The following is a 47411-nucleotide window of genomic DNA, read 5'->3' as shown; positions in this document are numbered from 1 at the left end:
GACGCCCGCAAACGACGCACCACGGCATAGCCGAAAACAGCAACCGTCAAGCATGTGGTGGGACAGCGGTGTCAAGCATCTCCCGGGACAGGACACGCCCCTGGACACCCGGCGAATGAGAACTTTCTCTACGTCTTTAAAGCGGTCCGCCTACGGCGGCCCGCGCCGGTTCGATCCCGGCGCCCTGCTGGCCCAGATCCGCCGGGCGGAGGTGACGACCTTCTGCGCGCCGCCCACGGTGTGGCGGATGCTGATAAAGGCGGACCTGTCAGGTAGTCCTGGCCGGCTGCGCGAGGTGGTGTCGGCGGGCGAGCCGCTGAACCCCGAGGTGATCGAGCAGGTCCGGCAGTCCTGGGGGCTGACGCTGCGGGACGGCTTCGGCCAGACCGAGACCACGCTGTCGGTCGGCAACGTGCCGGGCATGCCGGTCAAGCCCGGTTCGATGGGCCTGCCCGCGCCGGGGGTGCCGGTGGTGCTGGTCGATCCCATCACGGGCGAGCAGGCCGAGGAGGGGGAGATCTGCATCGACCTCGGCCGCAGGCCGGTGTCGCTGATGACCGGGTATCAGGGTGACGAGCGACGCCACTCGGAGGCGATGGCCGCCGGTTACTACCACACCGGCGACGTGGCCGCCCGTGACGCCGACGGCTACATCTTCTACGTCGGACGCACCGACGACGTGTTCAAGGCCTCGGACTACAAGATCTCACCCTTCGAGCTGGAGAGCGTGCTCATCGAGCACCCCGCGGTGGCGGAGGCGGCCGTGGTGCCCTCGCCGGACGAACTGCGGCTGGCGGTGCCGAAGGCGTACGTCGCGCTGGCGCCAGGCTGGGAACCGGACAGGGAGACCGCGCTGGCGATCCTGCGTCACGCCAGGGACAAGCTCCCCCCGTACCAGCGGGTGCGCCGGCTGGAGTTCTTCGAGCTGCCGAAGACGGTGTCGGGCAAGATCCGCCGGGTGGAGCTCCGCGGTCGCGAGGAGAAAGCCGCCTCGGACAAGTCCTCGCTCCCGGAATGGCGCGACGACCAGTTCCCCGAGCTGCGTTCCTGAGGACGGGCCCGACCTCCTCCGCGCCCACGCCCCGCCGTCCGTGCTCTAGCGTTCCGCGACGAGCTCCCGCAGGTCCATGGCTCTCGCGACGGCGTGGGCGCCCGCCTCGTTGGGATGGAGTCCGTCCATGAAGACGTAGCCGGTCCTGGGGGTGGCGGGGGCGGCCGGGTCGGCGAGCGCGCGATCCGCGTCGAGCACGGCGTCGTAGGCGCCGCTGGTGCGGATCCACTGGTTGAGCGCCACTCTCGCCTCTTCCACCTCCTTGCTCCAGAGGGGGAAGAGCGCTCCCTTGAGCGGCACGATGGTGACGCCAATCGCCTTGACGCCGCGGGCGTGCGCCGCCCTGATGAGAGCCTGGTGGCCCTCGATGAGCTGACGCACGGTGACCTTCGTGCTGGGCGCGGTGCACGGGCTCGGGAACTGCGGGTAGCCGAGGTCGTTGGCGCCCAGGTGGATGAGCACGGCCTTGACGCCCGGACGGTCCAGAACGTCGCGGCGGAAGCGGGCCCCCGCCTTGTCGCCGAAGCAGGCGGAGTCGTTCAGCAGGCGCGCGCCCGCGATCCCGGCGTTGACGACCCCGAGCCGGCTGCCCGCTTCGATGAGCCGTTCGGCCAGCTGGTCGACGATCCGGGAGTCGGCGCCCTGGCCGATGCCGACGCCGTCGATGAGGGAATCGCCGAAGGCCACCACTGCCCGAGCGGGCGAGGCGACCTCCACCCCGGTCAGGTAGTACCAGGCGCCGGTCGACTGGCTAAAGGCGCCGCCTCCTCCGTCGGACAGGTGGTCGCCGTGCGCGCGATAAGAGGTGGCCGTGGTGAAGCGGTGGAAGGTGGCGGGGCCTGAGCACTCCCTTGATCGTCGGAACGGTCGCGGCACAGAGTGTCCCGGAGAGCGCTCGGCGAGCGGATCGGCTATTCGGCCGAGCCCCCATCCGCCTTTCAGTCAGGTTCCTTCCGCAGGCGGTGTGCCGCGGCGGCCCACAGCCGGGCCGTGCCGCTCCGGCGACCCCAGGCGATCACCGGGGAGAGGGCGAGCATCGCGACGCGACCCGCGGGGCCCGGCTCCGCGCGAGTAGGAGATGTCATGATCCCCGACGCTGGGTTTCCCACCGGGGACGAGGAATGGGGATGGCTCCCGAGCCGGGGTGTACCTGGCTACAGGCTCATGCGCCTCAGATGCTGGGGCGGGTCGACGTGGCCGACTGGGTCATCTCGTCCAGGTGCTCCATCGCCGCCGCCACCTGCACCGTGCTGGGCCGGTGTGGGCGTCCCCGCTGCCAGGGGTGCGGCCCGTCCAGCGGCCGGTACTCCACCCCGAGCGCGTCCAGCCTCCCCAGGTGCCGCTCCAGCCTGGCCATGAAGTCGGAGCCTGCCTCGCCGCCCCACGCCACCTCGGCCAGCGCGCACGTCCGCGGCCAGGCCCGGTAGTCCAGCGCCCGGGCGTCGGGGATGCGCTCGCTCCACAGCTGCCCCTGCAACCCGACCACCCGCTCCCGCTCGCCGGGCTCCCACGAGGCGGGCGCGGGCTCGAAGGAGGCCACGTCCGTCACCGTGATGGCATCCCCGATGGCCATCGGCTCGTCGGGCGAAGCCGCCTCGGCGTAGTCGAAGTACAGCGGGAAGACGGGGGTCGCGATCACCGAGTGTCCCGCGGCGGCGGCCCTGCGGCCGACGCCCATGCCGCGCCACGGCATGACCAGCGTGTCCTGCCGGAGCGCGCCGCTGACGAACGCCTCGTCCCACACCACGGCCCGCGAGCCGCGCTCGGCCAGCACGTCGGCCAGCCGCCGCAGGAACCAGGCGTGCAGCTCTCCCACGTCGGCGAGCCCGAGCGACTCACGGTAGGCGCCGATCTCGGCGGAGGCCTCCCAGTCGTCGAGCACGCACTCGTCGCCGCCGATGTGCACGTACGGCGTCGGGCCCAGCGCCCCGAGCACCTCGTCGAAGATCGTGGTGAGGAAGTCGACGGTCGGCGGCAGCGGCGACAGGATGGCGGGGGAGATGCCCCACCTGTCGAGCACCTCGAACGGCTCGCCCGTCGCCCCCAGCGCGGGGTAGGCGGCCAGGATGGCGCTCGCGTGGCCGGGCACGTCGATCTCGGGGACGACGACGACCTCGCGCGCCCTCGCGTACCGCGCGATCTCGGCCAGGTCGTCGAGGGTGTAGTAGCCGCCGTGCGGGATCCCGTCGTAGGCGGGCTCCTCGCGGCGGTGGTTCGTGGCGGTGCGCGCCCGGTGGGAGGCGACCTCCTGCAGGCGCGGGTAGGCCCTGCTCTCCACCCGCCAGCCCTGGTCGTCCACCAGGTGAAGGTGGAGCCGGTTCAGCTTGTGGACGGCCATCAGGTCGATCACGCGCAGGACCTCGCGCTTGGGCAGGAAATGCCGCGCCACGTCCACGTGCAGCCCGCGCCACGTGTGGGCGGGGGCGTCCTCGACCCGCACGCCTGGCACGACCCACGACTCAGCCGGTACGGCGCTGCGGTAGGTCGCGTCGGGAAGCAGCTGGTGCAGCGACTGCGCGGCGTAGAACGCGCCCGCCCTGCCGCCCGCGATGATCTCGACGCCACGCGAGCCCACGACCAGGCGGTAGGCCTCCTCGCCGAGCGCGGGGTCCTGCCTGACGTCGATCGCGCCGGTGTCGCCTGGGCGCAGGTCGAGAATCGGAAGCGCCCGCCGTACGGCGTCGGCCAGGTCGGCGGGGCCCGAAACGGTGGCCCCCACGGTGAGCTCGTAGGAACCGGACAGCGCGGACAGAACATTCGGGCGAGGCAGCAGCAGCTGGTTCATGCCGCAAATGATGTCACTTCAAGTAGTTTTGCAAACCGTCCGCCAGACCCTGCGCGACCCGCTGCCGGAAGGCCGGGTTCTCGAACTTGGCGGCCTCGCCCGCGTTGCGCATGTTGCCGGTCTCGATGAAGATCTTCGGGACCGTCGACAGGTTGAGCCCGCCGAGGTCGTTGCGGAAGCTGAGCGCCTTCGACCCGATGTAGGTGGAGTACGGCAGGCCCGTCTCCTTCTTGTAGGCGTCGCGCACCGCGAGGCCGAGCCTGCGCGAGTCGTCCACGACGGGGTCGACCGGGCCCTTGATCTTCTTGGGAATGATGACGTGGAAGCCGTGATTGCCGGGCGCCGAGCCGTCGGCGTGCACGGAGATGGCCGCATCCGCCCTGGTCTTGTTGCCGATGGCGGCCCGCTCGGTGATGCAGGGACCGACGCTGTCGTTGTCCTTGCGGGTCAGCTTCACGGTGGCGCCGCGCGACTTGAGGATCTTGACGAGGCGCTGGGAGACGTCCCAGGTGAAGGCGGCCTCGCTGTAGCCGTCGTTGGTCGACGTGCCGGTGGTGTCGCAGGCCTTCCACTGGGTCAGGACGTTGACCTGGCGGTTGATGGCCTTCGGGTTCTTGAAGTTGCCCCCGTTGTGGCCCGGGTCGACCACGATGGTCTTCCCGTCGAGCGGCTTGTCGCGCACCTGCGCGGCGGCGCCTGGCGCGCCCGCGGCGGGCGGCTGGGCGGCCACGGGCGCGGCGACCCTCTCGCTGTTGGCGGTGCTGCCGCACGCGGCGACGGCGGCAAGGCCGCAGAGGGCGAGAGTGGAGGCGGTGAGAACACGCATGCGTTCCAAAATACGTGACGCCGAGGACTCACCAGACGTGTTCGCCGACTTCCTGGCGCTGCAGCAGGGCCGCCAGCTCCCTCGCGTCCTCGGCGTCGAGGCCCAGCACCACGCGCGGGCGGCCCCATGGATGGTCGAGGGAGTGGGCCACGTAGCTGGCCACCGACTCGGCCCCGACGTCCGTTCCCCGTCCCCGTCCCCGTCCCGCGCGCCACTGCGCCCAGGCGCGCTCGAGCTCGGCCGCCGCGCGCTGGGCGCATGACACCAGTTCTGGATCACGCATGACTGTCCCCCGGGTCAGATACAGCAGTGACCCGTCAGAGTTAACAACCGTGGCGGGAGGGCGCCCCGGTGTTTGACCAACGTTTAGGCGGGGCCTGTGCTCCGCCGTACGATCAGCTCGGGGGTGACCTGGCGCAGCCGGGCGACCTTGCCGGGGTCCTGGATCCGGTCGCTCAGCAGTGCCGCCGCCGATCTGCCCATGGTTCGCCTGGGCTGGTCGACGGAGGTGAGGGAGATGTGGTGGACGGCCGCGAGATGGGTGTTGTCGTAGCCGACCACCGAGAGGTCTTCCGGCACGCGCAGCCCCAGCTCGCTGGCCGCTGACAGCACGCCGAGCGCGACGACGTCGTTGGCCGCGAAGATGGCGGTGGGCCGGGGGTCGCGGGTCAGCAGCGCGCGTGCGGTGCGCCTGCCGCCCTCCTCGGTGCAGTCACCGTGCTCGACCATGATGTACGGCGCGAGCGCGTGCCGCCTCATCGCGACCAGGTAGCCCTCGCACCGTGAGGAGCGCGTGCCCTCGATGTGCGCGATGCGCTTGTGGCCTAGGTCGACCAGGTGGTCGATGGCCAGGCGGGCGCCGAGCTGGTCGTCGTCGACCACGATGTCGACGTTGTCGAGCTCGATGTCACGTTCCCCTACGACGACCGTGGGGGTGTAGGAGGTCGCCTCGATGAGGGTTTCGCTGGTCGGAGCGATGCCGAGCAGCACCAGCCCGTCCACCCTCAGCTCCAGGAACGCTTCAACGGCCTCGTCCTCGAAGGCCGGGTCCCACTGGCTGTTGCCGATCAGCATCCTGAGACCGTCGCCGTGCAGGCTCTCCTGCAGGCCGTCCAGGAACTCGGCGTAGAAAGGGTTGTGCAGGTCGGCGACGAGCGCGCCGACGAGATGGGTGCGGCCCTCGACGAGGCTGCGGGCCACGGCGTTGGGCCGGTAGCCGAGCTCGCGCGCGGCCTGGAGCACGGCTTGCCGGCGATGCTCGCTGACGTGAGGGGATCCGCGAAGCACGAGCGAGACCAGCGATTTGGAGACGCCGGCGCGCTCGGCGACGTTGCGGATGGTGGGTCTCGGGCGAGGCAGGGTGTCTACTACCTCGACGACGGACGTGTTGACTGGCGGTCCTGACATGTGTCTCCCCCGCGATGCGTTGGATGGGCACCTGTCTCACCAAACGATCGAGGACGCGGCAGGGTACGGGCCCGAGCGTTATTAGGCACGGGCTCCGATAGTGTGCAGGAGTGACTTCCGGGAAATCCGCAGGCAGCGGCACCCGTCCTGCGCGGCGCAGGCTGAGCGTGGATCGTCGCCGCGAAGAGCTCATGGCGGCCGCCCTGGAGTTGTTCAGCACGCGCGATGCCGAGGACGTCTCGATCGACGACGTCGCCTCGGCCGCGGGCGCGTCGCGCGCCCTCGTCTACCACTACTTCGGCGGCAAGCAGGAGCTGTACGTCGCCGCGCTCAGGAGCGCGGCCGAGCAACTGGAGTCGCGGCTGCGCCCCCAGGGCGGCGGCCGTCCGCTGGAGGACCTGGCGCTGGGGCTGCGGCGCTACTTCGACTTCGTCGAGGAGCACGCGGCGGGGTTCGCCGCCCTGCTGCGCGGCGGTCCCGCCAACCGCGCCGGCGAGGTCGGCGAGATCGTCGACGGGGTACGGCGGCGCCTGTTCCTGATGATCCAGAAGCAGATGAGGGTCGACGAACCGAGCCCTGTGCTCCGCACGACCCTGAGGTCGTGGATCGCCTCGGTCGAGACTGCCGGCCTCGACTGGCTGGAGCATCGCGACATCGAGCGACCGACGCTCGAGAAGATGCTCGTCGACCACATGGTGGCGCTGCTCGGTGTGGCGGCGACCTATGACCAGAGCGTGGAGCGGTTGCTCCGCGACCTGGCGTGACTCGTGGCGGGGTCTCGTCCACCGTGGCCGACAGGCCGTGGGGGACCGTACCGAACGGTGGACCTCGCGCACGCTTCCCGCCGTTGACAGGGGAGGAAGGATGGCGCCGGGCGGGCGGCGCCAACTCCCGTATGCGTCCCCCGACGCGCGGGGAGACTTGACGTCGTCACGCGGGTGGACCGGGCCGTAGAACCAGGCCCACCGTGAACCCCCCTAAGGATCGTGACGACCCCGGACTTACTCCGAGCGCTGCTGCGGAATGCCCGCGAGCAGAGCACGAACCTCGGTCTCCCGGTAACGGCGGTGTCCCCCCAGGGTACGAATCGACGTCAACTTACCCGCCTTGGCCCACCGCGTGACGGTCTTGGGGTCGACCCTGAACATGGTCGCGACCTCGGCGGGCGTGAGCAGTGGCTCGGCCTCGGGTGTACGAGCTGACATTTGTGCGGCCTCTCCTCCGTGTGGACCGGCTCAGCGATCCTGCGACTGCTTGTGCGCGTGTCACGGATGTCCCCCTATGGCCCAGTGCGTGCGGCTTTTCTGGGCCATATGCGGCATCACCCGAAGTGACCATACCGCCACGCAGAGCGATTGGCGAGCCCTTCTTTGACCCACTTGCCCGCCCACGTGGCGATGTCACGCTCGGTGATTCTAGCGACACGTTTCGTGGTATCGCAGTGAAAACGGCAAACTGCTCAGTTCGCAGAAGGCAGCAGCCGCCACACATGACCTACTCATGCAGGTCAGACCGTTGTTTTGGGGCTCAGTTGGCAGATTCCAGAAGTTGCATTGACTTCCACCGCAAGATCACGCGTTGGTACATGGCAAAGGCAAGTTCTTCTTGACCTGTGTCCAGACCGGTGAGGGCGGCCGACAGCTCGGCCACGGACTGGTCGGCCTGCAGCGCCTCGTCGTCCATGAGGTGGACCAGGCCGCCGTAGTCGAGCTCGACCAGCGAGTGGGGGTGGAACTCCTCCAGCCATCTGGCGATGTCCTCCACCTCTATACCGGTGGCCACCTCGCCCACGTGCCTGCGGATCACCTGTAGCGCTCTGGCCGCGCGCCGCCTGGCCTGCGCCATGGAGGTGACGTAGATGAGGTTGCGCCCCGTGGTCGTCGTGGTGTCCTGGCCGTTGGCCGGCTTGCCCAGCACCAGCCACCGCTCGTTGCCGTCGAACGGCACGAACCACGCGGGAGGCACGTTCCACGTCGTCGTCCTGATGTGGGTGCGCAGCGCGGCAGAGCCGCCCTGCCGCTTGTACTTGTCGAAGTCGTCGGCGGTCTGCTCGGCGATCGTCTGCGGCACGAAGCTGTCCATGAGCTTCACAGGAGTGCTTCCACGAAAGTCTGAGAACGCCAGCCACGAGCGCAACCGGCTTTGCCATGGGCAGACGTAGAGGCGATCCTCAACGCGGCGTAGATAGGCGTTGGGGCTCTCCTGGGGCGGAGCGGGGTGAGGAGGCTTCGCGAGCAGCCGCCGGATGGACTCGCCGTGCTCGGCGTCGAGCGCGGTGGCCCTGCGCGGTCGGTCGCGTGACTCCGCGTATTCGGCCCAGGCGGCGCGATCCGACTCGGGGAACGCGGTCAGGGGCTCGTAGACACGAAGGTAAGCGGCATAGGGCAGCACGGTGGCATCGTGTCACGAAGACAACCTGCTTGCACCGTTGTGGTCCACACTAAGGGCCGCCACCTGGCCACTCGTCCCAGCGCGTGGGGCGACGGCATGCCGTACAGGCCTCTACTCTGAGAGGTGATCTCCGCCGCGAAGGTGCGGCGGACCGGACAGGGAGTCACTACCGTGACCGACGTCTTCGGGCAGTCCCACAAGGACACTCATGAGCAGGTCGTCTTCTGCGCTGACGAGCAGAGCGGGCTGCGCGCCATCATCGCCATCTACAACACCGCGCTCGGCCCCGCACTCGGGGGCACCAGGTTCTATCCGTACGAGAGCGAGCAGGCCGCACTGGCCGACGTGCTCAACCTCTCCAAGGGCATGGCCTACAAGAACGCGCTCGCCGGGCTCGACCTCGGCGGCGGCAAGGCCGTCATCATCGGCGACCCCGCCACGATGAAGTCCGAGGCGCTGCTGCGCGCCTACGGCCGCTTCGTCCAGTCGCTGAACGGCCGCTACTACACCGCGTGCGACGTGGGCACCTTCAGCGAGGACATGGACCTCGTGGCCCGCGAGAGCCGCTTCGTCACCGGTCGCACGGTCGCCCACGGCGGCGCGGGCGACTCCTCCATCCTCACCGCGTTCGGCGTCTTCCAGGGCATGCGCGCCTCCTCCTCCTTCGTGTGGGGCACGGCTTCGCTGCGCGGCAAGCGGGTCGGCGTCGAAGGCGTCGGCAAGGTGGGTCACCGCCTGGTCGAGCACCTCATCGACGACGGCGCCGAAGTCGTCGTCTGCGACGTCAACGCCGCTGCCGTCGAGCGGGTACGGCAGCGCCACCCCTCGGTCGAGGTCGTGGCGTCCGCGGCCGAGCTGACCGCGGCCGACATCGACGTCTACGCCCCCTGCGCCCTCGGCTCGGCACTCGACGACACCGTGGTCGCGCAGCTCCGTGCGAAGATCGTGTGCGGCGGCGCCAACAACCAGCTCGCACACGTGGGAGTGGAGAAGCAGCTCGCCGACCGCGGGATCCTCTACGCCCCCGACTACGTGGTCAACTCCGGCGGCGTCATCCAGGTCGCCGACGAGATCGAAGGCTTCAACATGGAGCGCGCGAGGGCCAAGGCGAGCCAGATCTTCGACACCACGCTCAAGATTTTCGCCATCGCGGCCGAGGAGGGTGTGCCACCGGCGGTGGCAGCGGATAGGCTGGCTGAGCGCAGAATGTCGGAAGTCGGGCGAATTAGGGCCATCTGGCTGGGCGGCTGACGCCCCCCGACCATACGACGTACCGAGCTGAGCGCAAAACAGGTACGGTAATAGGCGAACGAGAGACTGACGCCCAAAGTCATGGCGTCAGTGTGTGGTGCGTTAGCGACGAGGGGTCGGGGACGACCCCACACGAGGGGGTCGAGCCAATGGGGCGCGGCCGAGCAAAGGCCAAGCAGGTCAAGGTTGCTCGCCAGCTGAAGTACAACAGCGGTGGCACGGATCTTGAGCGTCTTCGCGACGAGCTCGGAGTCTCTGACTCCAACCACGATGACGACGCCGACGACCTCAACGATGAGCTGGCGGATCGCTATGCCGATTACGCCGATGACTATGGCGACGACGGCGACGACGGGCCGTCCGGGCGTCGATAGCTGATGTGTTGTCGGGCTGAGCCCCGCGGGTGACCCACCCGTGGGGCACTTCCGCGTTTCCGCTCGGATTCCCGAGGACCACAGGACCGCGGTCCCCCCGAAGCCGGGCTTCAGGAGGACCGGGGAGCCGCGCGAGCTAGCGGTAGCGGGCCTGGCCTGTGCCCGCCACGACCTCGCCGAGCACCCACGAGTCGAGCCCTCGCGCCGCGAGCAACTCGATCGCCGCGTCCGCCACCTCGGCGGGAACGATCGCCGCCATGCCGACGCCCAGGTTGAACGTGCGGTCCATCGCCTGCCGCTCGATCCCGCCGTGCCCGGCGAGCACGCCGAAGACCGCGGGCACCGTCCATGACGAACGGTCGAGCAGCGCGTCGAGGTGCGAGGGCAGCGACCTCGACAGGTTGCCCTCGATGCCGCCGCCGGTGATGTGCGCGTAGGCGTGCACCTCGAGCGTGCGGGCCAGCTCCAGGCAGTCGAGCGAGTAGATCCTCGTCGGCTCCAGCAGCTCCTCGCCCAGCGGGCGGCCGAACTCGGGCACCTCGGCGTCGAGGGAGAGCCCCGCCTGCTTGATGACGTGCCGTACCAGCGAGTAGCCGTTGGAGTGGACGCCGGAGGAGGCCAGGCCGAGCACCACGTCGCCCTCACGCACCCTGTCGGGGCCGAGCATCGCGTCGGCCTCGACGACGCCGGTGCCTGCGCCCGCCAGGTCGTACTCGTCCGCGCCCATCGCGCCTGGATGCTCGGCGGTCTCGCCGCCGACCAGGGCCGCGCCCGCGAGGCGACAGCCCTCGGCGACGCCGCCGACGATCTCGGCGATCCGCTCGGGCACGACCTTGCCGCAGGCGATGTAGTCGGTCATGAACAGCGGCTCGGCGCCGCACACCACCAGGTCGTCGAGGACCATGCCGACCAGGTCGACGCCGATCGTGTCGTGCTTGCCGTACTGCTGGGCGAGCATGACCTTGGTGCCGACGCCGTCGGTGGAGGTCGCCAGCAGCGGCCGCTTGTAGCGCAGCAGCGCGGAGGCGTCGAACAGCCCGGCGAACCCGCTGGCGTCGTCGACCACCTCCGGCCGGCGCGAGCGCGCGACCTTGTCCTTCATCAGTTCGACGGCGCGCTCGCCCGCCTCGATGTCGACGCCTGCGGCCTCGTAGGTGCTCACTTGGGCGAACTCTCCAGTACGTACTTGCCGACGTTGTCCTGGTCGATCGGGATGGGGTACGAGCCGTCGAAGCACGCCCTGCACAGGCGCTCGGCGGGGATCGTGGTCGCCTTGGTCAGGCCCTCGAGCGAGATGTAGCCGAGGGAGTCGGCGCCGAGCGACTGGCGGATCTCCTCGACGCTGAGCGAGCCCGCGATGAGCTCGGCGCGCGTGGCGAAGTCGATGCCGTAGAAGCAGGGCCAGGCGACGGGCGGCGAGGAGATGCGCACGTGCACCTCGCGCGCGCCCGCTTCGCGCAGCATGCGGACGATCTGCCGCTGCGTGTTGCCGCGCACGATCGAGTCGTCCACGACGACCAGGCTCTTGCCCGCGACGACTTCCTTGAGCGGGTTGAGCTTCAGGCGGATGCCGAGCTGGCGGATGGTCTGCGAGGGCTGGATGAACGTCCTGCCGACGTAGGAGTTCTTCACCAGGCCCTGGCCGTACGGGATGCCGCTCTCCTCGGCGTAGCCGACGGCGGCCGGTGTGCCCGACTCGGGGGTCGGGATGACCAGGTCGGCCTCGACGGGGTGCTCGCGGGCCAGGACACGACCCACCTCGACCCTCGTCGTCTGTACGCCACGGCCCGCGATCGTGGTGTCGGGGCGGGCCAGGTAGACGTACTCGAACAGGCAGCCCTTCGGGTCGGCGAGGGCGAACCTGCGCGAGCGCACGCCGTCCTCGTCGATCGTCAGCAGCTCGCCGGGCTCGACCTCGCGCACGAACGTCGCGCCCACGATGTCGAGGGCGGCGGTCTCCGAGGCCACGACCCAGCCGCGCTCCAGGCGGCCGAGCACCAGCGGGCGGATGCCCTGCGGGTCACGGGCGGCGTAGAGCGTCTTCTCGTCCATGAAGACCAGCGAGTAGGCGCCCTTGACCTGCGGGAGCAGGTCGGCCGCCGCGTCCTCGATGGAGCGGGTGCGGTCCTGGGCCAGCAGGTTGGTCAGCACCTCGGTGTCGGTGGTGGCCCTGGTCACCCCTGGGGCCAGGCGCTCGGCCAGCTCGGCGGTGTTGATCAGGTTGCCGTTGTGGGCGAGCGCCAGACCACCCACCTCGGTCGAGCTCAACGTGGGCTGCGCGTTCTCCCACACGCTCGAACCGGTCGTGGAGTAGCGGCAGTGGCCGATCGCGAGATGCCCGCGGAGCGTGCCGAGCACCGACTCGTCGAAGACCTGGGCCACCAGGCCCATGTCCTTGTAGACGAGGATGCGGCTGCCTTCGCTGACCGCGATGCCCGCAGACTCTTGTCCGCGGTGCTGCAACGCGTACAGCCCGTAGTAGGTGAGTTTGGAGACTTCTTCGCCTGGCGCCCAGACTCCGAAGACGCCACAGGCGTCCTTCGGTGCACGGTCACGGGGGTCCAGGTCATGGCCCAGTAGGCCGTCGCCCTTCAGCACGTAGTTCAGTTTAGGTTGGCTCCGACTCTGCTCGCACACCCGGGGCCTTGATCACATGAGTTGACCTGTTCGTCCCGTGCTGCGCCCTTCTCGGATGATCTTCTCGCTGAGGTCGCGATTGGCGGTCGAGCCGAGGAAGCTGATGAGCTCGGCGACGTCGACCGGCGTGGAAAGGCGGCCCGACGGCGTCCTGGATGCCAGGGTTTCCAGGCCGGTTTCCAGGCCGTAGGGCAGGGCTCGTCCAGCATGCATTCATCTTGACCTGGACGCTTGGCGCACTGTGACCCAAGGATCGCCACTCTTTTGCCGTGTCGCGCCGTTTTGACGGGCTGTTCCGGGGGAGTGTGGAGGTCCGGCATGCCGACACGTCGGGGGAGACGTAGACCGTGACCACACCTGGAGACCCCAACCACCCTCGGCCGGGCCAGGACCCGCGGGGCGGCGAGCCCTCGGGCGATCCGACCGAGCCCAGCGCCGAGCAGAGCCATTCCGAACCGGAGGCGGCTCCTTGGTCCGACGAGGCGTCCATGACGCCGCATGGGGAGCCGATCGCGCCCGAGCCACCCGCTTCCTCGGGGGAGGAAGCCAGGTGGGGCGGGTCCTATGAGCGTGGGGCCGACGTTCCCGTCTGGCCGACGCAGGAGTCACCCAGGCCTTCCGAGGAGGGCTCGGGGGAGTCGAGCGGGTCGCATTCCACGTGGTCCTCGGCGGAGGCGTCCTCGCAGTGGTCGTCCTTCGAGTCGGAGTGGCCTTCGGCTTCGTCCGAGCAGTCCGCGTGGGGTGCCGGTCGCGGGGGAGAGCCGTACGGCACGCCCACGCCTTCCGAGCAGTCCGCGTGGTCGGGTGGAGAGCCCGGCGACGAGTCCGGATGGCCCGACATGACCGAACCCTCGTCGGCGGAACGGTCCGAATCATCGGGTAGCTACGAGCAGTCGGGCCGGTATGAGCCGTCGGACCGGTACGAGCAGTCGGGACGGTATGAGCCGCCGGAGCAGCCCGGCGAGCCCGAGCGGCCGGTCACGCCCGAGCCGCCCATCGAGCCCGAGCCAGGGGGACCGGTCACCCCCGAGCCGCCGTACACCCCCGAGCCGCCGATCGCGCCCGGGCCTCCGATAGTGCCCGAGCCGCCTTCGGCCCCCTCGCAGCCGGACGTTCCCGAGCCTCCTGGCACACCCGGGCCCGGCCACCCCGACCTGCCGTCCGCGCCCGAGGTGCCGTCGCCGAGCCAGGGCGAGCCGTACGCCGCCCAGCCTCCGGCCGGGGGCGACGCGGACGCCGACCGCACGCAGGCGTTCACCGAGTGGGGCAGGCCGGAGCCCGGCTACCAGGTGCCAGGCTCCACTCCGCCCTATCCCGGTTGGGCCGAGGACGACGAGACCCGCGAGATGTCGCCGCCGTCGAGCCCCTCCAGGTACGACCCGCCCACCCCGTCCACTCCGCCGTACGGCCAGCCGTCGTACCCGGACTCCGCCGACACGAACCCGAGCCACCTCACCGGGACGTCGCCGTACGAGGGGGGCCCGAAGGAATACCCCAGAGACCTCCCAGGCCTCGGCGGCGCGGCCGCCGGTGCTTTCGGTGCCACCGCCTCCGGCATGGGCGGTCAGGGCGAGCCCGCACCCCCGGCTCCCGGAGTCTCACCATCCAGCCCGTACGGCGGAGCCCCGGGAACGGGGAGCACGCCCTACAGCACCTCCCACGGGGAGGCCCCCCAGGGCGGTTTCCCCTACGAGGCGGGCCGGCAGAGCGGCGGCCCCTACGGCGGCCCCCAGGCCGGCGGCTCTCATGGCGGCGTCCCGTCCGGCCAGGGCGGCAACGAGACACCAGGCACCGGGCCCTACGGCACCGGCGCGTTCGGCAGCGAGGCCCCAGGCACTCCCGGCACCCCAGGCACGCCGGTAGGCGGCGAGCAGGCGGGTGGCACCATGGGCGGTCCCTATGGCGGCGCTCCGGGCGGCCCCTACGTGGGCGCTCCGGGGAGCGGCCCCTATGGCGGCGGCCCCCAGGGGCCCACACCCGAGGGAACCGCACCCGGTGCCTTCGAGGCGACCTCGCCTTACGCCGCCCCCGCAGGGGGAGTCGTCTACACGCCTCCGCCCGGCGGGCCTGTCCCGTACCGGGACGCCGGCTGGCGTCCCGCCAAGCCGGGCAGCGGGTTGGCAACCGCCTCGCTGGTGCTGGGCATCGCGAGCCTGTTCCTGCTGCTCGTGTGCTTCACCGGCGTGCTCACCGCCCTCGTCGGCCTCGTGCTCGGCATCGTCGCCCTCTCCAAGGGCGGCAACAAGGGCAGGGCATGGGTCGGCATCGCCCTCAGCGTGCTCACCCTGGCCCTGGCCGTCGGCGCGGCCATCTGGATCTCCAACTACTTCGCCGAGTGCTCGGGCCTGCCTCAGCGGCTTGCCGAGCAGTGCGTGGAGAGCAAGATCCCGTGGCTCAACCCGAACTAGACCGGTAGGTAGTCGGACAGGTCGGCACGGGCGCCGCTCGCGAGAACGGCGCCCTTCGCCATCGCCTCCGACCACGTGATGTGGCCGACAGCCAGCTGAAGCCAGGTGCGAGGGTCGGTCTCGATGACGTTCGGCGGGGTGCCGCGCGTGTGCCGCGGCCCCTCCACGCACTGCACGGCCGCGTACGGCGGGACCCGCACCTCGACCGTCCGCCCTGGCGCCTTCTCCACCAGCCGGTCGAGCAGGTGCCGTACGGCGAAGCGCCCCGCCTCCCGCTCCGGCTTCAGCCCCTTGTCGTAGGCCGCCATGACGGCCACGACACACGCGTCCGGCAGGGCGGAGGCGGGCCCGTCGAAGGGGGGCTCGTCGAGCGCGACCAGCTGGGCGTCGAGCGCGGACCTGAGCTGCTCATAGTCCGGTTTGCGTGGCGGCATTCCCCTATTGTCTCCCAGGAAGGGTTCATCGGCGGGGCGGTCGTCGTTCACCCCGGGTTTCAGCGGTCACCGTAGCGTCCCGGCGGAACGACCGCGTTTATTGATCTGGAGGACCCGTGTCGCACCCGAGCAGGCTGCTGCCGTTGCTCTCGACCCCGCACAAGAGCGGTCGAAGCGCCCTCACTTGCCAGTTCCGCTGCGGCAACGCCTGCGCGCACGAAGTGACGAACACCAGTGACAACACCTATTTCGGTGACATCGCCGCGCAGGCGATGTCGCGTCGTGGCGTTCTGCGCGCGGGCGGCGTGGGAGCCCTCGGAGCGCTGGTCGTGGGCGCGGGTGCCGTACCGGCCTTCGCCGACCCCGAGGCGCTCGGACAGCATGGCGACCACGGGCGTGGACGCCTGGCCTTCAGCCCTGTGGCGCCGAACACCAATGACGCGTTGACCATCCCCGAGGGCTACACCTCGGCGGTCGTGGTGCGCTGGGGCGACCCGGTGCTGCCCGACGCGCCCGATTTCGACTTCGACAACCAGACGGCCGAGGCGCAGAACAAGCAGTTCGGCTACAACTGCGACTTCGTGACCATGTTCCCGATGGGCCGCAGCCGTGCCCTGCTGTGGGTCAACCACGAGTACACCGACGAGAACCTCATGTTCCGCGGCTACTCCGGCGGCGCCACCGCCACCGACGAGCAGATCAAGATCGCGCTGGCCGCGCACGGCGGCTCCGTCGTGGAGATCGAGCGGGTGGGCGACACCGGCCAGTGGAAGCTGGTCACGAGCGGCCGTCGCCGCTATAACAGGCGCATCACCGCGCAGACCCCGATGCGCTTCAGCGGCCCCGTCGCGGGCGACGACCTGCTGAAGACCGCCGCCGACGCGGACGGCACCAAGCCGATCGGCATGCTGAACAACTGCGCGGGCGGCACCACCCCCTGGGGCACCGTGCTGACCGCCGAGGAGAACTTCGACCAGTACTTCGTCAACGGCGACAAGAACGACCCGAAGGTCGCCCGCTACACCATCCCGACCAACGCCGCCTCCAGCAGCCGCAGGTTCGACCGGGTCGAGGAGCGTTTCGACCTGGCCAAGCACCCGCACGAGGCCAACCGCTTCGGGTGGATCGTCGAGATCGACCCGTTCGACCCCGACTCGACGCCGATCAAGCGGACCGCGCTCGGCCGTTTCAAGCACGAGGCCGCCAACACCACCCTGACCAAGGACGGCCGCCTCGCGGTCTACATGGGTGACGACTCGCGCTTCGAGTACATCTACAAGTTCGTCTCCAAGCAGCGCTACATCCCCGGGTTCGACCGGCACAACCGCACGCTCCTGGACGAGGGCACCCTCTACGTCGCCAAGTTCACCGGCGACAGCCCCGCCACGGAGATCGACGGTTCCGGCAAGCTGCCTGCCGACGGCGCCTTCGACGGCTCGGGCCAGTGGATCCCGCTGGTGAGCGGCACGAAGAGCTTCGTGGACGGCATGACCGCGGCCGAGGTGCTGGTCTTCACCCGCGTCGCGGCCGACAAGGTCGGCGCCACCAAGATGGACAGGCCCGAGGACATCGAGCGCAACCCAGTCAACAAGGCCATCTACGTGGCGCTCACCAACAACACCAACAGGACCGCCGCGCAGGTGGACGAGGCCAACCCGCGTCCCTCCAACAAGCACGGGCACGTGCTGGAGATCGTGGAGCGTCGTGACGACGCCGGGTCGACGACCTTCGCCTGGTCGATCCCGCTGGTCTGCGGCGACCCGAACGACGCGACGACCTACTTCGCCGGGTTCGACAAGACGAAGGTCTCGCCGATCTCCTGCCCTGACAACGTGACGTTCGACGCGGACGGCAACCTGTGGATCTCCACCGACGGCAACGCGCTGAAGACGAACGACGGGCTGTTCGTCATGCCGGTGCAGGGCAAGGAGCGCGGATACGTCCGCCAGTTCCTGACCGTGCCCGTCGGGGCCGAGACCTGCGGGCCGATGGTGACCAAGGACCAGCGCAGCGTGTTCGTCGCGGTGCAGCACCCCGGTGAGCTCGACGGAGCCACCCCCGACGCCCCCGCCAGCCACTGGCCCGACGGCGGCACCTCGCAGCCGCGGCCGTCGGTCGCGGTGACGTGGCACTCGCGCGGCAAGAAGATCGGCTCCTAGCTGGTCGCATCTGACCTCGGCCCGCGACCTCCCACGGCCGCGGGCTGAGGTCTCTTTCCGGGCTCAGCCGGATGACGTGTGTCCGACCGCGGGCGCGTCGGCTTGACCTCAAGTTAACTTGAGCCTCTACGGTCGGCCGCATGGACATGGAAGTCACCGCCTGGAACCAGCTCTACGGCGCCATGAACGCCCGCCAGGAGCGGCGCCCCTTCTCGCTGGCCACCCTCCGCAGGATCGGCGGCTTCGCCCGTCCGCACAGGACCCGGCTCGCCCAGTTCCTCGCCCTCAGCCTCGTCATGGCCGCTCTCGCGGTAGCCGCCCCCGTCCTCGCCGGCAGGGTCGTCAACGCGATCGTCAACGCCCAGCCCCTCGACGTGGTCGTATGGCTGGCCGTCCTCATCGCGGGACTCGCGGTGGCCGAGGCGGGTCTCGGCCTGCTCACCCGCTTCCTTTCCTCCAGCATCGGCGAGGGCCTCATCCTCGACCTGCGCACCGCCGTGTTCGACCATGTCCAGCGCATGCCGATCGCCTTCTTCACCCGTACCCGCACCGGCGCCCTCGTCTCCCGGCTCAACAACGACGTGATCGGCGCCCAGCGCGCCTTCACCGACATCGTCTCCAGCGTCGCGGGCAACGTCGTCACCCTGGTGCTGACGCTCACCGTGATGATCGGCATCTCCTGGCAGATCACCGTGCTGGCGCTGCTGCTCCTGCCCGTCTTCGTGCTGCCGGCCAGGCGGATGGGCGGCCGGATCGCCAGGCTGCGCCGCGAGGCGGCCGACCACAACGCCGCCATGGGCACCCAGATGACCGAGCGGTTCTCCGCCCCAGGCGCGACGCTGGTCAAGCTGTTCGGCCGCCCCGCCGTCGAGTCGGCCGAGTTCGCCGACCGGGCCCGCAGGGTGCGCGACATCGGCGTCCGCACCGCCATGACCCAGTCGCTGTTCGTCACGGCCCTGACCCTGGTCTCGGCGCTGGCCCTGGCCCTGGTGTACGGCCTGGGCGGCTTCTACGCCCTTGCGGGGCAGCTCGATCCCGGCTCGGTCGTCGCGCTGGCTCTGCTGCTGACCAGGCTCTACTCCCCGCTGACCGCGCTGGCCAGCGCCAGGGTGGACGTGATGAGCGCCCTGGTCAGCTTCGAGCGCGTCTTCGAGGTGCTCGATCTGGAGCCGCTCATCAAGGAGAAGCCCGACGCCCGCGAGGTGCCCGAGGGCCCGGTGTCGGTGGAGTTCGACGGCGTGCGCTTCGCCTACCCCTCGGCCGACAAGGTGTCGCTCGCGTCCCTGGAGGAGGTCGCCGCCCTCGACTCCCGCGGCGGGGCCGAGGTGCTGCACGAGATCTCTTTCCGCGCCGAGCCCGGCCAGATGGTCGCGCTCGTCGGCTCGTCGGGTGCGGGCAAGTCCACGATCGCCCAGCTGCTGCCCAGGCTCTACGACGTGGACGAGGGCGCGGTGAGGCTGGGCGGGGTCGACGTCCGCGACCTGACGGCCGACTCCATCAGGGACACGCTCGGCATGGTCACCCAGGACGGGCACCTCTTCCACGACTCGATCAGGGCGAACCTGCTGCTGGCCCGTCCCGAGGCCACAGAGGAGGAGATCTGGGACGCGCTGCGCAGGGCGCGGCTCGCCGTCCTCATCGAGTCGCTGCCCGACGGGCTGGACACCGTGGTCGGCGAGCGCGGCTACCGGCTGTCCGGCGGCGAGCGGCAGCGGCTCACCATCGCCCGCCTGCTGCTGGCCCGTCCCAGGGTGGTGATCCTCGACGAGGCGACCGCCCACCTCGACTCCACCTCGGAGGCGGCGGTGCAGGAGGCGCTCGGCGAGGCGCTGGACGGCAGGACCGCGATCGTCATCGCGCACCGGCTGTCGACCATCCGCGCGGCCGACCTCATCCTGGTGGTCGAGGACGGCCGCGTGGTGGAGCGGGGGACGCACGCCACGCTGCTGGCCGAGGGCGGCAGGTACACGGAGCTGCACAGGACTCAGTTCGACGCGCCCGCCATCGCGGCCTGAGCCGTACGGCGCAGCGAGTAGAGGCTGACGGGGATGCCCACGGCCACGATGATCGCGGCGATCACCAGTGTGGACTGGTAGGCGGCGAGGAAGTCGGCCTCGGCCTGCCTGGCGTTGAGGATGGCGCCGAGGACGGTGATGCCGAGCAGGCCGAACACCTCGCGGGAGACGTTCAGGACGCCGGAGGCCACGCCTGCCCGGTCCGAGGGGAGCGCGCCGAGGATCATCGTGGTCAGCGGGACCAGCATGCCGCCGCCCAGGCCGTACAGCAGGAACCAGGGCAGGACGTCGAGGTAGCCGCCGCCCGCGCCGACGAAGGAGATGCCGAGCACGGACGTCGCCATCAGGCCCAGGCCGAGCGCGACGGTGCGGCCGTTGCCGAGGAGGCGGGCCAGGCGCTGGGCCTGGATCGCGACGGTGGCCATGAGCAGGGCCATCGGGACGAAAGCGGCGCCCGCCTCGACGGGGGAGAAGCCCAGCGAGTTCTGGAGCCACAGGGCGCTGAAGAAGTAGATGCCGAAGACCCCGAACGACCACAGACCCATCGCGAGCGTCCCGCCGGTGAACACTGCGGTTCCTGAAGAGGCTCAGGTCGATCATCGGCTCGGCGGACCTGGCCTCGACGACGGCGAAGGCGATGGCGGAGCCGACCGTGAGGGCGGCGAGCGGGAGCGTCCATCCCTCGATGAGCGCGTAGGTGAGGGCGAAGAGCGTCACGGCGGAGGTGGCCAGTCCAGGCAGGTCGAGCCTGCGCCGCACCCGCTCGGCGTCCGGCTTGATCGCCCACACGGCCAGCCCGAACGTGGCCACGCCGATGGGCGCGTTGATCAGGTAGATCCAGCCCCAGTGCAGGTTCTCGCTGATGAAGCCGCCCGCCGCAGGGCCGAGCGCCATCGACAGCGCGCCCGACGCGGTCCAGATGCCGACCGCGGTCCCGCGCTCGCGCGGGTCGCGGAAGGTCGACGAGATGAGCACCAGCGCGGTCGGGGTGAGGAGGGCGGCGCCCACACCCTGGACGGCCCGCGCGGCGATCAGCGTGCCGCCGTCGGCCGCCAGCCCCGCGCCGAGCGACGCGAGCGTGAAGACGGCCAGCCCGGTCAGGAACGTCCTGCGTTTGCCGAGGACGTCGGCCAGCCGCCCGCCGACCAGCATGAGCCCGGCGAACACGAGCATGTAGCCGGTCGCCACCCACTCCAGGCCCGACAGCGTCAGCCCCAGCTCCCGCTGGATCGTCGGGAGCGCCACGTTGACGATGTTGTTGTCGAGGTACGTCGTAAAACTACCGAGCGTAACCGCGGCCAGCGCCCACCATCTCATGTCCATGTCTCCTATACGTCGTACTTGTACGCCGTATAGTTGAACTCGTACGGCGTATAGTTGTCAACCGTGATGGGAAAACTGACCGCCGAGGCCATCGTCGGCAAGGCGCTGGAGATCGGTGACACCGAGGGGCTCGACGCGGTGACCATCAGGCGTCTCGCCACCGATCTCGGGGTGACGCCGATGGCGCTGTACTGGCACTTCAAGAACAAAGAGCAGCTGATGATCGGCATGGCCGACCACCTGATCGCCGGATTCGCCCCCAAGGCGGCCGACGAGCGCCCGTGGCAGGAGCAGCTGCGCGATCTCGTCCTCGGGCTGATCAGGGTCCTGCGCCGCTACCCGTGCGCGAAGAACCTGCTCGAACAGATCGACCAGACCGCCGTGCCGAGCTTCCTCGCGGTCTGGGACCGGGCGCTCGGCCTGGCCTACTCAGCCGGTTTCAGCTCCGAGGAGAGCTGCCTGATCACCAAGTACCTCCTGCAGAGCGCCATCTCCATCGCCGACGCGCCCGTCCACTTCAGGCCTGGCCGTACGCCGGAGGAGGTCGCCGAGCTGGTCAGGGTCAAGCGGGTGTCCCTGCAGACGCTGCCCTCCGACAAGTACCCGAACCTGGTGGCGATGGCGCGTCCCATGGTCGAGGGCCTCGGCGAGGAGTTCTACGACGGCTTCGGCGTGGATCTCGTGCTCGGCGGCATCGCCGCGCTGGCCGCCCGTCGATAGGCTGCGTGGCATGACGTTCCAGCTGGTCTGCGAGATCGAACCGCCCACCAAGCCCGACCTCACGCACGTCCGGCACCAGATCGGCACCCTGGGCAAGCTCGCCCATTCCTTCCTCATCCCCGACAACCACATCGGCAGGGCGACGGTCTCGAGCGTCGCCGTCGCGCACGAGGTCCAGGCCATGGGCGGGCGCAGCATCGCCTGCCTCAACTCCCGCGACCGCAACCTGCTCGGCCTGCGCCGCGACCTGCTCACCGCGGCCGCCTACGGCGTGGATCAGTTCCTGTTCGTCTACGGCGACAAGCCCACGAGCGGCAACAGGACCAGCGACCTGACGGTCCGCTCGATGATCGACGAGGCGCGGGAGTTCTCGCCTTCCTTCCGCGTGGGCGCGGCGGCGGGGCTGCGGCCGCTTCCGGCGTGGAAGCGCTCGGCCGACTTCCTCTTCGTCCAGGTCAGCTTCTCCCTCGACACGCTGCTGAGGTGGCGCGAGGCGAACCCCGTCGACGTGCCCGTCTACGCGGGGGTGATGGTGCTGGCCAGCCAGACCCATGCCGAGCGGCTCGCGGCGACCATCCCCGACATCGACATCCCCTCCGAGCTGGTGGAACGGCTGGGCGGAGATCGCATGGCGGGTGTGGAGGCGGCCTGCGAGCAGGTCCTGCGCGTCCGCGACTCCGGCGCCTTCGACGGGGTCCACCTCATCCCCGTCGCCCGCTACCGCGACGTCGAATCCCGCCTCCACGCCACCCTCTGACGCCGGCGGCGGCCGGTCAGTCCCAGCGGCGGGCGTTGCCGGCGTGGATCCCCTGATCCTTGATCACACAGAACGGCAGCCCCGCCGGATCCCGCATCACCCACCACTGCGGGGCCTGCCGTACGCGGGTCGCGCCCAGCGCTTCCAGGCGCGCGACCTCGGCCTCCAGGTCGTCGGTGTGGAAGTCGAGGTGGACCCTGGGCTCTCCGTCGCCCAGCCGCTGCACCAGGAGCCCGAACTCCTGGCCGGGCAGCATGCCGCCGTGATACTCGGGGTTCTGGGGAATGCCGGGCAGTTCGTGTCCCGTCGCGCCTCGCCAGAACGCCAGCTCCTCGTCGTGGTCGCGCTCGGGCACGTCGATCACGGCCAGGTGCAACCTGCTGTGGTGCGTCATCTACCCTCTTCCCGTGCTGGGCGGGCCGGCGATCTCGTCCTCGCCGCGTTCCGCCGCTCATCGTACGGCGCGGGGGCTCCTGGCCAGGGCCGCGAACAGGGCGCCCGCCAGCGCCACGCCGAACAGCACGCCGTACGTCAGCCGGAAGCCCGACATCAGCTGCTCCACCGCCACCGGCGACAGCCTCGACAGCGTCCCCGCGTAGACCTGCGCACGCAGTGAAGGGGAGACCGCGCTGGTCAGCACGCTCAGCGACAGGCCCACGCTGATCACGATCCCCACGTTCATGACCATCAGCCTGAAGCCGTTGACCACCCCGAGGCTCCCCGCCGGCAGGGCGCTCATCACCTGCGTGGTGTTGCCGGTCAGGAACGTGCCGCTGCCGCATCCGGCCAGGAAGAGCCCCACCCCGATGATCCAGTACGGCGTGCCCCCGCGGGCCGTCGCCATCAGGACCGCCAGCCCCGCCGCGCTGAACAGCGAACCCCCGATCGACAGCGCGTACGGCGAGACCCTGCGCCCCAGCGCGCCCGCGATGGGGGAGGCGAGCGCCATCCCGACCGGTACGGGCAGCACGCTCAGGCCCGCGGTGAACGCGTCGACACCACGAGCCGCCTGGAAGTGCAGCGCGACCACGAGGATCAGCGCCGCCCTGGCCAGCGCGTTGCAGAACGAGGCCAGGTTGGCCCAGAACAGCATCCGGCCGCCGAACAGCCGCAGGTCGAGCACCGGATGCGACGCCCGCCGTTCGACCAGGAGGACGAGCGGCGCCAGGACGGCGGCGACCACACCGCCCACGATCACCACGGGACCGCCGTTACCGATCTCGGACAGCGCCAGCAGGAACGCGGTGAGCGCGGCGAAGATGAGCAGGTTGCCGAGGGCGTCCACGGGCTCGCGCGGGCCCCTCGGCATCCTGCGCAGCGTGAACACTCCCCACAGCAGGGCGATCACTCCCGCGGGGACGTTCACCCAGAAGATCCACTGCCAGCCCGCCGCCTCCGCGATCAGGCCGCCGACGGTGGGTCCCGCGAGCTGTGCGATCGACAGGGTGCCGATGTAGACGCCCATGCCCTGGCTGAGCCGGTCGGGCGGGAAGGCGGCGGTGATGATGACGGTCCCGTTGGCCAGGATCATCGCCGAGCCGATCGCCTGCAGGACCCGCATCGCGACCAGGAACCAGACGCCGGGGGCGAGGCCCGCGAGGAGCGAGGCGACTGTGAAGAGGGCGAAACCCGCCAGGTACACCTCCCGCCTGCCGAGCAGGTCGGCGACCCTGCCGAAGAAGACGAGGCTCGCGGTGTTGACGAGCAGGAAGGACAGGAGGATCCAGCTCGACTCGAAGGGGGTGGCGTGGAAGTGGCGGACGACGGCGGGGAGGGCGACGTTGAGCGTGCTGCCGGCGATCCCGATCAGCACGAGACCGAGGCTGGTCACCGAGCAGACGCGCCAGGCGTACCTGAGTCGAAGGGCGTAGTCGGGGGAGACGGCGACCATGCCTCCCACTATGACGTACGACGTACGTCCGTTTTCAGCGGGCCCGTTTGCGCAGCCCCTCCAGGTCGTGGATCACCACCCGCCGCCGCCCGGTCTCGATCAGCCCCCGGTCCCGCAACGTCCGCAGCGCCTTGCTCACCGCCTCCCGCGACGCCCCGGTCCATCCGGCCAGCTCGTCCTGTGACAGCGGCAGCGCAACCCGCAGCCCCGAGTTCGTCTTCTCGCCGTACCGTTCGGCCAGCTCCAACAGCCGAGTCGCCACCCGCCCCGTCGTGTCGAACGCCCCGTACTCGATCCGCTTCCTGTCAGAGTCCCTCAGCCGCTCGGTGACCAGCCGCATCAGCAGCACCGCCACCCGCCCGTGCGCCTGCAGGAACCCGGCGAAGTCACGGACCACCACCCCTCCGACCGGCTCGAGCGCCGTGACGGTCGCCGATCGAGGGGAGCCGTCGATGGCCGACATCTCGCCCACCAGCCCGCCGGGACCGCGCACCGCCAGCACCACCTCCGTCCCGCCGCTGGTGTGCGAGGACACCTTGACCCGCCCGTCGAGCAGCAGCAGCACCCAGTCGGACGTGTCGCCCTCGGTCATCACCACCTCGCCGCGCTCCCAGCGCCTCGGCCGTCCCGCGGCCTTCAGGGCCTGGGTCTCGTCTGGGGTGAGCATGGACAGGAACTCTCCGGCCTCTGCGGTCATGATCTGATTATGCGGGGCAGCGCGGTCAACACGTAGGCCTCCACCTCCTGCGCCTTGCCCTTCAACCGCAGCGCCCCGAGCGGCGCGGCCGTGACACCGTCGCCGAGTTGGGCGAGCGTGGTGGCGCCGATCACCACCGTGCCGGGCTCGGCCATGCTCTCCAGCCTGGCCGCCACGTTCACGGCGTCGCCCATGGCGTTGAAGCCGCGCAGCTCGGGGCTGCCGATGTTGCCGACGAGCGCCATGCCGGTGTTGATGCCGACCCTGAAGGTGGGCCATCCGTCGGCGGCGACCTCCAGGGCCGCCTCCTGCATCGCCAGCGCGGCCCTGCACGCGGCGAGCGCGTGGTCCTCCTGGGCGGCGGGCGCGTTGAAGAGCGCGAGCAGCGCGTCGCCCACGAACTGCACGATGGTGCCGCCGTTGTCGAGGATGCAGGGCACGGCGGCGGTGTGGTACCGGTTCAGCATCTCGACGATCTCACCGGGCGTGACCCGCTCGGAGAACGTGGTGAACCCCTTGAGGTCGGCGAACAGCGCGGTCAGCTCGCGCAGCTCACCGCCGAGCGCGGCCTGCCCAGGATCGGCCAGCAGGCGGTTGGCGACGTCGGGCGACATGTACTGCCGGAACAGGGTGTCCAGCTCGGCATAGAGGCGGGCGTTCTCCAGCGAGATCGACAGCTGGCTGGCCAGGGTCGAGGCCAGGGCCTCGTCCTGTGCGGTACGGCCGAGCGGCACCTCGAGCGCGCCCGCCAGATGGCCCTTCACGGTGAGCGGGTAGGTGATGAGCCCTTCCCGCCTGATGGGCGTGATGCCGCTGAAGACGTACTCGCGGGAGCCGATGCTCACCTTGCCGTCGGCGACCAGGCCGATGCGGACGTCGCCGTACGCTTGCCGTACCCGCTCGAGGGCGCCGGTCAGCAGGTCGGACTCGGCCAGCCGTACCTTCGTCTGGGTCCCGACGTCGACGAGCGCCGCGAGGCGCTCGGACAGTTCGCGCTCGCTGGCCAGCGCCTCGCTCGCGCGGTCGAGGACCGCCGCCTGGCCCTCGGTGAGCTGGAACCGCCCGGCCAGCCGTACGGCAGGCAGCTTGGCGCCCCTGCGGACGTGCTCGACCAGCTCCTCCAGCGCCTGCTCGTACTGCGCCTGAATCCTGACGACGGTCGCTGACAGCGCCACCGAGTCGAACAGGCCCGCGCTCGACCCTTCGCGCCTGAACTGCAGATAGGCGCTGTAGGCGACGAAGACGAAGGCCAGCGTCAGCAGGATGTGCCACTCCCACCACGACAGGTGCCAGTTCAGCTGGGACATGCCCGCCAGCATGGCCTCGGCCAGCAGCGCGTAGGCGGTGAGCAGGCTGATCAGGATCGCGGAACGCCGCCTGCGGTGCAGAAGGAACATCATTATGCTCGCCGAGACGAACAGCACCAGACCGGGCACCGAGAACCAGCCGAACCACGGGATCGGCAGTGTGGCGGGCGGTCTGCTGAGCGGGGTCAGCCCGGGGATGAGCGAGGCGATGCCCCACGCCACCATGATTCCCAGCAGTAAGGCCCTGATCAGGCCCTGTGCCGCGAGCACGGACCTGGCCTGTCGCGCGCCGAGCGGGAACGCCGAGGCGAACGCGAAGACCGCCGCGATCGTCAGCCCGACCTGCTGGCCGATGTCGAAGCCGAGCGAGTGGGTGTCGAGGATGATCCGCGGCGTCGACAGGCCGTGCAGGAGGAAGAATCCCGCGCTGCTCAGGAACACCATCGAGACCAGGAACAGCCGCGCGTCCTCCCGCTTGCGCGCCGCCTCGCTGATCATCAGGCCGAGCACGACGTTGATGCCCGCGACGACGAGGATCATCCAGAAGTGGCTGGGGTTGTGCTGCCACCTCACGTTGATCCCGCCGGGGTCGGCGAGCAACAGCCACAGGCCCAGCAGTGGCAGGATCAGGTGAATCGCCCACACCACCGCTCTGACGGGCTGGGTGGCGGGCGGGAGGTAGGTGTTCACGGACGATTATCCCCACGCCTGGGTGAAAACCAATGCGTCGATTTACGGGTCCGGTTCCCGTCCTGAAGCTGACCAGCGGTCAACCGCATATGTCACCCTCTGTTTCGTGACATACACGTTATGTGCCCGTGTAACCCTGTGGAACGGTTGAAGCGTGAACCTCATGCACAACATGCGCAACATCTGTTCCTCTGGAAGGAAACCCGTGGCAATCAAGGTTCGCGGTGGGCGCGCGCTCACCCTCGCCACCGTCGGGGCGCTCGCCGCTTCGCTGTTCACCATCGGCGGAGTCGCCACCGCGTCGTCGGCCGCCAACGAGGTGCACGCCTGCGTGCACAAGAAGACGCGCTACGCCCGCATCGTCAACCCGTCGACCCCGTGCAGGAAGACGGAGGAGCGGGTGCTGATCGGCGGCGGCTCGTCGCCCAACGGCCTGGCGGGCACCCGCGAGCAGGGTCCCCAGGGCCCTGCGGGCCCGAAGGGCGCCGACGGCAAGCCTGGCGTTCAGGGCCCTGCCGGCCCGAAGGGCGAGGACGGCAAGCCCGGTGTCCAGGGTCCGAAGGGCGAGGACGGCAAGCCCGGCCAGCCGGGCGCGAAGGGCGACCAGGGTCCCAAGGGCGACCAGGGCCCCAAGGGTGAGACCGGTCCCCAGGGTCCCGCCGGCAAGAACGGCATCGACGGCAAGGACGGCAAGGACGGCCAGCCGGGCAAGCCTGGCGAGAAGGGCGAGAAGGGGGACAAGGGCCAGACCGGGGCGACGGGTCCGCAGGGTCCCGCGGGTCCCCAGGGTCCGAAGGGTGACAAGGGCGACGCCGGCGGCATCAAGTCGATCGTCGTCGTCAGCGACTCCTTCAGCGGCAAGTCCGGCTCGGTGTCCTGCCCGTCCGGCGCGGTCGCCACGGGCGGCGGTTTCTCCGGCGTCAACGGCACCGTCACGACCAGCGCCCCGACGGGCTCCGGTACCCCGACGGGCTGGAGGGTCGAGCTGAGCGGCGGCTACAACGACTACAGCAGCTCCTCCCAGCCCACCCAGGGCACGGAGAAGACCACCGCCTCCACCCAGACGAGTGGTGGCAGGGGCGGCACGGTCTACGTGATCTGCGCCAAGTAGCAACGCCACAGGGGCCGGTACGGCATGCCGTACCGGCCCCTGTGAACTCCGTACCTCAGCCGAACAGCGCGGGCAGCGTGGCCGTGTGGACCTCGCGGAGCTCGGAGACGGGCACCTCGAGGACGCCCTCCACCGCCAGGGCGTCGCCGCCGGTCTCGCCGAGCCCGTAGCAGGGCACCTCGAACGACGCGCACAGCGCCGCGAACTCCTCGAAGTGCTCGGCCTTCACCGCGACCAGCGCCCTGGCCGACGACTCGCTGAACAGGTCGACGAACGGGTCGCCGGACAGCGCGACCTTCGCGCCGACCCCGTGGGCCATGCAAGCCTCGGCCAGCGCGATCGCCAGGCCACCCTCGGACAGGTCGTGCGAGCCCGCCACCAGCCCCTTGGCGGCGGCGGCGACCATGACGGAGGCCAGGCCCTGCTCGGCCACCAGGTCCACCTCGGGCGGCAGGCCGCCGAGGTGGGCGTGGGCGACGTGCGCCCACTCCGAGCCGCCGAACTCGTCGCTGGTCTCGCCGAGCAGCGCGACGCGCAGCCCCGCCTCAGTGAACCCCGAACGCACCCGCTTGGCGACGTCGTCGATGACGCCGAGCACGCCCACGACGGGCGTCGGGTGGATGGCCGCCGCGCCCGTCTGGTTGTAGAAGGACACGTTGCCACCGGTCACCGGGACGCCGAGGGTCCTGCAGGCGTCGGCGAGCCCGCGCGTGGCCTCCGCGAACTGCCACATGACCTCGGGGTCCTCGGGCGAGCCGAAGTTGAGGCAGTTGGTGACGGCGAGCGGCTTGGCGCCCGTCACCGCGACGTTCCTGTACGCCTCGGCCAGCGCCAGCTGGGCGCCCGCGTAGGGGTCGAGCCTGGCGTAGCGCCCGTTGCCGTCGGTCGCCAGCGCGATGCCGCGGGTCGTCGGCGTCGCCCCCTCCATGACCTCGGAGATGCGCAGCATGCCGGCGTCGGCGGGCTGGGCGAGCACCGTGTTGGAGCGGACGTACCTGTCGTACTGGGAGGTCACCCACTCCTTGGAGGCCAGGTTGGGCGAGCCGAGCAGCTGCAGCAGCGTGGCCCGCAGGTCCTCGGGGCGCGGCAGCTCGACGACCTCGTTCAGCGCGGCCTGGCCGGCGGGCTCGTTGAAGGGCCGCTCGTAGACGGGGCCCTCGTCGGCGGCGGTGCCCGGCGGGATGTCGACGATGACCGAGCCGTCCCAGGTCATCACGAGCCTGCCGGTGTCGGTGACCTCGCCGATCACGACGGCGGGCACGTCCCACTTCTCGCAGATCGCCATGAACGCCGGAATGTCGGACGGCGTCACCACGGCCATCATCCGCTCCTGCGACTCGCTCATCAGGATCTCCTCGGGCCTGAGCGAGGAGTCGCGGAGCGGGACCAGGTTGAGGTCGACGTGCATGCCGCCGGTGCCCTTGGCGGCCAGCTCGGTGGTGGCGCAGGAGACGCCGGCCGCGCCGAGGTCCTGGATGCCCACGACCACGTCCGCGGCGTAGAGCTCCAGGCAGCACTCGATGAGCAGCTTCTCCATGAAAGGATCGCCCACCTGTACGGCAGGCCGCTTCGCCTCCGACTCGTCCTCGAACGTCGCCGAGGCGAGCACCGAGGCGCCGCCGATGCCGTCGGGGCCCGTCGAGGCGCCGAAGAGCACGACCTTGTTGCCGGGGCCCGGCGCGGTGGCCAGCTTGATCTGGTCCTTGCGCAGCAGGCCGACGCAGAGCGCGTTGACCAGTGGGTTGCCGATGTAGCAGGGGTCGAAGACGACCTCGCCGCCGATGTTGGGCAGGCCGAGGCAGTTGCCGTACGACGAGATGCCCTCGACGACGCCGGGCAGCACGCGCCTGGTGTCGGCCTGGTCGGCGCCGCCGAAGCGCAGCGCGTCCATGACCGCGATCGGGCGCGCGCCCATCGACATGATGTCGCGGACGATGCCGCCGACGCCGGTCGCCGCGCCCTGGTGCGGTTCGACGTACGACGGGTGGTTGTGCGACTCGATCTTGAAGGTGGCGGCCCAGCCGTCGCCGATGTCGACGACGCCCGCGTTCTCGCCCATGCCGACCAGCAGCGCCTCGGACTCGGGCGCCTTGGTGGCGAACTGCCGCAGATGCACCTTGGACGACTTGTACGAGCAGTGCTCGGACCACATGACCGAGTAGATGGCCAGTTCGGACGAGGTGGGACGGCGGCCGAGGATCTCCCGGACCCTGTCGTACTCGTCCTGCTTCATCCCCAGCTCGGCGAACGGCATCGCCTCGTCGGGCGTGTCGGAGGCCCGCTTCACGGTGTCGAGGTTCATGCGTTCACCAGCTTCTTCAGAATGGAGGTGAAGAATCCGAGGCCGTCGGTGCTCGGCGCGCCGACCAGGTCCTCGACCGCGTGCTCGGGGTGCGGCATGAGGCCGACGATGTTGCCCGCCTCGTTCGAGATGCCCGCGATGTCGTTGAGCGAGCCGTTGGGGTTGCCGCCGAGGTAGCGGAAGACCACCTGGCCGTTGGACTCCAGCTGCTGGAGCGTCTCGGCCGAGGCGACGTAGCGGCCCTCACCGTGCTTGATCGGCAGCACCAGCTCCTGGCCCGACGCGAAGTCGCCGGTCCACGTCGTGGCCGTGGACTCGACCTTGATGCGCTGGTCGCGGCAGATGTAGTGCAGTGAGGCGTTGCGGGTCAGCGCACCGGGCAGCAGGTGCGCCTCGCACAGGATCTGGAAGCCGTTGCAGGTGCCGAGCACCGGCAGCCCACCGCGGGCGGCGGGGATGAGCTGCTCCATCAGCGGGGCGAAGCGGGAGATCGCGCCGCATCGCAGGTAGTCGCCGTAGGAGAAGCCGCCGGGCAGGAAGACCGCGTCGACTCCCTTCAGATCGTGGTCGCCGTGCCAGAGCGGCACCGCCTCCGCGCCCGCCAGCCGTACGGCACGGGCTGCGTCCTGGTCGTCGAGAGTTCCTGGAAACGTGACAACGCCCACACGGGCAGCGCTCATGACTTTCGTCCCCTCCGGAGGAATGCGCACGCCACGCCACCGTCTCATTGTGTGGACGGCGGTCTGCGGCGGTGTCTCCAGGGTATCGGCTGCCGCCCGGTGCCCTCTCGCGGCCCTGCGAGCGTCCTGTCAGGGAACGGGTCGCAGCCGCCGGAAGTGGCCGGGGCCGCCCTCGGGCCTGCCGGGCCGGGGACTCAGACCGCGGCGAGCTCGCGGGGGCGGGCGCCTTCCTCGTCGTCCCACGCCAGGTGCTTGCGCAGGTGGACGGTGGTGCCCCGGCCAGGCGTGACGCCGAAGGAGATCTCGTCGACGACCGAGCGCATGATGAGCAGGCCCCGCCCGTTCTCGGTCTCGGGCGGCGGGTAGTGCAGCGGCATCGACGGCAGGCCACCGCCCGCGTCGGCCACCTTCACGTCGCAGCGGCCGTAGCCGATCGACGCGCTCACTTCGTACCTGTTGGCGGGACCGCCGTGACGCACCGCGTTGGAGCAGGCCTCCGACACCGCGAGCAGCATGTCGGAGATGCAGCTCTCGCTCACGCTGAGTGAGCGCATCGCGTCACCTAGCACTCGTCTGACCATCGGGATGCCGATCGCATCCCGCGGCAGCGCCAACGAGAACTCAATATCCACCGGACCCCTCCGGGCGCCAGAATCTCACCTGGAGTAGGTTTCCCCGTGAAATCAGGGCTAACCGCAAAATCACCTTGTTGTTATTTAGTGTTGGTAAGCCCGTGGGATTGTGGCACGGCAAAACCCGGCTTTAAGCCGTTATGGGAATTTCCGAGGGTCGAATGTGCTGTTCTAGCCCTCGACCCGCACGGTGTACTCCTCGATCACCGTGTTGGCCAGAAGAGTCTCGGCCATCTTTCGGACGTCCGCAAGTGCGGCCTCGTCGGCCTCGCCCTCCAGCTCGAGCTCGAACCGCTTGCCCTGACGCACCTCGGAGACGCCGGAGAAGCCCAGGCGCGGCAGCGCGCGGGCGATGGCCTGGCCCTGCGGGTCAAGGATTTCCGGCTTGAGCATGACGTCGACGATGACGCGCGCCACGGCGCTCCTCCTGAAGGTGAAGTTCGGGTTGCGGCGTTCAGCCTAGTGCCCCACCCGTGATGAACAGGCCCCGACCCCACCACCCGGAGTCGCGGTCGCCGTACCTCGCGCTCCCCTCAAACCCCCGAAACCCGAGGAACCCCATCCGCGCCTCACGTCCGCCCGGATCGACGTCGCCCTGAGGTCTCGGGCGGTTCCAGCCAGGGAGGCCTGACCCTCGAAACGGGAAGGTTCACGGACGATCCACCGGGAACGGGGAGGGCATGGGGCTTGCGCGTAGGGCTGTGACCTCTGCCACGATGTCCCCAAACGCGTACGAACCACCACCAGATGGCCCGTACGCCGGAAAGGCCGGGAAAAGCATGGCAATCCCAGCGAACCGGCCCCGATCGCACAGGAGTGGCACGTGACCGTCGACGCCTCTCGTGGTGCAGAAGCACCTCCAGAGCTCGTCCAGTTGCTCACCCCCGAAGGGGAGAGGGTCGAGCACCCCGACTACGACATCGACCTGACGCCAGACGAGGTGAGGTCCCTCTACCGCGACCTCGTGCTCGTCCGCCGCATCGACCTGGAGGCCGTCGCCCTGCAGCGCCAGGGCGAGCTGGGCATCTGGGCCTCGCTGCTGGGCCAGGAGGCGGCACAGATCGGCTCGGGCCGCGCCCTCACCGACGCCGACATGGCCTTCCCCACCTACCGTGAACACGGCGTCGCCTGGTGCCGCGACGTGGACCCGGTGAAGCTGCTGGGCCTGTTCAGAGGCGTGAACCACGGCGGCTGGGACCCCGCCGAGCACAACTTCCACCTCTACACGATCGTCATCGGCAGCCAGACCCTCCACGCGGTCGGCTACGCCATGGGCATCCAGCGCGACGGCGCCAACGCCGCCACGATCGCCTACTTCGGCGACGGCGCCACCTCCCAGGGAGACGTCAACGAGTCGTTCATCTGGGCCAGCGTGTTCAACGCCCCCATCGTCTTCTTCTGCCAGAACAACCAGTGGGCGATCTCCGAGCCACTGGAGAAGCAGACGCGCATCCCGCTCTACCGGAGGGCGTCAGGCTTCGGCTTCCCCGGCATCCGCGTGGACGGCAACGACGTCTTCGCCTGCCTCGCCGTCACCAGGAAGGCGCTGGAGGCCGCGAGAACCGGCCAGGGGCCGACGCTGATCGAGGCGTTCACCTACCGGATGGGCGCCCACACCACCACCGACGACCCGACCCGCTACCGGGTGGCGAGCGAGCTGGAGGCGTGGAAGCTGAAGGACCCGATCGAGCGCCTGAAGGCGTACCTGTTCAAGAACGAGCTGGCCGACCAGGAATTCATCGACTCCGTCGAGGCCGAGGCCGAGGACCTGGGCGCCGATCTGCGCAGACGCTGCCTGGAGATGCCCGACCCCAAGCCTCTCGACATCTTCGACCACGTCTACAGGTCGTCCCACGCGCTGATCGACGAGGAGCGCGCCCAGTACGCCGCTTACCTGGAGGGCTTCGAGTCATGACCATGCTGACCCTCTCCAAGGCGATCAACGAGGGCCTGCGCAGAGCGATGGAGGACGACCCCAAGGTCCTCATCATGGGTGAGGACGTCGGCAAGCTCGGCGGCGTCTTCCGCGTCACCGACGGCCTGCAGAAGGACTTCGGCGAGGACCGCGTCATCGACACGCCGCTTGCCGAGTCGGGCATCATCGGCACCGCGATCGGCCTGGCCCTGCGCGGCTACCGGCCGATCTGCGAGATCCAGTTCGACGGCTTCGTGTTCCCCGCCGCCGACCAGATCATCACCCAGCTCGCCAAGATGCCGCTGCGTTCGCTCGGTGCCATCAAGCTGCCCGTCGTGGTCCGCATCCCGTGCGGCGGCGGCATCGGCGCGGTCGAGCACCACAGCGAGTCCCCCGAGGCGTACTTCACCCACACGGGCGGTCTGCGCGTCGTCGCCTGCAGCAACCCCGCCGACGCCTACTCGATGATCCAGCAGGCCGTCCGCAGTGACGACCCGGTGATCTTCTTCGAGCCCAAGCGCCGCTACTGGGAGAAAGCCGACGTCGACACCGCCACCACCGACTGGTGGACGCCCTTCGACCGGGCCTCCGTCGTACGGCAGGGCAGCGACATCACGCTGCTCGCCTACGGCCCGATGGTCAAGACGTGCCTGGAGGCGGCCACGGCCGCCCAGGAGGAGGGCCGCTCGATCGAGGTCGTCGACCTGCGCTCGCTCAACCCGCTGGACTTCCCCACGGTCATGGAGTCGGCGCGCAAGACCGGCAGGGTGATCGTCGTCCACGAGGCGCCCGTCTACAACGGCTTCGGCGCCGAGCTCGCGGCGAGGATCACCGAGTCGTGCTTCTACCATCTGGAGTCGCCCGTGCTGCGGGTCGGCGGCTTCTCCACCCCCTACCCGCCGTCGAAGCTGGAGGAGCACTATCTCCCCGACCTGGACAGGGTCCTCGATGCCGTCGACCGTGCCTTCACCTACTGAGAGGGGGACCTCGAATGCGTCGTGAATTCAAGCTCCCCGACGTGGGAGAGGGCCTGACAGAGGCCGAGATCGTCCGCTGGCACGTCAAGCCGGGCGACAGTGTCAAGGTCAACCAGATCGTCGTCGAGATCGAGACCGCCAAGTCGATCGTCGAGCTGCCGTCGCCGTGGGCCGGTGTCGTCGCGGACCTGCTGGCGGAGGAGGGCCAGACGGTCGACGTCGGCGTGCCGATCATCGCGGTCGAGACCGGCGAGCCCCCTGCCGCCGGTACGGCGCAGCCCGGCCCTTCCACGGGCGCGGCGGAGGCGGTCGGCCCGCACGAGGAGTCGGCCGAACGGCTCGCGGCACTGGCCGACGACATGGTGCCGCGACCGCCCGCCGAGGGAGCCGTCGAGCCAGGCGCGCACGGCGGCCCCGCGCCCAAGGAGGAGCGCACACCCGTCCTGGTCGGGTACGGCGTCAAGACCGGCGCGGCCAAGCGCCGCCCCCGCAAGACCACGCACTCCGAAACCGCCCCTGAAACCGACACCACCCGGCCAGGCGGCCCCACCGGGGCGCAGGTGAGCGCGGGCACCGTGGCCGACCCCGAGCGAGTGGCCGTCCCCGGCCACACCCCCACCCAGCCGCTGCCCGAGCCGGTCCAGCAGGCGCAGGCGACCGGCAGGGTGAGCGTGCTCGCCAAGCCACCGGTCCGCAAGCTGGCCAAGGACCTGGGCGTGGACCTGACGGCCCTGCGGGGCACGGGTCCCCAGGGCTCCATCACCCGCGACGACGTCCACGCCGCCGCCCAGGAGCCCGAGCCCCAGGCGGCGGAGCCCTCATGGCAGCCCGCCGCCCCCCGGGAACTGGAGGAGCGCATCCCCGTCAAGGGCGTGCGAAAGATGACCGCGCAGGCGATGGTGACCAGCGCGTTCACCGCTCCGCACGTCACCGAGTTCCTGCAGGTGGACGTCACCGAGACGATGGCGGCCGTCCAGCGGCTCAAGCAGCTGCGGGACTTCGCCGAGGTCAGGGTCTCGCCCCTGCTCCTGGTGGCCAAGGCCGTCCTGGTGGCCGCCCGCCGCTACCCGATGATCAACTCCACGTGGGACGAGGCCGCCCAGGAGATCGTGGTCAAGCACTACGTGAACCTCGGCATCGCCGCCGCCACCCCGCGCGGCCTGGTCGTGCCGAACGTCAAGTCCGCCCACGCGCTGGACCTGCCAGGACTGGCCAGGGCGCTGGGCGAGCTGACGGAGACCGCCAGGGCGGGCCGTACCCAACCGGCCGAGATGGCGGGCGGCACGATCACGATCACCAACGTGGGCGTGTTCGGCGTCGACACCGGCACCCCGATCCTCAACCCGGGTGAGGCGGCCATCCTGGCCTTCGGACAGGTCAGGGACGCGCCGTGGGTGGTGGACGGGCAGCTGGCCGTCAGGAAGGTGACCACGCTCGCGCTGTCGTTCGACCACCGGATCGTCGACGGGGAGCTGGGCTCGCTGTTCCTGCGAGACGTCGGCGCCATGCTGGAGGACCCGCTCCGCATGCTGGCCTGGAGCTGAGACGGGCGCCGGAAGGCCGACCGGCGCCCGGAGCTGACCAAGGGCGGGCGCCGGTAACCGGCGCCCGCCCCACTACTAGGCTGATGCCATGATCCGTCACATCGTGCTGCTGACCTGGACCGACGACGCCACCGACGAGCAGAAGGCCGCCGTCGAGAAGGGCCTGGCCGCCCTGCCCGCCGCGATCCCCGAGCTGCGCCGCTACGACCTCGGCAGTGACCTCGGCCTGGCCGCCGCGGGCAACTCCGACTTCGCCATCGTCGCCGAGTTCGACTCCGTCGCCGACTACGAGGTCTACCGCGACCACCCGCAGCACCACGCCGTCATCAACGAGCACATCGTCCCGATCAAGGCGGGCCGCGCCGCCATCCAGTTCGAGCTCTAGAGCTGAGCCGTACAGCCGGCGCACCTGGGCGGCGCGACGGGCTGCCGCACGTCGGTCCAGCCCGCCTTCCTGACGATGTCAGTGCTGTACGGGGCGCCGTCGGGCGACTCCCGCTGAACGCCGACGAGCTCGCCCGTCGTGCGGTCGATGACGATCCGCGTCCCCCCGGAGAACGCGTGGCGGCGACAGGGCCGCCCTCCAGCGGCACCACGACCGCCACCGCGCCGACCACGAGCGCGACGGCCGCCGCGGCGAGCATCAGACTTCGGGCGGATTGTTCTCCCTGTGCATGAGCCTGTCCTCGGAGGTGTGCCCGCGCCGCGGCGCCAGGACGATGCTCAGCACCACGCCCACGCCACCGACGATCATGAAGATCACGCCGATTCTGTCCATGTGGACGGCGCTGCCGAAGACGTCGGGTTCGATGGCGAATCGGAGGATGGCGCCGAGCGTGAGGAAGAAGATGCTGACCCCGACACCCATGACGACCTCCGGAGGGTAAAGACCGCGTACGGAGACGGTCATACCCCCCTGATGACGATCACACCCTCAGGCATGACACGTCAGTGGCCGACCGCCGTTGAAGGTGATCATGTCGAGGACGGCGGCCGCCAGATCCACGTCGCCGCCCGTCGCTTCGGCGTAGGCCCTGTGCAGGTTGCCGACGATGCGCTCGCTGTCGGTGAGCGTGCCGTACTCGCCGAGATCGGTCTGCCTTGCCAGTTCCAGCGGAGACAGGCCCGCCGCCATCCCCGCCTCCGCCCTCTCCCGGACGAACCGCAGGTACCCGCGCACCGTGGAGATCGCCGAGGGCCCGCAGACGTCGCCGTGGCCGGGGACGATCGTCTCGGCGCCGAGCGCCTCCAGCTGGTCGAGCGCCGCCAGCGCCCCGGCCACCGAGCCCATCAGCACGAACGGCGTGCCGCCGTTGAACACCAGGTCGCCCGAGAACAGCACCCTGCGCGAGGGGATCCAGACGTAGGAGTCGTTGGTGGTGTGCGCGGCGAACCCGACGTGCCTGACCTCGCAGCGCAGGTCGTCGGAGTAAAGGGTGACGCCGTCGGTGTAGGTGAGGAACGGCGGCACGGGATCGAGCGTGCCCCACTCGACATCGGGCGACCACGCGCCCAGGTAGGCGGGCACCCCGTCGGCGATGATCTGCTCGCGGGTCCGCTCGTGCGCCACGATCGTCGCCTCGGGGAACAGGTGGTTGCCGAAGGTGTGGTCGCCGTGGTGGTGGGTGTTGACGAGTGTGGTGATCGGCCGGTCGGTGACCTTGGCGATCGCGTCGCGGTAGGCGCGGGTGCGGCGCTCGGTGGAGCAGGCGTCGACGGAGATGACGCCCCTCCGCCCGGCCATGAACCCGGTGTTGTTGATCCACCAGCTTCCGTCGGGCTGGATGTAGGCGTAGACGCCGTCGGATACCTCTTCGACACGAGGGGACATGCCGTGACGGTATCCCGGTTCGCGCCCGCCATGGAAGCGGAAGACCGCCCACCCGGAGGGGTGGACGGTCTTCTTGACCTGCCGCGGGAGCAGGTGGTCTAGAACGCCTCTTCCGGCAGGTCCATCAGGTCGAGCCCGGTGCTCTCCAGTACGGCCAGCTCGGCCGCGATGCGCGGCAGCACGGTCGTCGCGAAGAACGACGCGCCGGCCACCTTGCCCTGGTAGAACGCGTCCTCGCCCTCGTCGAGCCTGGCCAGCGCGATCTCCGCCTGACGCAGCAGCAGCCAGCCGATGACCAGGTCGCCCAGCGCCAGCAGGAAGCGCGTGCTGTTGAGCCCGACCTTGTAGACCTCGCGCGGCGACTCCAGCGAGCCGAGCGCCCAGCCCGCCATCGTGTCGCCCATGGCCTTGACCTCGGCGGCGGCCTTGGCGAGCAGCTTGCGCTCCTGCTTGAGCCTGCCGTTGCCCGCCTCGGAGGCGGCGAAGGCGTTGATCTCGGCCAGCAGCGAGCCCACCGCCGCGCCCTGGTTGCGCAGGATCTTGCGGAAGAACAGGTCGAGGCCCTGGATCGCGGTCGTGCCCTCGTACAGGGAGTCGATCTTCGCGTCGCGGATGTACTGCTCGATCGGGTAGTCCTGCAGGTAGCCCGAGCCGCCGAGCGTCTGCAGGGAGCGCGAGAGCAGCTCGTAGGAGCGCTCGGAGCCGACGCCCTTGACCAGGGGGAGCAGCAGGTCGTTCATCGCCTCGGCGTGCTCGTCGCCCGGGTTGATCAGCAGGGTGTCCTGGAAGGTGGCCGTGTAGAGGACCAGCGCCCGCATGCCCTCGGCGTACGACTTCTGCAGCATCAGCTCGCGCCGCACGTCGGGGTGGTGGGTGATGGTCACCCGCGGCGCGGACTTGTCGGCCATCTGGGTCAGGTCCGCGCCCTGGAAGCGGGACTTGGCGTACTCCAGCGCGTTCAGGTAGCCGGTCGACAGGGTGGCGATGGCCTTGGTGCCGACCATCATCCGGGCGTGCTCGATCACCATGAACATCTGCTTGATGCCCTCGTGCACGTCGCCGACCAGGGTGCCGATCGCCGGGTGCTTGTCGCCGAAGGTCAGCTCGCAGGTCGTGGAGACCTTGAGGCCCATCTTCTTCTCGACGTTGGTGACGTAGACGCCGTTGCGCTCGCCGAGCGCGCCGTTGTCCAGGTTCACGTGGTACTTCGGCACCAGGAACATCGACAGGCCCTTGGTGCCCGCGCCCGCGCCCTCGGGCCTGGCCAGCACCAGGTGGAAGATGTTGTCGGTCATGTCGTGCTCGGCGCTGGTGATGAAGCGCTTGACGCCCTCGATGTGCCAGGTGCCGTCGGGCTGCTGGATCGCGCGGGCGCGCCCCGCGCCGACGTCGGAGCCCGCGTCGGGCTCGGTCAGCACCATGGTGGCGCCCCAGTTGTTCTCGATCGCCAGCTCGGCGAACCGCTTCTGGTCGGGGGTGCCGAGCTTCCACAGCGTGTAGGCGAAGTTGGGGCCCGCGGCGTACATGTAGAGGGCGGGGTTGGCGCCGAGCACCATCTCGGCCGCCGACCAGGCCAGCGTCCGGGGGACGCCAGGCCCGCCGAGCTCGGCGGGCAGGTCAAGGTGCGCCCATCCGCCCTCGACGAGGGCCTTGAAGGACTTCTTCACCCCATCGGGTACGGTCACCGTCGACGTGGCTGGGTCGAAGACCGGCGGCGTGCGGTCACCCTCCTCGAAGGAGTCGGCCAGCACACCCTTGGCGAGCCTGTTGACCTCGTCCAGGATGCTGCGGGCGACGTCCTCGTCCACTTCCGAGAACGGGCCGTTACCGAGGATGTCGCGGCGGCCGAAGACCTCGAAGAGGTTGAACTCCAGGTCCCGCACGTTGCTCTTGTAGTGGCCCATGGCTGCTCTCTCCTAGAACCCGGGGGCGTTTAGTACTGGCGAGTAACCTTACTCGTAATGCTACCCGCGGGTAACCTCTGCTAAGCACTTACCCTCGACACATGAATGCCGAGGCGTTGAACGAACGGTGGCGGCAGAACCTGGAGTCGTGGGCCATTCCGCCGGAGATCCTGGCGAAGGCGCCCGTCGACCCATGGGGGCACTCGCCCGCCCGCTTCGCGGCCAGGACCGACCGCGCGCTGGCCGAGCCGGAAGGGCCGACAGTGGCGAGGGTGGCCGAGGCGCTGCCGGAGGACGGGACACTGCTGGATGTGGGGGCAGGGCTTGGCGCGGCCTCCCTCCCGCTGGCCGACAGGATCGGCGAGCTGATCGCCGTGGACACCTCGGCCGCGATGCTCGCCGAGCTCACCGTGCGCGCCGACAAGGCGGGCGTCGGCGTGACGACGGTCGAGGGCGGCTGGCCGCAGGTCGAGGCGGAGGTAGGGAAGGCCGACGTCGTGGTGGCCGCGCACGTGGTCTACAACGTGCCCGACCTGGCCGTCTTCCTGCGCGCGCTCGACTCCCACGCCACCCGCAGGGTGGTCGTCGAGCTGTCGCACCGCCATCCGATGAGCTGGATGAGCCCGCTGTGGGAGCACTTCCACGGTGTGCGGCGCCCGGTCAGGCCCATCGCGGAGGACGCGGTGGCGCTGGCCGCCGCGCTCGGCTTCGAGGTGCGGGTGGAGGAGCGGGAGGCGCCCATCGAGCGCTTCGCCACGATCGAGGAACTGGCGGACAGCGTCTGCCATCGGGCCTGCCTCGACCCTTCACGGGCGCCCGAGGTGGCCGCGACGGCCATGGAGATGGGCATGTGGCCCGTGCCCCGCGACCGCTGGGTCACGCTCTGGTGGAATCAGAACGCGACCTGACGCCGTTGTAGGGATTGAGCGACCCGCTCCCGGACGAGACGCGCCGTACCCGGAACGCCAAGACGACGCACCCCTACGACAAAGGAGTGCACGTGGCTTGGGTCATTCTCGTCGCCGCCGGCCTGCTCGAGGTCGCGATGGCCTACTCGCTCAAGATGAGCGACGGCTTCTCCCAGGTCTGGTGGGCGGTGAGCTTCCTCGTCTTCGCCGTCCTCAGCTTCGGCGCGCTCGCGTTCGCGCTCAGGAGCCTGGAGGTCGGCACCGCCTACGCGGTGTGGACGGGCATCGGCGCCGTGGGCACCGCCACGCTCGGCATGCTGCTGATGGGCGACGACGTCTCCGCGGTCAAGCTCGGCTCGATCGCGTTCATCCTCATCGGCGTCGTCGGACTCAACCTCGCAGGAGCAGGCCACTAGCCTGGTTTGACGCGTCGCAGGTGTGGCGATTGGGTGGGCCCATGATTGAGATCCATGCCGTCACCATCGACGCGGCCGATCCCTACGAGCTGGCCACGTGGTGGAGCAAGGCCACAGGGCTGCCGCTATGGGGGGAGTGCGAGCCCGGAGACACCGAGGTCGCGATCCGCACCCACCAGGACCCGTTCCTGCTCTTCATCAAGGTGCCCGAGGGCAAGAGCGTCAAGAACAGGGTCCACCTCGATGTCAACGGCACCGAGGGAAGCACTCGCGACCAGGAGGTCGAGCGCCTGCTCGACCTCGGCGCGAAGGTCCACGAGGATCACCGCAACCCTGACGGCACCGGCTGGGTGACCATGCTCGACCCCGAGGGCAACGAATTCTGCGTCTGTCGCTCGCAGGCAGAGAAGGACACAATGTCCTCGTGAGCGAGCCCAGTGCCTCAGCGTCCATCGAGATCGACGCCCCGCCCGAGAGGATCTACGAGCTGCTGACCGATCTGGAGGGCATGGGCGCGTGGAACGCCGAGTGCGAGCGCGCCCGCTGGATCGGCGAGGTGCGCTCGGCGCGGCGCGGCGCGAGGTTCCGCGGCAGCAACCGCAACGGGTCCCGCCGCTGGTCGACCGTCTGCACGGTGACCGCGGCCGATCCAGGCCGCGCCTTCGCCTACCACGTCCGCGCCGTCGGGGTGCTCGACATCGCCGTCTGGCGGTTCGACATCACCCCCAGCGAGACGGGCTGCGTCGTGGAGCAGAAGACCTGGGACACCAGGGGGAGGTTCATGCTGGTCGTGGGGCGGCTCGCGACCAACGTGGCCGACCGGGCCGCCCACAACGCCGCCAACATGCGCCGCTCTCTCGAAGGGTTGAAGCGCGTCGCCGAGAGCGGCTAGCGCGCCCTGCCCTTCATGGTGAGCGTCAGGATGCCCGCGATGAGGTACACCAGCGCGCCGCTCCACAGGGAGTCCCACGCGGCGCCGAAGATGCCCTCGCCGTCGAGCACGAGCTGGACGGGGTAGCTCAGCACCGCGGTGATGCCCGCGGGCAGGAGCGCGAACTTCCACGGGTGCCGCAGCGACCAGTTACGCGCCTGCCTGGTGACCCTGTCGCCCTCCTCCGGCTTGGCGACCGCGCCGATGGCCGCGATCAGGGCGAACAGGCTGATGCCGAGGCCGAGGGCCCACGACAGGTCGGCCGACCCCGTGATGGCGCCCATGCCGAAGCTGGCGGCGGCCACCGCACCGCCGCCCACGGCGGCGGCCTTCCAAGGGGCGCCACGGAGCGCGGCGCCCGACAACGACAGTTCTTCGCGTCGAGAGAGCTCGTTCATGTATCCAGAGTGCCGTTCGGCACCCCTTGTCCACATCGGGGAATCACCCTGAGAGTCCCCCGATGCCGACTGCCATGATGCGGGCATGCCGGAATTCACTATTGAGCGGCTTGGCCGCGACGACGCCGACCGCCTGCGCGCCCTCAGATTGCGTGCGCTCGCCGACGCCCCTGACGCCTTCGGCTCCACCTACGACAAGGACGCCGCCCACCCGAGGGAGAAGTGGGTCGAACGCCTGACCAACCCTGACTCCGTCTGGTTCGTGGCGGTGGGCGACGGCCGGGACGCCGGGCTGATCTGCGGTCTCGAGGAGCACCCCGGTCACGTGCATCTGCTGTCGATGTGGGTCGCTCCCGAGGCCAGGGGCACGGGCCTGGCAGGGCGGCTGGTCGACGAGGTCGTGGCATGGGCCCGCGCCCGCGAGGCCGAGGAGATCGGCCTGTGGGCGGTCGACGCGAACGCCGCCGCCCGCGCGCTCTACGCGCGCAAGGGCTTCGTGCCCAGCGGCAAGGTCATGGCGCTGCCGTCCAACCCCGGCCTGATGGAGTCGCACTACCTGCTCTCCCTGGTCTTCCGTACGGCACGCGCCGCCGACGTGCCCGCCATCGTCGCGCTCATCGTCGACGACGCGATCGCCGCCGCCAGGACGGGAGAGTACGGCGACGACCACAGAGCCGCCTTCGAGGCCATCGACGCCGACCCCAACAACGAGCTGATCGTGGCGGAGCTGAAGGGCGAGGTCGTGGGCACCATGCAGCTCACCTACATCCCCGGCATCTCCCGGCGCGGCGCCACCCGCCTGCAGGTCGAGGCGGTGCGCGTCGCCGGGCACCTACGCGGGCAGGGATGGGGCCGCAAGATGATGGAGTGGGCGCATGCCAAGGGCAGGGCCCGCGGTTGCGCGATGGTGCAACTCACCTCCGACAAGCGGCGCGACGACGCCCACCGCTTCTACCGCTCCCTCGGCTACGCCCAGTCACACGAGGGGTTCAAGCTCGAGCTCGACTAGGTTGTCGTGGTAGACGGCGCCCCTGCCCATGTCGGCGTCGCGCTCGTCCACCACGGCGTTGGGGTTCGACCCGCCGATCGTGTGCTTGGGCCATCTGCCCTTGGGGCTGGCCACGACGCCCTTGGCCACCCGGTCGCTGACCTCCAGGTCGGCGAGGAAGTAGCCGTTGTGGTTGACCACCCTGACGCGCAGGCCCGTGGACAGGCCTCTGGCCCGCGCGTCGGCGGGGTTCACCAGGACGACAGGATCCTTGGCCCTGCGCAGCAGCTCCGGGTTGTTGCCGAACGTCGTGTTGAGGAAGGTGTGCGCGGCGGGCGTGATCAGGGTCAGCTTGTCGCCTGCCGTAAGGGAGGAGAGGGAAGGCACGAAGGCCTTCCCGCGCGGGGGGAAGCGTAGCCTGCCCGACGGGGTGGGGAACCCCTCGGCGAACGGCTTGAACGGCGACGGGTAGCTCATCCGCACCCAGCCCTCCTTGCGCAGGCGGTCGAGCGTGACGCCGTCGAGGGACGGGTGGCCGCTGGACAGCAGCTCGGCGGCCAGCTCCAGGTCGGAGTCGTACAGCGAGGGCTCGGTCATGCCCATGTGGGCGGCCAGGCGGCGGAAGGTCTCCGTGGTGGACAGCGCCTCGCCCGCGGGCGCGACGGCGGGCTCGTTCCACATCAGGTACATGTGGCCGTACCCGGCGTGCAGGTCCATGTGCTCGGTCTGCATGGTGGCGGGCAGCACGATGTCGGCGTAGTCGGCGGTGTCGGTGGGGAACTGCTCCATGACGACCGTGAACAGGTCCTCTCTCAGCAGCTGCCGCCTGATCCTGTTGCTGTCGGACGTGGAGCCCATCGGGTTGGCCATGTAGACCCACAGGCACTTCACGTCGTCGAGGCCGGAGGCGAGCCGGGTCATGAACCGCGTCTTGACCGGCTGGGCCAGCAGGTCGTTGCGGCGGTCGATGTTCAGGTGGACGTGGTCGCTGGTGGAGTAGGCCACGCCGCCGCCCGGATGACGCCAGTCGCCGGTGACGCCGGGAATGGAGGCGATCGTCCGCATGGCGGTGCCGCCGCCCGCGTGCCGCTGGATGCCCATCGTGGCGCGGATCGCGGTCGGGCGGGTGTGCGCCAGCCTCATCCCCAGGCTGTGGACGGCCTCGGCGGGGATCCCCGTGACCTCTGCGGCCCGCTCGACGGGCCACTCCATGATCTCGGCCCTGAAGTCCTCCCAGCCCTCGGTGTGCAGGGCGAGGTACTCCTCGTCCTGGGCGTTCTCGGACAGCACCACGTTCAGCAGGCCGAGCGCGAGCGCGGCGTCGGTGCCTGGCCTGATCGCCAGGTGCTCGTCGGCCTGGTCGGCCGTCCTGGTGCGGATCGGGTCGATCGCGACGACGTACGCCCCGTCGGCGCGGCCGTCCTGGATGAACTTCCACAGGTGGTGGCCGCTGGTCAGCGTGTTCGTGCCCCACAGGATGATCAGCTTGGACTGGGCGAAGTTCTCCGGGTCCATGCCGCCCGCGGTGCCCTGGGTGCGCGACAACCCCAGGCTGCCGGCCACCGAGCAGATGTTGAGCACGTGCTTGGAGGCGCCGAGCACGTTCCAGAACCTGCGTCCAGCCACACCCTCCGAGCCCTGCAGGTAGCCCAGTGATCCCGTGCCGAGATAGGGCCAGATCGCGTCGCCGCCATGCTCGTCCACGATCGCGCGGAGCCGGGTGGCGATCTCGTCGAGCGCCTCGTCCCAGGTGATCCGCTCGAACTGGCCCGAGCCCTTCGGCCCCGTACGGCGCAGCGGATACAGGATCCTGTCGTCCGCCCTGGTGTGCTCGAGATAGCGGTTGACCTTCACGCACAGAGCGCCCCGCGTGTACGGCTGGTCGGGGTTGCCGCGCATCTTCACGGCCTCGCCGTCCCTGACGGTCACCACCCATGAGCACGTGTCCGGGCAGTCAAGCGGACATGCCCCCAGAACTCGCAGTTCACCCGACATGGCATCGAGTGTAGGCGCAGCGTCCCACGCGGGGACGCCGCGCCTGCGAGGGTCAGCTCAGCGCCTTGGGCACGTCATCACCGTGAGAGGCCTTGGCCCTGGTGGCGATGCCGGGGGCGTGCGGCCCGTTGATCGTCGAGGAGTCGTAGGCGTAGGTGCCCACGAGCGTGGCGATGGCGTCGGCGTTGACGTCGAGCGCCGTGTCGTTGATGTTCTTGATGGTGTCGCAGGCCTGGTGGTAGCACCGGTCGTAACGCTCGCCCGCCGTACCGCCCCACTTGGTCACCTCGTCGGGCGTCTTGCGCTGCTCCGCCCCGGTGAACAGGCCGCCCGCCGGGATCCCGACCGCGATGAACGGCCCGTAGTCGGAGCGGCCGTCGAAGTCGGTGCCCTTGTAGGCCAGGTTGCGCGAGGCGTAGAACTGCTCGAAGTACTTCTCGATCTGCGCCGAACCCTCGGGGCCTGGGCCCGAGCCCACGCCGTCGGAGTCGTCGCCGTCGTAGACGTGGTAGACGAAGTTCGGTGAGGCGATCATGTCGAAGTTCAGGTAGAGGGCGATGTTCGCCTTCTCCTGCTCGGTCAGGTTCGCCACGTAGTGCTCGGCCCCGAGCAGGCCGAACTCCTCGCCGCCCCAGAAGGCGAAGCGGACCTTGTTCTCCGGCTTCGACTTGGCCATCTGGAGCGCCACCTCCAGGATCGCGCCGACGCCCGAACCGTTGTCGTTGATGCCGGGGCCGTCCTCGACCGAGTCGAGGTGACCGCCGACCATCACGACGTTGTCCGCGCGCCCGTGCCGCGACTCGGCCAGCACGTTGTACGACTCGTAGGTCTTGATCTCCGTCTCCCACGAGAACGTGAACCCGACCTCCGCGCCTGGCGTGGCCGCCAGGTCCCTGCCCTCCCAGAAGCTGGTGAACAGCACCGGGATGTCCTGCGGGCCGCCCAGGTCGGGGTTGACGTCGGCCTCGGTACGGCCCGCCTGGCCCTCGTTGAACAGCACGACGCCGGTGGCGCCCGCGGCCTTGGCGTTGGCCACCTTCACCGCGAAACTGCAGGTGCCGCGCTGGATCAGCGCGAAGTTGCCCGCGGTGAACCCGGCGAAGTCGGCCGCCTCACAGCCCGAGGTGGAGGAGTTGGGCGTCGGACCCGGCGGGATCAGCACGTCGACCGGCTGGATCTTGGCGGAGAAGCTTCCCTCCGCGGTGTGGCCCGACGGCACCCAGTCCAGGCCGAGCGCGTAGACCTTGGGGTTGGGCGTCTTGCGCTCGAAGACCGGCTTGGTCTTGAACTCCTCGTTCTCGAACGTGAACTTCTGCGTCGAGACCTGGTACCCGGCCAGACGCAGCAGCGTGGCCACGTAGTCGCGCGATAACTCGAAGCCGCGCGTGCCGTCCACGCGGGTGTTGCCGTTGGCCTTGCCGATCAGGTCGAGCACCTTGAGGTGGTTCTTGACGTTCTTGCCGTTGACGGCCTTGACGAGCTTGCGGACGGAGTTGTTGTTCGGGTCGGCGTGCGCCGTACCCGCTGCTGCCAGAGGCGCGATGAGGACGGCCGTGGCCAGCGCGGCGCTGAGCAGGCCCTTCTTCCGGCGATGACTCATGAGACTCCTCGATAACGGTTGGTCCCCCGAGAGCACGCGACCGGCGGCCCGCGGACAGGTCCGCGGGCCGCCGGGGAGGGGTAGCTGAGGGGCGGCGTGTGGGGGGGGGGGGGGGAAGGAAGATGGGGGGGTTGGGGTAGAGGGTGGTGTTGGGTG

At 70.0% G+C, this 47411-nt stretch carries 44 protein-coding genes, 2 pseudogenes and 1 riboswitch; of the genes and pseudogenes, 19 read left to right on the top strand and 27 right to left on the bottom strand.

Annotated elements, in window-relative coordinates; genetic code table 11:
- Positions 1–166: 166 nt before the first annotated feature.
- Positions 167–1051, top strand: a pseudogene (locus AB0B45_RS48135) (AMP-binding protein); the annotation flags it as partial.
- Between the two features lie 45 nt (positions 1052–1096).
- Here AB0B45_RS48135 and AB0B45_RS48130 read toward each other — a convergent pair.
- The 5 genes from AB0B45_RS48130 to AB0B45_RS48110 form a co-directional block, all read right to left on the bottom strand.
- Positions 1097–1927, bottom strand: coding sequence for a GDSL-type esterase/lipase family protein (locus tag AB0B45_RS48130; RefSeq protein ID WP_358145190.1), 831 nt, complete (start codon positions 1925–1927; stop codon positions 1097–1099).
- Positions 1928–2222: 295 nt separating this feature from the next.
- On the bottom strand, positions 2223–3836 hold the full coding sequence (locus tag AB0B45_RS48125; RefSeq protein ID WP_358145188.1) for a beta-N-acetylhexosaminidase: 1614 nt from the start codon (positions 3834–3836) through the stop codon (positions 2223–2225).
- A gap of 13 nt (positions 3837–3849) precedes the next feature.
- Positions 3850–4662: an N-acetylmuramoyl-L-alanine amidase gene (locus AB0B45_RS48120; RefSeq protein WP_358145187.1), complete on the bottom strand. Its 813-nt coding sequence runs from the start codon at positions 4660–4662 to the stop codon at positions 3850–3852.
- Positions 4663–4690: 28 nt separating this feature from the next.
- The gene (locus AB0B45_RS48115) at positions 4691–4945 is read right to left on the bottom strand and encodes a hypothetical protein (RefSeq protein ID WP_358145185.1); all 255 of its coding nucleotides are present in this window, start codon (positions 4943–4945) and stop codon (positions 4691–4693) included.
- An 83-nt stretch (positions 4946–5028) separates the two neighbouring features.
- Positions 5029–6069, bottom strand: coding sequence for a LacI family DNA-binding transcriptional regulator (locus AB0B45_RS48110; RefSeq protein WP_358145183.1), 1041 nt, complete (start codon positions 6067–6069; stop codon positions 5029–5031).
- A gap of 110 nt (positions 6070–6179) precedes the next feature.
- Here AB0B45_RS48110 and AB0B45_RS48105 point away from each other — a divergent pair, with 110 nt between their 5' ends.
- On the top strand, positions 6180–6833 hold the full coding sequence (locus AB0B45_RS48105) for a TetR/AcrR family transcriptional regulator (protein ID WP_358145182.1): 654 nt from the start codon (positions 6180–6182) through the stop codon (positions 6831–6833).
- 237 nt (positions 6834–7070) lie between these two features.
- Here AB0B45_RS48105 and bldC read toward each other — a convergent pair whose 3' ends face one another.
- Together bldC and AB0B45_RS48095 are read right to left on the bottom strand one after the other, a co-directional pair.
- The gene (gene bldC, locus AB0B45_RS48100; protein WP_013133571.1) at positions 7071–7274 is read right to left on the bottom strand and encodes a developmental transcriptional regulator BldC; all 204 of its coding nucleotides are present in this window, start codon (positions 7272–7274) and stop codon (positions 7071–7073) included.
- A gap of 322 nt (positions 7275–7596) precedes the next feature.
- A complete protein-coding gene (locus tag AB0B45_RS48095) occupies positions 7597–8460 on the bottom strand; it encodes a hypothetical protein (RefSeq protein ID WP_358145180.1) in 864 nt (287 codons plus the stop codon).
- 171 nt (positions 8461–8631) lie between these two features.
- On the opposite strand from AB0B45_RS48095, the gene AB0B45_RS48090 reads away from it, so the two are divergent.
- Both AB0B45_RS48090 and AB0B45_RS48085 read left to right on the top strand, forming a co-directional pair.
- Positions 8632–9711, top strand: a complete 1080-nt coding sequence (locus AB0B45_RS48090) for a Glu/Leu/Phe/Val dehydrogenase dimerization domain-containing protein (protein WP_358145179.1) — start codon at positions 8632–8634, stop codon at positions 9709–9711.
- A gap of 149 nt (positions 9712–9860) precedes the next feature.
- Positions 9861–10085 (top strand): DUF3073 domain-containing protein, encoded by a 225-nt coding sequence (locus AB0B45_RS48085; RefSeq protein WP_358145177.1) that lies wholly within the window; start codon positions 9861–9863, stop codon positions 10083–10085.
- Positions 10086–10221: 136 nt separating this feature from the next.
- Here AB0B45_RS48085 and purM read toward each other — a convergent pair whose 3' ends face one another.
- From purM to AB0B45_RS48070, 3 genes are read right to left on the bottom strand one after another with little or no spacing between them, the layout of a single operon-like run.
- Positions 10222–11247, bottom strand: coding sequence for a phosphoribosylformylglycinamidine cyclo-ligase (purM, locus tag AB0B45_RS48080; protein ID WP_358145175.1), 1026 nt, complete (start codon positions 11245–11247; stop codon positions 10222–10224).
- The gene (gene purF / locus AB0B45_RS48075; protein ID WP_358145173.1) at positions 11244–12683 is read right to left on the bottom strand and encodes an amidophosphoribosyltransferase; all 1440 of its coding nucleotides are present in this window, start codon (positions 12681–12683) and stop codon (positions 11244–11246) included. The genes purM and purF overlap by 4 nt, the downstream gene beginning before the upstream one ends.
- A gap of 51 nt (positions 12684–12734) precedes the next feature.
- Positions 12735–12935: a hypothetical protein gene (locus AB0B45_RS48070; RefSeq protein ID WP_358145172.1), complete on the bottom strand. Its 201-nt coding sequence runs from the start codon at positions 12933–12935 to the stop codon at positions 12735–12737.
- 134 nt (positions 12936–13069) lie between these two features.
- Here AB0B45_RS48070 and AB0B45_RS48065 point away from each other — a divergent pair, with 134 nt between their 5' ends.
- On the top strand, positions 13070–15130 hold the full coding sequence (locus tag AB0B45_RS48065; RefSeq protein WP_358145170.1) for a hypothetical protein: 2061 nt from the start codon (positions 13070–13072) through the stop codon (positions 15128–15130).
- Here AB0B45_RS48065 and AB0B45_RS48060 read toward each other — a convergent pair.
- Positions 15127–15564, bottom strand: coding sequence for a sterol carrier family protein (locus AB0B45_RS48060; RefSeq protein ID WP_358145169.1), 438 nt, complete (start codon positions 15562–15564; stop codon positions 15127–15129). The two genes, AB0B45_RS48065 and AB0B45_RS48060, sit on opposite strands and share 4 nt — an antisense overlap.
- A 116-nt stretch (positions 15565–15680) precedes the next feature.
- Here AB0B45_RS48060 and AB0B45_RS48055 point away from each other — a divergent pair, with 116 nt between their 5' ends.
- Both AB0B45_RS48055 and AB0B45_RS48050 read left to right on the top strand, forming a co-directional pair.
- The gene (locus AB0B45_RS48055; RefSeq protein ID WP_358145167.1) at positions 15681–17723 is read left to right on the top strand and encodes a PhoX family phosphatase; all 2043 of its coding nucleotides are present in this window, start codon (positions 15681–15683) and stop codon (positions 17721–17723) included.
- Positions 17724–17863: 140 nt separating this feature from the next.
- Positions 17864–19738: an ABC transporter ATP-binding protein gene (locus tag AB0B45_RS48050; protein WP_358145166.1), complete on the top strand. Its 1875-nt coding sequence runs from the start codon at positions 17864–17866 to the stop codon at positions 19736–19738.
- On the opposite strand, the gene AB0B45_RS48045 is transcribed toward AB0B45_RS48050, so the two are convergent.
- Together AB0B45_RS48045 and AB0B45_RS48040 are read right to left on the bottom strand one after the other, a co-directional pair.
- Positions 19708–20307 carry an MFS transporter gene (locus AB0B45_RS48045; RefSeq protein WP_358145165.1) on the bottom strand — a complete coding sequence of 200 codons (600 nt, stop codon included), beginning with the start codon at positions 20305–20307 and terminating at the stop codon, positions 19708–19710. The genes AB0B45_RS48050 and AB0B45_RS48045 overlap by 31 nt on opposite strands.
- 157 nt (positions 20308–20464) lie before the next feature.
- Positions 20465–21055: pseudogene (locus AB0B45_RS48040) on the bottom strand (MFS transporter); the annotation flags it as partial.
- Positions 21056–21127: 72 nt separating this feature from the next.
- Between AB0B45_RS48040 and AB0B45_RS48035 the strand changes: the two are divergent.
- A complete protein-coding gene (locus tag AB0B45_RS48035; RefSeq protein ID WP_358145193.1) occupies positions 21128–21781 on the top strand; it encodes a TetR family transcriptional regulator in 654 nt (217 codons plus the stop codon).
- A gap of 10 nt (positions 21782–21791) precedes the next feature.
- On the top strand, positions 21792–22538 hold the full coding sequence (locus tag AB0B45_RS48030) for a methylenetetrahydrofolate reductase (protein WP_358145162.1): 747 nt from the start codon (positions 21792–21794) through the stop codon (positions 22536–22538).
- Between the two features lie 16 nt (positions 22539–22554).
- On the opposite strand, the gene AB0B45_RS48025 is transcribed toward AB0B45_RS48030, so the two are convergent.
- The 4 genes from AB0B45_RS48025 to AB0B45_RS48010 are packed head-to-tail and all read right to left on the bottom strand — an operon-like array spanning position 22555 to position 27123.
- Positions 22555–22932: a VOC family protein gene (locus AB0B45_RS48025; RefSeq protein ID WP_358145160.1), complete on the bottom strand. Its 378-nt coding sequence runs from the start codon at positions 22930–22932 to the stop codon at positions 22555–22557.
- A gap of 57 nt (positions 22933–22989) precedes the next feature.
- Positions 22990–24429 (bottom strand): MFS transporter, encoded by a 1440-nt coding sequence (locus AB0B45_RS48020; RefSeq protein WP_358145158.1) that lies wholly within the window; start codon positions 24427–24429, stop codon positions 22990–22992.
- Positions 24430–24463: 34 nt separating this feature from the next.
- Positions 24464–25126 carry a Crp/Fnr family transcriptional regulator gene (locus tag AB0B45_RS48015; RefSeq protein ID WP_358145157.1) on the bottom strand — a complete coding sequence of 221 codons (663 nt, stop codon included), beginning with the start codon at positions 25124–25126 and terminating at the stop codon, positions 24464–24466.
- Entirely contained in the window at positions 25123–27123 is a 2001-nt protein-coding gene (locus AB0B45_RS48010) for an adenylate/guanylate cyclase domain-containing protein (RefSeq protein ID WP_358145155.1), read from the bottom strand. Before AB0B45_RS48010 ends, AB0B45_RS48015 begins: the two co-directional genes overlap by 4 nt.
- 205 nt (positions 27124–27328) lie before the next feature.
- Between AB0B45_RS48010 and AB0B45_RS48005 the strand changes: the two genes are divergently transcribed.
- Positions 27329–28234, top strand: a complete 906-nt coding sequence (locus AB0B45_RS48005) for a hypothetical protein (protein ID WP_358145153.1) — start codon at positions 27329–27331, stop codon at positions 28232–28234.
- A 55-nt stretch (positions 28235–28289) separates the two neighbouring features.
- Here the strand turns inward: AB0B45_RS48005 and purL are convergent, their stop codons facing one another.
- From purL to purS, 4 genes are all read right to left on the bottom strand, one after another.
- On the bottom strand, positions 28290–30536 hold the full coding sequence (gene purL, locus AB0B45_RS48000; RefSeq protein ID WP_358145151.1) for a phosphoribosylformylglycinamidine synthase subunit PurL: 2247 nt from the start codon (positions 30534–30536) through the stop codon (positions 28290–28292).
- The gene (gene purQ / locus AB0B45_RS47995) at positions 30533–31216 is read right to left on the bottom strand and encodes a phosphoribosylformylglycinamidine synthase subunit PurQ (RefSeq protein ID WP_358145150.1); all 684 of its coding nucleotides are present in this window, start codon (positions 31214–31216) and stop codon (positions 30533–30535) included. The genes purL and purQ overlap by 4 nt, the downstream gene beginning before the upstream one ends.
- 194 nt (positions 31217–31410) lie before the next feature.
- A complete protein-coding gene (locus AB0B45_RS47990) occupies positions 31411–31797 on the bottom strand; it encodes an ATP-binding protein (protein ID WP_358145192.1) in 387 nt (128 codons plus the stop codon).
- Between the two features lie 222 nt (positions 31798–32019).
- Entirely contained in the window at positions 32020–32265 is a 246-nt protein-coding gene (gene purS, locus AB0B45_RS47985; protein WP_358145148.1) for a phosphoribosylformylglycinamidine synthase subunit PurS, read from the bottom strand.
- A 406-nt stretch (positions 32266–32671) separates the two neighbouring features.
- Here purS and pdhA point away from each other — a divergent pair, with 406 nt between their 5' ends.
- The 4 genes from pdhA to AB0B45_RS47965 all read left to right on the top strand — a co-directional run bounded on the left by pdhA (position 32672) and on the right by AB0B45_RS47965 (position 36669).
- Positions 32672–33763, top strand: coding sequence for a pyruvate dehydrogenase (acetyl-transferring) E1 component subunit alpha (pdhA, locus tag AB0B45_RS47980; RefSeq protein WP_358145147.1), 1092 nt, complete (start codon positions 32672–32674; stop codon positions 33761–33763).
- Complete coding sequence (locus tag AB0B45_RS47975) at positions 33760–34740, top strand: alpha-ketoacid dehydrogenase subunit beta (protein ID WP_358145145.1); 981 nt, start codon at positions 33760–33762, stop codon at positions 34738–34740. The genes pdhA and AB0B45_RS47975 overlap by 4 nt, the downstream gene beginning before the upstream one ends.
- Positions 34741–34754: 14 nt before the next feature.
- A complete protein-coding gene (locus AB0B45_RS47970; protein WP_358145143.1) occupies positions 34755–36284 on the top strand; it encodes a 2-oxo acid dehydrogenase subunit E2 in 1530 nt (509 codons plus the stop codon).
- Positions 36285–36372: 88 nt separating this feature from the next.
- Positions 36373–36669 carry a Dabb family protein gene (locus AB0B45_RS47965; RefSeq protein WP_358145141.1) on the top strand — a complete coding sequence of 99 codons (297 nt, stop codon included), beginning with the start codon at positions 36373–36375 and terminating at the stop codon, positions 36667–36669.
- Positions 36670–36927: 258 nt separating this feature from the next.
- Here AB0B45_RS47965 and AB0B45_RS47960 read toward each other — a convergent pair whose 3' ends face one another.
- The 3 genes from AB0B45_RS47960 to AB0B45_RS47950 form a co-directional block, all read right to left on the bottom strand.
- On the bottom strand, positions 36928–37152 hold the full coding sequence (locus AB0B45_RS47960) for a hypothetical protein (RefSeq protein WP_354920016.1): 225 nt from the start codon (positions 37150–37152) through the stop codon (positions 36928–36930).
- A 66-nt stretch (positions 37153–37218) separates the two neighbouring features.
- Positions 37219–38115: an MBL fold metallo-hydrolase gene (locus AB0B45_RS47955; protein WP_358145139.1), complete on the bottom strand. Its 897-nt coding sequence runs from the start codon at positions 38113–38115 to the stop codon at positions 37219–37221.
- 98 nt (positions 38116–38213) lie between these two features.
- Positions 38214–40019 carry an acyl-CoA dehydrogenase gene (locus AB0B45_RS47950; RefSeq protein WP_358145137.1) on the bottom strand — a complete coding sequence of 602 codons (1806 nt, stop codon included), beginning with the start codon at positions 40017–40019 and terminating at the stop codon, positions 38214–38216.
- 101 nt (positions 40020–40120) lie between these two features.
- On the opposite strand from AB0B45_RS47950, the gene AB0B45_RS47945 reads away from it, so the two are divergent.
- The 4 genes from AB0B45_RS47945 (at position 40121) to AB0B45_RS47930 (ending at position 42235) form a co-directional block, all read left to right on the top strand.
- Positions 40121–40927, top strand: coding sequence for a class I SAM-dependent methyltransferase (locus AB0B45_RS47945; RefSeq protein ID WP_358145135.1), 807 nt, complete (start codon positions 40121–40123; stop codon positions 40925–40927).
- A gap of 11 nt (positions 40928–40938) precedes the next feature.
- Positions 40939–40999: riboswitch (guanidine-III (ykkC-III) riboswitch) on the top strand.
- A gap of 20 nt (positions 41000–41019) precedes the next feature.
- Entirely contained in the window at positions 41020–41343 is a 324-nt protein-coding gene (locus AB0B45_RS47940) for a multidrug efflux SMR transporter (protein ID WP_358145133.1), read from the top strand.
- Positions 41344–41384: 41 nt separating this feature from the next.
- On the top strand, positions 41385–41771 hold the full coding sequence (locus AB0B45_RS47935; RefSeq protein WP_358145130.1) for a VOC family protein: 387 nt from the start codon (positions 41385–41387) through the stop codon (positions 41769–41771).
- On the top strand, positions 41768–42235 hold the full coding sequence (locus AB0B45_RS47930; protein ID WP_358145128.1) for an SRPBCC family protein: 468 nt from the start codon (positions 41768–41770) through the stop codon (positions 42233–42235). The genes AB0B45_RS47935 and AB0B45_RS47930 overlap by 4 nt, the downstream gene beginning before the upstream one ends.
- Here the strand turns inward: AB0B45_RS47930 and AB0B45_RS47925 are convergent.
- Positions 42232–42672, bottom strand: coding sequence for a hypothetical protein (locus AB0B45_RS47925; RefSeq protein ID WP_358145126.1), 441 nt, complete (start codon positions 42670–42672; stop codon positions 42232–42234). The two genes, AB0B45_RS47930 and AB0B45_RS47925, sit on opposite strands and share 4 nt — an antisense overlap.
- A gap of 85 nt (positions 42673–42757) precedes the next feature.
- On the opposite strand from AB0B45_RS47925, the gene AB0B45_RS47920 reads away from it, so the two are divergent.
- Positions 42758–43681, top strand: a complete 924-nt coding sequence (locus tag AB0B45_RS47920; RefSeq protein ID WP_358145124.1) for a GNAT family N-acetyltransferase — start codon at positions 42758–42760, stop codon at positions 43679–43681.
- Here the strand turns inward: AB0B45_RS47920 and AB0B45_RS47915 are convergent.
- Entirely contained in the window at positions 43649–45655 is a 2007-nt protein-coding gene (locus AB0B45_RS47915) for a molybdopterin-dependent oxidoreductase (RefSeq protein WP_358145122.1), read from the bottom strand. The genes AB0B45_RS47920 and AB0B45_RS47915 overlap by 33 nt on opposite strands.
- A gap of 52 nt (positions 45656–45707) precedes the next feature.
- Entirely contained in the window at positions 45708–47255 is a 1548-nt protein-coding gene (locus AB0B45_RS47910) for a M28 family metallopeptidase (RefSeq protein WP_358145120.1), read from the bottom strand.
- Between the last annotated feature and the right edge of the window lie 156 nt (positions 47256–47411).

Origin of the sequence: Nonomuraea sp. NPDC049152, assembly GCF_040648355.1 — a bacterium.
Lineage (GTDB): Bacteria > Actinomycetota > Actinomycetes > Streptosporangiales > Streptosporangiaceae > Nonomuraea.
Note: the sequence above shows the minus strand (reverse complement) of the source record. Positions and strands in the feature narration are given on the sequence as shown.

What these genes read in the sequence shown, in the direction of transcription:
- AB0B45_RS48125 (WP_358145188.1), bottom strand. Translation starts at nt 3,836, where the DNA reads ATGAACCAGCTGCTGCTGCCTCGCCCGAATGTTCTGTCCGCGCTGTCC.
- AB0B45_RS48120 (WP_358145187.1), bottom strand. Translation starts at nt 4,662, where the DNA reads ATGCGTGTTCTCACCGCCTCCACTCTCGCCCTCTGCGGCCTTGCCGCC.
- AB0B45_RS48115 (WP_358145185.1), bottom strand. Translation starts at nt 4,945, where the DNA reads ATGCGTGATCCAGAACTGGTGTCATGCGCCCAGCGCGCGGCGGCCGAG.
- AB0B45_RS48110 (WP_358145183.1), bottom strand. Translation starts at nt 6,069, where the DNA reads ATGTCAGGACCGCCAGTCAACACGTCCGTCGTCGAGGTAGTAGACACC.
- bldC (WP_013133571.1), bottom strand. Translation starts at nt 7,274, where the DNA reads ATGTCAGCTCGTACACCCGAGGCCGAGCCACTGCTCACGCCCGCCGAG.
- AB0B45_RS48085 (WP_358145177.1), top strand. Translation starts at nt 9,861, where the DNA reads ATGGGGCGCGGCCGAGCAAAGGCCAAGCAGGTCAAGGTTGCTCGCCAG.
- AB0B45_RS48070 (WP_358145172.1), bottom strand. Translation starts at nt 12,935, where the DNA reads ATGCATGCTGGACGAGCCCTGCCCTACGGCCTGGAAACCGGCCTGGAA.
- AB0B45_RS48060 (WP_358145169.1), bottom strand. Translation starts at nt 15,564, where the DNA reads ATGCCGCCACGCAAACCGGACTATGAGCAGCTCAGGTCCGCGCTCGAC.
- AB0B45_RS48050 (WP_358145166.1), top strand. Translation starts at nt 17,864, where the DNA reads ATGGACATGGAAGTCACCGCCTGGAACCAGCTCTACGGCGCCATGAAC.
- AB0B45_RS48035 (WP_358145193.1), top strand. Translation starts at nt 21,128, where the DNA reads ATGGGAAAACTGACCGCCGAGGCCATCGTCGGCAAGGCGCTGGAGATC.
- AB0B45_RS48030 (WP_358145162.1), top strand. Translation starts at nt 21,792, where the DNA reads ATGACGTTCCAGCTGGTCTGCGAGATCGAACCGCCCACCAAGCCCGAC.
- AB0B45_RS48025 (WP_358145160.1), bottom strand. Translation starts at nt 22,932, where the DNA reads ATGACGCACCACAGCAGGTTGCACCTGGCCGTGATCGACGTGCCCGAG.
- AB0B45_RS48020 (WP_358145158.1), bottom strand. Translation starts at nt 24,429, where the DNA reads ATGGTCGCCGTCTCCCCCGACTACGCCCTTCGACTCAGGTACGCCTGG.
- AB0B45_RS48015 (WP_358145157.1), bottom strand. Translation starts at nt 25,126, where the DNA reads ATGACCGCAGAGGCCGGAGAGTTCCTGTCCATGCTCACCCCAGACGAG.
- purL (WP_358145151.1), bottom strand. Translation starts at nt 30,536, where the DNA reads ATGAACCTCGACACCGTGAAGCGGGCCTCCGACACGCCCGACGAGGCG.
- purQ (WP_358145150.1), bottom strand. Translation starts at nt 31,216, where the DNA reads ATGAGCGCTGCCCGTGTGGGCGTTGTCACGTTTCCAGGAACTCTCGAC.
- AB0B45_RS47990 (WP_358145192.1), bottom strand. Translation starts at nt 31,797, where the DNA reads ATGGTCAGACGAGTGCTAGGTGACGCGATGCGCTCACTCAGCGTGAGC.
- AB0B45_RS47975 (WP_358145145.1), top strand. Translation starts at nt 33,760, where the DNA reads ATGACCATGCTGACCCTCTCCAAGGCGATCAACGAGGGCCTGCGCAGA.
- AB0B45_RS47970 (WP_358145143.1), top strand. Translation starts at nt 34,755, where the DNA reads ATGCGTCGTGAATTCAAGCTCCCCGACGTGGGAGAGGGCCTGACAGAG.
- AB0B45_RS47965 (WP_358145141.1), top strand. Translation starts at nt 36,373, where the DNA reads ATGATCCGTCACATCGTGCTGCTGACCTGGACCGACGACGCCACCGAC.
- AB0B45_RS47960 (WP_354920016.1), bottom strand. Translation starts at nt 37,152, where the DNA reads ATGGGTGTCGGGGTCAGCATCTTCTTCCTCACGCTCGGCGCCATCCTC.
- AB0B45_RS47955 (WP_358145139.1), bottom strand. Translation starts at nt 38,115, where the DNA reads ATGTCCCCTCGTGTCGAAGAGGTATCCGACGGCGTCTACGCCTACATC.
- AB0B45_RS47950 (WP_358145137.1), bottom strand. Translation starts at nt 40,019, where the DNA reads ATGGGCCACTACAAGAGCAACGTGCGGGACCTGGAGTTCAACCTCTTC.
- AB0B45_RS47945 (WP_358145135.1), top strand. Translation starts at nt 40,121, where the DNA reads ATGAATGCCGAGGCGTTGAACGAACGGTGGCGGCAGAACCTGGAGTCG.
- AB0B45_RS47935 (WP_358145130.1), top strand. Translation starts at nt 41,385, where the DNA reads ATGATTGAGATCCATGCCGTCACCATCGACGCGGCCGATCCCTACGAG.
- AB0B45_RS47925 (WP_358145126.1), bottom strand. Translation starts at nt 42,672, where the DNA reads ATGAACGAGCTCTCTCGACGCGAAGAACTGTCGTTGTCGGGCGCCGCG.
- AB0B45_RS47920 (WP_358145124.1), top strand. Translation starts at nt 42,758, where the DNA reads ATGCCGGAATTCACTATTGAGCGGCTTGGCCGCGACGACGCCGACCGC.
- AB0B45_RS47915 (WP_358145122.1), bottom strand. Translation starts at nt 45,655, where the DNA reads ATGTCGGGTGAACTGCGAGTTCTGGGGGCATGTCCGCTTGACTGCCCG.
- AB0B45_RS47910 (WP_358145120.1), bottom strand. Translation starts at nt 47,255, where the DNA reads ATGAGTCATCGCCGGAAGAAGGGCCTGCTCAGCGCCGCGCTGGCCACG.